The organism is Caballeronia sp. dw_276 (assembly GCF_018449635.1).
In the GTDB taxonomy this organism is placed as follows: domain Bacteria; phylum Pseudomonadota; class Gammaproteobacteria; order Burkholderiales; family Burkholderiaceae; genus Caballeronia.
This window is the reverse complement of sequence record NZ_JAAVUV010000018.1, coordinates 56,531-107,782: the sequence shown is the minus strand read 5'-3', so window position 1 is coordinate 107,782 and position 51,252 is coordinate 56,531. Positions and strand designations below refer to the sequence as shown.

General features: G+C 59.6%; 54 protein-coding genes, 1 tRNA gene and 1 riboswitch (1 of these 56 running past the window's edge). Of the genes, 6 read left to right on the top strand and 49 right to left on the bottom strand.

What is annotated here, in order from left to right:
* Positions 1 to 331: 331 nt before the first annotated feature.
* The 7 genes from HB633_RS28945 to HB633_RS28915 form a co-directional block, all read right to left on the bottom strand.
* A tRNA-Thr gene (locus HB633_RS28945) sits at positions 332 to 407 on the bottom strand.
* A gap of 18 nt (positions 408 to 425) precedes the next feature.
* Positions 426 to 932, bottom strand: coding sequence for a ClpXP protease specificity-enhancing factor (locus HB633_RS28940; protein WP_213781558.1), 507 nt, complete (start codon positions 930 to 932; stop codon positions 426 to 428).
* Positions 933 to 996: 64 nt separating this feature from the next.
* A complete protein-coding gene (locus HB633_RS28935) occupies positions 997 to 1,608 on the bottom strand; it encodes a glutathione S-transferase N-terminal domain-containing protein (protein ID WP_031362199.1) in 612 nt (203 codons plus the stop codon).
* A gap of 96 nt (positions 1,609 to 1,704) precedes the next feature.
* Entirely contained in the window at positions 1,705 to 2,460 is a 756-nt protein-coding gene (locus tag HB633_RS28930) for a cytochrome c1 (RefSeq protein WP_213781557.1), read from the bottom strand.
* Positions 2,461 to 2,477: 17 nt separating this feature from the next.
* A complete protein-coding gene (locus tag HB633_RS28925) occupies positions 2,478 to 3,860 on the bottom strand; it encodes a cytochrome bc complex cytochrome b subunit (protein ID WP_213781556.1) in 1,383 nt (460 codons plus the stop codon).
* Positions 3,860 to 4,480: a ubiquinol-cytochrome c reductase iron-sulfur subunit gene (gene petA / locus HB633_RS28920; RefSeq protein ID WP_056355616.1), complete on the bottom strand. Its 621-nt coding sequence runs from the start codon at positions 4,478 to 4,480 to the stop codon at positions 3,860 to 3,862. Before petA ends, HB633_RS28925 begins: the two co-directional genes overlap by 1 nt.
* A 205-nt stretch (positions 4,481 to 4,685) precedes the next feature.
* Positions 4,686 to 5,432, bottom strand: coding sequence for a Nif3-like dinuclear metal center hexameric protein (locus HB633_RS28915; protein WP_056355614.1), 747 nt, complete (start codon positions 5,430 to 5,432; stop codon positions 4,686 to 4,688).
* 20 nt (positions 5,433 to 5,452) lie between these two features.
* Here HB633_RS28915 and HB633_RS28910 point away from each other — a divergent pair, with 20 nt between their 5' ends.
* Positions 5,453 to 6,682: a Do family serine endopeptidase gene (locus HB633_RS28910; RefSeq protein WP_213781555.1), complete on the top strand. Its 1,230-nt coding sequence runs from the start codon at positions 5,453 to 5,455 to the stop codon at positions 6,680 to 6,682.
* 81 nt (positions 6,683 to 6,763) lie between these two features.
* Here the strand turns inward: HB633_RS28910 and tatC are convergent, their stop codons facing one another.
* The 29 genes from tatC to HB633_RS28765 form a co-directional block, all read right to left on the bottom strand.
* The gene (tatC, locus tag HB633_RS28905) at positions 6,764 to 7,564 is read right to left on the bottom strand and encodes a twin-arginine translocase subunit TatC (RefSeq protein ID WP_213781554.1); all 801 of its coding nucleotides are present in this window, start codon (positions 7,562 to 7,564) and stop codon (positions 6,764 to 6,766) included.
* Positions 7,565 to 7,633: 69 nt separating this feature from the next.
* Positions 7,634 to 8,170 (bottom strand): Sec-independent protein translocase protein TatB, encoded by a 537-nt coding sequence (tatB, locus tag HB633_RS28900; protein WP_213781553.1) that lies wholly within the window; start codon positions 8,168 to 8,170, stop codon positions 7,634 to 7,636.
* Positions 8,171 to 8,239: 69 nt separating this feature from the next.
* A complete protein-coding gene (tatA, locus tag HB633_RS28895; protein WP_056355605.1) occupies positions 8,240 to 8,467 on the bottom strand; it encodes a Sec-independent protein translocase subunit TatA in 228 nt (75 codons plus the stop codon).
* Between the two features lie 165 nt (positions 8,468 to 8,632).
* Entirely contained in the window at positions 8,633 to 8,995 is a 363-nt protein-coding gene (locus tag HB633_RS28890) for a histidine triad nucleotide-binding protein (RefSeq protein WP_056355601.1), read from the bottom strand.
* Between the two features lie 47 nt (positions 8,996 to 9,042).
* Positions 9,043 to 9,435, bottom strand: a complete 393-nt coding sequence (locus tag HB633_RS28885; RefSeq protein WP_213781552.1) for a hypothetical protein — start codon at positions 9,433 to 9,435, stop codon at positions 9,043 to 9,045.
* Positions 9,436 to 9,477: 42 nt separating this feature from the next.
* On the bottom strand, positions 9,478 to 9,858 hold the full coding sequence (locus HB633_RS28880; RefSeq protein ID WP_213781551.1) for a phosphoribosyl-ATP diphosphatase: 381 nt from the start codon (positions 9,856 to 9,858) through the stop codon (positions 9,478 to 9,480).
* Complete coding sequence (hisI, locus tag HB633_RS28875) at positions 9,858 to 10,271, bottom strand: phosphoribosyl-AMP cyclohydrolase (protein WP_213781550.1); 414 nt, start codon at positions 10,269 to 10,271, stop codon at positions 9,858 to 9,860. Before hisI ends, HB633_RS28880 begins: the two co-directional genes overlap by 1 nt.
* A gap of 3 nt (positions 10,272 to 10,274) precedes the next feature.
* A complete protein-coding gene (hisF, locus tag HB633_RS28870) occupies positions 10,275 to 11,048 on the bottom strand; it encodes an imidazole glycerol phosphate synthase subunit HisF (protein WP_213781549.1) in 774 nt (257 codons plus the stop codon).
* 165 nt (positions 11,049 to 11,213) lie between these two features.
* A complete protein-coding gene (gene hisA / locus HB633_RS28865; protein WP_213781548.1) occupies positions 11,214 to 11,966 on the bottom strand; it encodes a 1-(5-phosphoribosyl)-5-[(5-phosphoribosylamino)methylideneamino]imidazole-4-carboxamide isomerase in 753 nt (250 codons plus the stop codon).
* 154 nt (positions 11,967 to 12,120) lie between these two features.
* Positions 12,121 to 12,771: an imidazole glycerol phosphate synthase subunit HisH gene (gene hisH, locus HB633_RS28860; protein ID WP_213781547.1), complete on the bottom strand. Its 651-nt coding sequence runs from the start codon at positions 12,769 to 12,771 to the stop codon at positions 12,121 to 12,123.
* A 19-nt stretch (positions 12,772 to 12,790) separates the two neighbouring features.
* The gene (locus tag HB633_RS28855) at positions 12,791 to 13,411 is read right to left on the bottom strand and encodes a MarC family protein (protein WP_213781546.1); all 621 of its coding nucleotides are present in this window, start codon (positions 13,409 to 13,411) and stop codon (positions 12,791 to 12,793) included.
* Between the two features lie 51 nt (positions 13,412 to 13,462).
* The gene (gene hisB / locus HB633_RS28850) at positions 13,463 to 14,050 is read right to left on the bottom strand and encodes an imidazoleglycerol-phosphate dehydratase HisB (RefSeq protein ID WP_056355581.1); all 588 of its coding nucleotides are present in this window, start codon (positions 14,048 to 14,050) and stop codon (positions 13,463 to 13,465) included.
* A gap of 29 nt (positions 14,051 to 14,079) precedes the next feature.
* Positions 14,080 to 15,150 (bottom strand): histidinol-phosphate transaminase, encoded by a 1,071-nt coding sequence (gene hisC, locus HB633_RS28845; RefSeq protein WP_213781545.1) that lies wholly within the window; start codon positions 15,148 to 15,150, stop codon positions 14,080 to 14,082.
* A 50-nt stretch (positions 15,151 to 15,200) separates the two neighbouring features.
* The gene (gene hisD / locus HB633_RS28840) at positions 15,201 to 16,526 is read right to left on the bottom strand and encodes a histidinol dehydrogenase (protein WP_213781544.1); all 1,326 of its coding nucleotides are present in this window, start codon (positions 16,524 to 16,526) and stop codon (positions 15,201 to 15,203) included.
* A 29-nt stretch (positions 16,527 to 16,555) separates the two neighbouring features.
* The gene (gene hisG / locus HB633_RS28835; RefSeq protein ID WP_213781543.1) at positions 16,556 to 17,239 is read right to left on the bottom strand and encodes an ATP phosphoribosyltransferase; all 684 of its coding nucleotides are present in this window, start codon (positions 17,237 to 17,239) and stop codon (positions 16,556 to 16,558) included.
* A complete protein-coding gene (murA, locus tag HB633_RS28830; protein ID WP_213781542.1) occupies positions 17,236 to 18,504 on the bottom strand; it encodes a UDP-N-acetylglucosamine 1-carboxyvinyltransferase in 1,269 nt (422 codons plus the stop codon). The genes hisG and murA overlap by 4 nt, the downstream gene beginning before the upstream one ends.
* Positions 18,505 to 18,640: 136 nt before the next feature.
* Positions 18,641 to 18,880, bottom strand: coding sequence for a BolA family protein (locus HB633_RS28825; protein ID WP_047845394.1), 240 nt, complete (start codon positions 18,878 to 18,880; stop codon positions 18,641 to 18,643).
* A gap of 37 nt (positions 18,881 to 18,917) precedes the next feature.
* Positions 18,918 to 19,673, bottom strand: coding sequence for an ABC transporter permease (locus HB633_RS28820; protein WP_213781541.1), 756 nt, complete (start codon positions 19,671 to 19,673; stop codon positions 18,918 to 18,920).
* Positions 19,670 to 20,596, bottom strand: coding sequence for an ABC transporter ATP-binding protein (locus HB633_RS28815; RefSeq protein ID WP_056355567.1), 927 nt, complete (start codon positions 20,594 to 20,596; stop codon positions 19,670 to 19,672). The genes HB633_RS28820 and HB633_RS28815 overlap by 4 nt, the downstream gene beginning before the upstream one ends.
* 214 nt (positions 20,597 to 20,810) lie before the next feature.
* A complete protein-coding gene (locus HB633_RS28810; protein WP_213781540.1) occupies positions 20,811 to 21,080 on the bottom strand; it encodes an STAS domain-containing protein in 270 nt (89 codons plus the stop codon).
* On the bottom strand, positions 21,077 to 21,706 hold the full coding sequence (locus HB633_RS28805; RefSeq protein WP_056355564.1) for an ABC transporter substrate-binding protein: 630 nt from the start codon (positions 21,704 to 21,706) through the stop codon (positions 21,077 to 21,079). The genes HB633_RS28810 and HB633_RS28805 overlap by 4 nt, the downstream gene beginning before the upstream one ends.
* A 137-nt stretch (positions 21,707 to 21,843) precedes the next feature.
* Complete coding sequence (locus HB633_RS28800) at positions 21,844 to 22,773, bottom strand: VacJ family lipoprotein (RefSeq protein WP_213781539.1); 930 nt, start codon at positions 22,771 to 22,773, stop codon at positions 21,844 to 21,846.
* Between the two features lie 99 nt (positions 22,774 to 22,872).
* Complete coding sequence (mlaD, locus tag HB633_RS28795; RefSeq protein ID WP_213781538.1) at positions 22,873 to 23,445, bottom strand: outer membrane lipid asymmetry maintenance protein MlaD; 573 nt, start codon at positions 23,443 to 23,445, stop codon at positions 22,873 to 22,875.
* A 93-nt stretch (positions 23,446 to 23,538) separates the two neighbouring features.
* Entirely contained in the window at positions 23,539 to 24,306 is a 768-nt protein-coding gene (gene mlaE, locus HB633_RS28790) for a lipid asymmetry maintenance ABC transporter permease subunit MlaE (protein ID WP_213781537.1), read from the bottom strand.
* Complete coding sequence (locus tag HB633_RS28785; RefSeq protein ID WP_213781536.1) at positions 24,303 to 25,121, bottom strand: ATP-binding cassette domain-containing protein; 819 nt, start codon at positions 25,119 to 25,121, stop codon at positions 24,303 to 24,305. Before HB633_RS28785 ends, mlaE begins: the two co-directional genes overlap by 4 nt.
* Before the next feature lie 117 nt (positions 25,122 to 25,238).
* On the bottom strand, positions 25,239 to 26,309 hold the full coding sequence (thiE, locus tag HB633_RS28780) for a thiamine phosphate synthase (RefSeq protein WP_213781535.1): 1,071 nt from the start codon (positions 26,307 to 26,309) through the stop codon (positions 25,239 to 25,241).
* Positions 26,306 to 27,118 (bottom strand): thiazole synthase, encoded by an 813-nt coding sequence (locus HB633_RS28775; protein WP_056355552.1) that lies wholly within the window; start codon positions 27,116 to 27,118, stop codon positions 26,306 to 26,308. Before HB633_RS28775 ends, thiE begins: the two co-directional genes overlap by 4 nt.
* Positions 27,119 to 27,139: 21 nt before the next feature.
* Positions 27,140 to 27,337, bottom strand: a complete 198-nt coding sequence (gene thiS, locus HB633_RS28770) for a sulfur carrier protein ThiS (RefSeq protein WP_213781534.1) — start codon at positions 27,335 to 27,337, stop codon at positions 27,140 to 27,142.
* Between the two features lie 8 nt (positions 27,338 to 27,345).
* On the bottom strand, positions 27,346 to 28,494 hold the full coding sequence (locus HB633_RS28765; RefSeq protein WP_346730386.1) for an FAD-dependent oxidoreductase: 1,149 nt from the start codon (positions 28,492 to 28,494) through the stop codon (positions 27,346 to 27,348).
* Between the two features lie 210 nt (positions 28,495 to 28,704).
* Positions 28,705 to 28,835: riboswitch (TPP riboswitch) on the bottom strand.
* Between the two features lie 300 nt (positions 28,836 to 29,135).
* Here HB633_RS28765 and HB633_RS28760 point away from each other — a divergent pair.
* Together HB633_RS28760 and HB633_RS28755 are read left to right on the top strand one after the other, a co-directional pair.
* Entirely contained in the window at positions 29,136 to 30,887 is a 1,752-nt protein-coding gene (locus HB633_RS28760; protein ID WP_213781533.1) for an ABC transporter ATP-binding protein/permease, read from the top strand.
* A 117-nt stretch (positions 30,888 to 31,004) separates the two neighbouring features.
* Positions 31,005 to 32,246: an MFS transporter gene (locus HB633_RS28755; RefSeq protein WP_213781532.1), complete on the top strand. Its 1,242-nt coding sequence runs from the start codon at positions 31,005 to 31,007 to the stop codon at positions 32,244 to 32,246.
* A 43-nt stretch (positions 32,247 to 32,289) separates the two neighbouring features.
* Here the strand turns inward: HB633_RS28755 and HB633_RS28750 are convergent, their stop codons facing one another.
* Both HB633_RS28750 and HB633_RS28745 read right to left on the bottom strand, forming a co-directional pair.
* A complete protein-coding gene (locus HB633_RS28750) occupies positions 32,290 to 33,060 on the bottom strand; it encodes a carbonic anhydrase family protein (RefSeq protein WP_213781531.1) in 771 nt (256 codons plus the stop codon).
* 153 nt (positions 33,061 to 33,213) lie between these two features.
* On the bottom strand, positions 33,214 to 33,813 hold the full coding sequence (locus HB633_RS28745; RefSeq protein WP_213781530.1) for an NAD(P)H oxidoreductase: 600 nt from the start codon (positions 33,811 to 33,813) through the stop codon (positions 33,214 to 33,216).
* Between the two features lie 101 nt (positions 33,814 to 33,914).
* Between HB633_RS28745 and HB633_RS28740 the strand changes: the two genes are divergently transcribed.
* Positions 33,915 to 34,814, top strand: a complete 900-nt coding sequence (locus HB633_RS28740) for a LysR family transcriptional regulator (protein ID WP_213781529.1) — start codon at positions 33,915 to 33,917, stop codon at positions 34,812 to 34,814.
* 53 nt (positions 34,815 to 34,867) lie between these two features.
* Here the strand turns inward: HB633_RS28740 and HB633_RS28735 are convergent, their stop codons facing one another.
* The 3 genes from HB633_RS28735 to HB633_RS28725 all read right to left on the bottom strand — a co-directional run bounded on the left by HB633_RS28735 (position 34,868) and on the right by HB633_RS28725 (position 42,162).
* Positions 34,868 to 36,334, bottom strand: a complete 1,467-nt coding sequence (locus HB633_RS28735; RefSeq protein WP_213781528.1) for a glutamate synthase subunit beta — start codon at positions 36,332 to 36,334, stop codon at positions 34,868 to 34,870.
* 82 nt (positions 36,335 to 36,416) lie between these two features.
* On the bottom strand, positions 36,417 to 41,120 hold the full coding sequence (locus HB633_RS28730) for a glutamate synthase-related protein (protein WP_213781527.1): 4,704 nt from the start codon (positions 41,118 to 41,120) through the stop codon (positions 36,417 to 36,419).
* 334 nt (positions 41,121 to 41,454) lie between these two features.
* Positions 41,455 to 42,162, bottom strand: a complete 708-nt coding sequence (locus HB633_RS28725) for a transposase (protein ID WP_213781526.1) — start codon at positions 42,160 to 42,162, stop codon at positions 41,455 to 41,457.
* Positions 42,163 to 42,459: 297 nt separating this feature from the next.
* On the opposite strand from HB633_RS28725, the gene HB633_RS28720 reads away from it, so the two are divergent.
* Complete coding sequence (locus HB633_RS28720; protein WP_213781525.1) at positions 42,460 to 43,185, top strand: OmpW family outer membrane protein; 726 nt, start codon at positions 42,460 to 42,462, stop codon at positions 43,183 to 43,185.
* A 295-nt stretch (positions 43,186 to 43,480) separates the two neighbouring features.
* Complete coding sequence (locus HB633_RS28715) at positions 43,481 to 43,858, top strand: DUF883 family protein (RefSeq protein ID WP_213781524.1); 378 nt, start codon at positions 43,481 to 43,483, stop codon at positions 43,856 to 43,858.
* A gap of 69 nt (positions 43,859 to 43,927) precedes the next feature.
* Here the strand turns inward: HB633_RS28715 and ugpQ are convergent, their stop codons facing one another.
* From ugpQ to aroB, 8 genes are all read right to left on the bottom strand, one after another.
* Positions 43,928 to 44,671 (bottom strand): glycerophosphodiester phosphodiesterase, encoded by a 744-nt coding sequence (gene ugpQ, locus HB633_RS28710; RefSeq protein ID WP_213781523.1) that lies wholly within the window; start codon positions 44,669 to 44,671, stop codon positions 43,928 to 43,930.
* A gap of 14 nt (positions 44,672 to 44,685) precedes the next feature.
* On the bottom strand, positions 44,686 to 45,768 hold the full coding sequence (locus tag HB633_RS28705) for a sn-glycerol-3-phosphate import ATP-binding protein UgpC (RefSeq protein ID WP_213781522.1): 1,083 nt from the start codon (positions 45,766 to 45,768) through the stop codon (positions 44,686 to 44,688).
* Between the two features lie 9 nt (positions 45,769 to 45,777).
* Positions 45,778 to 46,086 carry an antibiotic biosynthesis monooxygenase gene (locus tag HB633_RS28700; protein ID WP_213781521.1) on the bottom strand — a complete coding sequence of 103 codons (309 nt, stop codon included), beginning with the start codon at positions 46,084 to 46,086 and terminating at the stop codon, positions 45,778 to 45,780.
* Positions 46,087 to 46,099: 13 nt separating this feature from the next.
* Positions 46,100 to 46,945 carry a sn-glycerol-3-phosphate ABC transporter permease UgpE gene (gene ugpE / locus HB633_RS28695; RefSeq protein WP_056355499.1) on the bottom strand — a complete coding sequence of 282 codons (846 nt, stop codon included), beginning with the start codon at positions 46,943 to 46,945 and terminating at the stop codon, positions 46,100 to 46,102.
* On the bottom strand, positions 46,942 to 47,826 hold the full coding sequence (ugpA, locus tag HB633_RS28690; RefSeq protein ID WP_213781520.1) for a sn-glycerol-3-phosphate ABC transporter permease UgpA: 885 nt from the start codon (positions 47,824 to 47,826) through the stop codon (positions 46,942 to 46,944). The genes ugpE and ugpA overlap by 4 nt, the downstream gene beginning before the upstream one ends.
* 9 nt (positions 47,827 to 47,835) lie before the next feature.
* Entirely contained in the window at positions 47,836 to 49,158 is a 1,323-nt protein-coding gene (gene ugpB, locus HB633_RS28685; RefSeq protein WP_213781519.1) for a sn-glycerol-3-phosphate ABC transporter substrate-binding protein UgpB, read from the bottom strand.
* A gap of 80 nt (positions 49,159 to 49,238) precedes the next feature.
* Entirely contained in the window at positions 49,239 to 50,465 is a 1,227-nt protein-coding gene (locus HB633_RS28680) for a deoxyguanosinetriphosphate triphosphohydrolase (RefSeq protein ID WP_213781518.1), read from the bottom strand.
* A 215-nt stretch (positions 50,466 to 50,680) separates the two neighbouring features.
* Positions 50,681 to 51,252: the 3' portion of a 3-dehydroquinate synthase gene (aroB, locus tag HB633_RS28675; RefSeq protein WP_213781517.1), read on the bottom strand. It continues 505 nt past the right edge of the window; only the last 572 of its 1,077 coding nucleotides appear in the window; its start codon lies off the right edge, out of view; it ends in the stop codon at positions 50,681 to 50,683.

Genomic DNA, 51,252 nt, shown 5'->3' with positions numbered 1-51,252 from the left:
CGCATCGTGACAAACTTCAAATCACGACCACCTTGACCTCAATTCCCTGCGAGGGCCGTCCTACATGGCTCTCAAGCTGCTGGAATCGAACTGCGAATCCCCTACTTCCTGCTTCTCTTCGCCTCACCCAGAAGCGAAGAGGCCGAATTCTAGTGCGCCCTCGCGAGTTGCGCAAGGGGTTTGCGAAAAGAATATCAAGCTACAGGAATTACTTGAAGAACGCCTTGTGTACGAGGTCGTACTCCTTGCCGCCGGACACATAAGAAAAAACCCCGCGGACCGTTGCCGGGCGCGGGGTTCAACAACATCTCGCTAATTCGAAAAACTAATCTGGTGCCGGCTGCAGGACTCGAACCCGCCACCTTCTGATTACAAATCAACTGCTCTACCTGATGAGCTAAGCCGGCGAAGTCAGCGATATTACTTCATTTGACGACCTTGAGGTGAGCCCGGCCGGTGGATTTTGATCCATCGTCGTCGGGAGGCAACTCGTCGTCATCTCGTGTTGACGCGGCCGGCTCCCGGCGTTCTATCCGCTCGGATCCGCTCTCGTCCGGACCCAGTTCCGATGAACGCGGTCCATCCGAACCCGACACATCGGGCGCGGAGCCAAGTGCTGCGGGATCGACGGGAAACGCCATGCCCTGGCCATTCTCGCGTGCATAGATAGCAAGCACGTTGGCGACCTGCACCTCGATCTTGTGCGACTTGCCGGAGAAACGCGCGCTGAACTCGATCCACTCATTGCCCATCTGCAACTGGCTCGTGGCCTCGAAGCTGATGTTCAGTACGATCTCGTCGTTACGCACGAATTGCCGCGGCACGCGTGTGCCGTTGTCGACACGAACCGCTATGTGCGGCGTAAAGCCGTTATCCGTGCACCACTCGTAGAGCGCGCGCAATAGATACGGCTTGGTGGAAATTTCTTGCATCGGCTTGTCCTCTATCGATGCGAAGCGCCGCCCGCTTGGCCGGCACACTCCGCAATCGAATACGTTAGCGACGCATCACTTTTTCCGAAGGCGTCAGCGCTTCGATGTAAGCCGGACGGCTAAAGATCCGCTCGGCGTACTTCATCAACGGTGCGGCGTTCTTCGAGAGCTCGATGCCATAGTGATCCAGGCGCCACAGGAGCGGCGCGATGGCGACGTCGAGCATGGAGAATTCTTCGCCGAGCATGTACTTGTTCTTCAAGAAGATTGGCGCGAGTTGCGTCAGACGATCGCGGATGGCATTGCGCGCCTTCTCGTGGTTCTTTTCCGCGGCCTTGCCCTTTTCGTTTTCGAGCGTGCCCACATGCACGAACAACTCTTTCTCGAAATTCAGCAAGAACAGGCGGGCGCGCGCACGCTGGACCGGATCGGCGGGCATCAGTTGCGGATGCGGGAAACGCTCGTCGATGTATTCGTTGATGATGTTCGATTCGTACAGGATCAGGTCGCGCTCGACCAGAATCGGCACCTGGCCGTACGGGTTCATCACTGCGATGTCTTCGGGCTTGTTGAACAGGTCAACGTCGCGGATTTCGAAGTCCATGCCCTTTTCGAACAACACCAGCCGGCAGCGCTGGGAGAACGGGCAAGTAGTGCCGGAGTACAAAACCATCATGATTAAAAGTCCCTTCAGAAAACATAAGGGCCAGCGTGCGAAAAGCGCCTTCTGCGAGGCGCTTTATCGACGCTGACCCACACCGATCGCGGCGTGTTATTTAATCTGCTTCCAGTATGCCGCGTTGAGGCGCCAAGCCAGAAAGCTCAAAATTCCCAAGAACATCAGGACCCAGACGCCCAGCTGTTTTCGCGTCTGCTGGGCCGGTTCCGCCATCCACGAAAGGTACGAAACCAGATCGGCCATAGCCGAATCATAATCTACTGGCGACATCGTCCCCGGAGTGACTTGGGTATAACCCGCGAAATGTTTCACTTTTTCGCCAGTTTTCTCGTCGACTTCGGTCTCGAATTTCGCCGTCCGCGTGCCCTGCAACTCCCACAGCACATGCGGCATTGCGACATTTTCATACACACGATTGTTCCAGCCGGTCGGCCGGGTATCGTCGCGATAAAAACTGCGCAAATACGTATAGATCCAATCCTTGCCGCGCGCCCTCGCCTCCACCGACAGATCCGGCGGCGCCGACCCGAACCACGTTTTGGCATCGTCTGGACGCATTGCGACGGTCATTGTGTTGCCGATCTTGTCCGTGGTGAAAAGCAAATTCGCCTGGATCTCCTTTGGATCGATGCCAATATCCGTCAGCCGGTTGTAACGCATCAAATTCGCGCTATGGCAATTCAGACAGTAGTTTACAAACAATTTTGCGCCATGTTGAAGGGAAGCAAAATTTTCAGAACTGTCGGGCGCGGCATCGAGCGGCACGTTTTCTTCTGCGTGCGCCGGCGGGAGGCCGAATGCAACCAGCGACGCGCCGATCAGCGCGAGGGTGGAGAGCCATTTTTTCATCGTCGTGTCTCCCAGGGTCAATGCGGTTTGAACTGTACGCGGTCGGGCGGCTGCTTGAAGCGGCCACGCGTCGTCCAGAAGGGCATGCCGAGGAAAAAGCCGAAATAGATCAACGCACAAATCTGCGCGATCAACGTCCCGGCCGGCGATGGCGGTTTCGTGCCGAGATAGCCGAGAACAAGGAACGCGAACACGAAGACGCCGTAGAAGATCTTGTGGAAAAGCGGTCGGTATCGGATGGATTTGACAGGGCTTCGGTCGAGCCACGGCAGGAAGAAGAGCGAAACAACCGCCGTTCCCATCACCACTACGCCCCAGAACTTCGATTCGGTCAGCGCCATGAATACGATGACCAGCAGCGCCAGCACCGGCAAACCGAAGCGCCATTTGCCCCGCCCTCGCAGCAACGCCAGCACGCCAAGCAGGGCGATGATCACCATCAGCACGATCTTGAACGGGTCGGTGGTCGCACGCAGCATCGCGTAGAAGGCCGTGAAGTACCAGACCGGCGCGATTTCATTCGGCGTTTGCAGTGCGTTCGCCGGCACGAAATTGTTGGCTTCCAGGAAGTAGCCGCCCATTTCCGGCGCGAAGAAAACGATGGCGGCGAAGATGAACAGGAACACGCAGACGCCCATGAAATCGTGGACCGAATAGTACGGATGGAACGGGATGCCGTCGAGCGGGATGCCCTTTTCGTCCTTCTTTGCCTTGATTTCAATACCGTCCGGATTGTTCGATCCCACTTCGTGCAGCGCGACCAGATGCGCAACGACCAGCCCGATCAGGACCAGCGGAATAGCGACCACGTGGAATGCGAAGAACCGGTTCAGCGTGACGTCGGACACGACGTAATCGCCGCGAATCCAGAGCGACAGATCCGGGCCGATAAACGGAATCGCCGAGAACAGGTTCACGATCACCTGCGCACCCCAGAACGACATTTGTCCCCACGGCAGCAGATAACCGAAGAACGCTTCGGCCATCAGGCACAGGAAAATCGCGCAGCCGAAGATCCAGACGAGTTCACGCGGCTTTCTGTAGGACCCGTACATCAGGCCACGGAACATGTGCAGGTAGACCACGACGAAAAACATCGATGCGCCCGTGGAGTGCATGTAGCGGATGAGCCAGCCCCACGGCACCTCGCGCATGATGTACTCGACCGATGCGAACGCCAGCGTCGCGTCGGGCTTGTAGTTCATCACGAGGAAAATGCCAGTGACGATCTGGATCACGAGCACAAGCAACGCAAGCGAGCCGAAGAAGTACCAGAAGTTGAAGTTTTTCGGCGCGTAGTACTCGGAAACATGCGCTTTCCACGTCGATGTCAGCGGAAATCGCCTGTCGATCCAGCCCAGGAAACCGCTTGTCTCCACGTCTTTATCGGTCGTCGCCATTACGCTTCTCCCTTTTCGTCCTTGCCAATCACGAGTGACGTCGCCGATGTGAACATGTACGGCGGGATGTCGAGGTTCTGCGGCGCTGGCTTGTTCTTGAAGACGCGGCCGGCCATGTCGTAGGTCGAACCGTGGCATGGGCAGAGAAAGCCGCCGGGCCAGTCATCGGGGAGATTGGGTTGCGCGCCTTCCTGAAAGCGCGGCGTGGGCGTGCAGCCAAGATGCGTGCAAACGGCAACGGCAACGAACAGATTCTTGTGTTCCGTGCGTGACCGGAATTCGTTGTTGCAGTATTCCGGCAGCGGCATCGTGAATTCTTTCTTCGAATGCGGATCGGCGAGTTCGGGATCGGCTTTCTTCACGTCGGCGAGCATTTCTTCGGTGCGGTTCACAATCCACACAGGTTTGCCGCGCCAGGCGACGGTCATCATGTCGCCGGGTTTGAGACCAGATATGTCTACTTCGACCGGCGCGCCTGCCGCCTTGGCTTTTTCCGACGGTGCAAACGAACCGACAAACGGGATTACTGTGGCAACGCCACCGAGTCCGCCCGCTACGGTTGTCGCAATCAGCCAGGTTCTGCGGCCGCCGTCGACGCGTTGATCTTCGTTGTCTCGCATCACACGCCCCACTTCTGAGTTGGATTTATACCGTCAGTCCGTTCTACCGACGCTAGTGTGCGCGAATGGAGTCGTCATTTACAAGAGTTGAATAGCAAAAAACGCTCGAAGTCCTTCATTCTTAAGGGTTTCCCCGCACTTTTAAGGCGCTTTCAAATGAAGGGGTTATTTACGGAGTGTGATTAATTATTGCAGCGCAAGATAATCAAACGGGATTATCGATATCGATAAACACATGCTCGATATCGAAATGCTCGGCCACATGAGCGCCGAGCGCCTGCACGCCGTAACGTTCGGTCGCATGATGCCCTGCCGCAACGTAAGCCACGCCGCTTTCCGCCGCGATGTGCATTGTCTGTTCCGACACTTCGCCGCTGATATAGACATCGGCGCCAGCGGCGATGGCTTCATCGAAGAAACCTTGCGCGCCGCCCGTGCACCACGCCACGCGACGCAATTCCATATCCGGGTTGCCGAAGACGAGGGGCTTGCGGCCCAGTTCGTTTTCAATCGTCGCGGTGAAATGCTCGAGCGACAACGACATGGGCAACGATGCAATCCAGCCGAGATCCTGATCGCCGAAACGATTGTCCGCGATCAACCCGAGCCGCGCGCCAAGCTGCGCGTTGTTGCCGAACTCGGGGTGCGAGTCGAGCGGCAAGTGATACGCGAACAGGTTGAGATCGTTCGCGAGCAGCGTCTTCAGCCGCTGGAACTTGCGCCCCGTGACCTGCGGCGCCTCGTTCTTCCAGAAATACCCGTGATGCACGAGCACGGCGTCCGCGCCCCACTCGATCGCGGCTTCGAGGAACGCCAGCGATGCCGTCACGCCCGTCGCCAGTTTCCCGACGCGGCGCGAGCCTTCAACCTGCAATCCGTTCGGGCAATAGTCCTTGAACCGTCCTATTTCCAGCAGATTGTTCAGATACAATTCGAGTTCGATCCGATCCATGAATTCCTCTATTCCATCAAATGCTTAGACGCTTCTGGCTGTTTTTTGCCCAAGCGGTGACCGTGCTGTTGGCGCTGATGTTCATCGTCGCGACCTTGAAACCGCAGTGGCTTCAACGCCAGGGAACGTTCGGCAAGCAGCTCGCCGAACCGATCGTAGCGTTGCAGGAAGTTGCGCCAAGCATTGGTTCCCGGCCCACTCAGTCGTCGTACGCGGATGGCGCACAGAAAGCCATGCCCGCCGTGGTCAACGTGTTTTCCAGCAAGGACGGCTCTTTGCCGCCCGACCCGCGCGCGAAAGATCCGCTGTTCCGCTATTTCTTCGGCGATAAAAACAAGCGCAAAGGCGACGAAACGCCTGCATCGAATCTCGGTTCAGGCGTGATCGTCAGCTCCGAAGGCTACATTCTAACGAACCAGCATGTCGTCGATGGGGCGGATCAAATTGAAGTTGCATTGGCCGATGGCCGGACGTCATCGGCGAAGGTGATCGGTGTCGATCCCGAAACCGACCTCGCCGTGCTCAAGATCAACATGACGAACCTGCCGACCATCACGCTCGGCCGCATGGACCAGACGCGCGTGGGCGACGTGGTGCTGGCAATCGGCAATCCCTTCGGCGTCGGCCAGACGGTGACCATGGGGATTGTCAGCGCGCTCGGGCGTAACCACCTTGGCATCAATACGTTCGAGAATTTCATCCAGACGGACGCCGCGATCAACCCGGGCAATTCGGGCGGCGCCCTCGTGGACGTGAACGGCAACCTGCTCGGCATCAATACGGCGATTTATTCGCGCAGCGGCGGGTCGCTTGGGATTGGCTTCGCGATTCCTGTATCGACGGCGCGCAGCGTGCTCGAAAGCATCATCACGACGGGCACCGTGACGCGCGGCTGGATTGGCGTGGAGCCGCAGGACGTGACGCCGGAGATCGCGGAATCGTTCGGCCTCGACCAGAAATCCGGCGCGATCGTGGCGGGCGTGCTGCAAGGCGGCCCCGCCGATAAAGCCGGCATCAAGCCAGGCGATATCCTGATCAGCATCAACGACGACGCCATAACCGATACCACCCGTCTGCTGAACGTCGTTGCGCAGATCAAGCCGGGGACATCGGTGAAGGTCCACTTGATGCGAAAGAGCAAGGAACTGGACCTGAACGTGGTGATCGGCAAGCGGCCGATGCAGCCTAAGGCGCCTCAATCCCCGGACGATGAAGGCGGCGACCAGGGTGGGGATCAGGGCGACGAATAAGGCTCTCATCTGGCATTGCAAATCAAAAGGCCGTTCCAACTCACGTTGGAACGGCCTTTTTGCTTTCAGGTCACGTCTGGGCTATTCAGCATCCCTTTTCGCGTCCTCGGTGGCTTCCGCCTCCTGCACCTTGATCTTGTCCTTACCCACTATGATGCGTGCCGCGATGATTCCGACCTCGTAAAGAATGACCAACGGTACCGCTAGAATCAGCTGGGAAAACACGTCCGGCGGCGTCACCACCGCAGAGATCACAAACGCGCCAACGATCACATACGGCCGGATTTGCTTGAGCTTGGCAATCGTCACGAATCCCATGCGAGCCAGGATAACCACGATGATCGGCACCTCGAAGGTCACGCCGAACGCGAGGAACATGGTGAGCACGAAGCTCACGTAATTATCGATATCCGTGGTCATTTCCGCGCCGAGCGGCGCGTTGTAATGCGCCATCACGCGGAAAATGGTCGGGAAAACGACGAAATACGCGAACGCCATGCCGCACAGGAACAGGAAGTAGCTGCTGCCGACAAGCGGCACAACCAGCTTCTTCTCGTGCTGATACAAGCCCGGCGCAATAAAAGCCCAGATTTGATAGAGCACGATCGGCAACGCAATCAAGAGCGCGACCATCATGGTCACTTTCATCGGCACGAAGAACGAGCCGGTGACGTCCGTGACGATCATCTTGCCGTCCTTCGGCAAGTTCTGCATGAGCGGGCGTGCGAGCAACTTGAAGATATCGGGCGCCCAATAAACGAGCCCGATAAACACGACGATGACTGAAGCGCCTGCGCGGATGATGCGGTCGCGCAGTTCGACGAGGTGCGAGATAAACGTCTCTTCGACGGGCTCGTCTTTAATCTGTTGCGGGTCGCTCACGCCGGCCCTCTGCTGGGATTCATCGATGGAAGGAAAGTTGGTGTTCGCGGATTGAAAGCGGCAACACGATCAGAAAAACCGAGTCGGACGGCGCAGCGTTTCGGGCGTATGCCGCGCCACACGCGCGGCGCCCGACTGAACGCGCGTCTTGCGCAACGACGTACGCTTATACCAGTTAGGAATGGCACTCTGCTTGACGCGCCAGTTCTTGCGCTTTCCGGACGACGTGCCGTTGCTGTCCGACGAAGAACGCCATGTGTCGCCGGAAACATGCGTCAGGTTCGGGTCGCCGCCGCCCGCGACGCTGTCTGACACTGACGTGCCCTGCTTCCAGGCATCGTTGAGTTCGTTTTCGTGCTGACGTAGATTGTCGTGAATCGTGTTTTCCACGTTCGACGCGGCCGTCTCGAACTCGGTGCGCATTTTCTTCAGCTCGTCGAGTTCCATCTCACGCGAGACTTCAGCCTTGACGTCGTTGATGTACCGCTGCGCGCGCCCGAAAAGCGCGCCGGCCGTCCGCGCCACGCCGGGCAAACGCTCCGGCCCGAGCACTACCAGCGCGACGACGCCGATCAGCGCCATTTTGGTCAGACCAAGGTCGAGCATGGAATCGAAAATCCTGAAGGTGACGAATGGATACGGCCGGCACTACGCTCCGAGCCGAACCGAGGCTTCTTACCGGTAGTCGCTCGAGCGCGTCTTGTCTTTCGCTTCCACGTCGACTGCACCGTTGCGCGGCAGTTCGCGCTGCTCGGCCGGCGTTTCGCCTTCCTTCATGCCTTCCTTGAATCCCTTCACCGCGCCGCCCAGATCGCCACCAATGTTACGAAGCTTTTTCGTGCCGAAAACCAGCGCCACGATCAACAACACGATCAACCAATGCCAAATGCTCAACGAACCCATGACTGAAAACTCTCCTTGGCCTCGCTGGGATTGCTGCCCGCAGCGAAGAGTGTGGACCTTGCGGCCCGAGGCGGAGCGCTGACGCTCCGCTGATTAAACCGACATTTTGCGCGCGCAATATTGCGATGAAAAGACGCTTTCGATTTCATTACACGGAATAAGGCTTCAGCCCATCCGGCGCCACGGCCGTTCGCCGGCCAGAATATGCGCATGGATGTGATAAACCTCCTGCCCTCCACCCGGCCCCGTATTGATGACCGTGCGGAATCCAGTATCGCCACCGGTGTACGAAACGCCCAGTTCCTTGGCCAGCCGCGCCGTCAGGCTCAGCATTCTACCAAGCAGTGGCGCATCGGCTTCGGTACAGCTCGACAGTGTCTCAATATGTTTACGCGGGATCACGAGCACATGGACCGGAGCAGCCGGATTGATATCGTGAAAAGCAACAAATTCATCGTCTTCGTGGACTTTCTTGCTCGGAATTTCTCCCGCAGCGATCTTGCAGAAAATACAGTTCTCTTGGCTCATGTGTCTCGCGGGAGATCCCGGCAATTAATACGCGTTGGAATTCTGGATCAAACCCAGGCGCGTGGTTGCAACGGCTTGTTTTCGTACAAAAACAGCCAGCCTTTTATAACCCGATACAACGTCCAGATCCCGACCACGGCCAGAATCGGGAAACCGATCAGCACCCAGATCAGCGCAACGCCGATCACATGGCCCAGCAGCGCCCACCAGAAAGTGCGAATCTGCCATTCGAAATGCGCCTCGTATGGCGTGCCGGCAACGTCGTCACGCTTGAGATAGTTGATGATGATCGCGATCAGCACCGTTAGCCCGCCGGTCAGCCAGTACGCCGCGTAAAGCGCGTAAAGCACGTGGGTCAAGGTGCGCAGCCCGCGCATGCGCTCGGAATCGGGCGAATTTTCGTAGACGGGCGGCGGATAAGGTTCGTAAGGCTGATTCATTTCATCCTCCAGATGCCCGTCGATGCGAACCGGCGGCGCTATTCAGCGGCCGTTTTCGTCCTGCTCGCGGTCGCGGGACTTGCGCAACGCTTTCTCTTCGATCCCCGACGTACCTTCTCGCCGCTCGAGTTCCGCGATGACTTCCGCCGGACCGAGATCGAAATGAGACAGCATCACGAGACAATGGAACCACAAGTCGGCCACTTCGCCGACGAGCGCCTTCGGCGCGCCACCGTGCCGTGCGTCCTTGGCGGCCAGCACGACTTCGGTGGCTTCTTCGCCGATCTTCTTCAGAACGGCGTCGTCACCCTTATGAAAGAGTCGGGAAACGTAGGATTGTTCCGGATCGCCGCCCTTGCGGCTGTCGATAATCGCCGCAAGGCGCAGCAGCGTGTCTTGCGTGGAAGTGGTGGATTTGCTCATTACTTGTAAATATGTTCGGGGTCCATCAAGACCGGCTCAACTGCGACCCAGTCGCCTGCTTCCACCGATCCCTCGAATTTCTGGAAAAAGCACGAATGCCGGCCGGTGTGGCAGGCAATACCCGACACCTGTTCGACCTTCAGCAACACGACATCTTCATCGCAATCGAGCCGGACATCGTGAACGTGCTGGACGTGTCCCGACTCCTCGCCCTTGAACCACAGGCGCTTGCGCGAACGCGAGTAGTACACGGCGCGCTTCAACTCGATAGTCTTCGCCAATGCCTCGCGGTTCATCCACGCGAACATCAGCACGTCACCCGTGGCGGATTCCTGAGCGATCACCGGCACCAGGCCGTTGTCGTCCCACTTGACCCTGTCGAGCCAGCCCGCTGCTTCAGTTTGTACAGTCACCGCTTAAATCCTCACCGATATGCCCTGGTCCGCCATGAAGCGTTTCGCTTCGCCGACCGTGTGTTCGCCATAGTGGAAGATGCTGGCGGCAAGCACCGCATCGGCGTGACCTTCGGTGATGCCGTCGGCGAGATGCACGAGCGAACCCACGCCGCCGGATGCAATCACGGGAATCGAAATAGCGTCCGATACCGCCCGCGTCAATGCCAGATCGAAGCCGCTCTTGGTTCCGTCGCGGTCCATGCTGGTCAGCAGGATTTCGCCGGCGCCCAATTCGGCCATCTTGCGCGCCCATTCGATCACGTCGAGCCCGGTGTTCTTGCGGCCGCCGTGTGTGAAAACTTCCCAGCGCGGGTTTTCGTCGGCGGCGCTGACGCGCTTGGCGTCGATGGCCACCACAATGCACTGCGAGCCGTGTTTGTCCGACGCATCACGGACGAGTTGCGGATTCGATACCGCCGATGAATTCATGCTGATCTTGTCAGCGCCCGCGTTAAGCAAACGCCGAACGTCTTCCACGGCCCGCACGCCGCCGCCCACGGTCAACGGAATGAAAACCTGCGACGCTACCTTTTCGATGATCGGCAGGATCAGATCGCGTTGATCGGACGTTGCGGTAATGTCGAGAAAAGTGAGCTCGTCGGCGCCTTGATCATCGTATCGACGGGCAATTTCCACGGGGTCGCCCGCGTCGCGCAATTCGAGGAAGTTGACGCCTTTGACCACGCGGCCAGCGGTGACGTCGAGACACGGGATGATGCGTTTAGCGAGAGCCATAGTCTTGCGAATGCCGTTTTGCTGCGAGTGAATGCTGACGGAGGCGCGGCGGTTTCGAAGTGGAAACCGCCATCGGAAAAGATGCTGCGTCGGCGCAATTGCGCATTCAGCGGCTTTCAAAGACACGCAGGGCTTGAATGAAGCCCCGCGCGCTGCAGCGCTGTATCAGGCGTCGTCCGCTTCGCGCAGCTTGTCGGCACGTGCTTGCGCGGCGGCGAAATCCAGGTCGCCCGAATAAATCGCGCGCCCGCAGATCACGCCTTCAATGCCTTCGTCTTCGACTTCGCAGAGCGAATCGATGTCGCCAATGTTCGACAATCCGCCGCTCGCGATCACCGGAATCTTGACGGCTTGCGCCAGGCGCACCGTCGCCTCGATGTTGATGCCTTGCAGCATGCCGTCGCGGCCGATGTCCGTATAGATGATCGATTCGCAGCCGTAGTCTTCGAACTTGCGCCCGAGGTCGATGACTTCATGCCCCGTCAGCTTGCTCCAGCCGTCCGTTGCGACCTTGCCGTCTTTCGCATCCAGCCCGACGATGATATGACCCGCAAAAGCGGTGCATGCATCTTGGAGAAAGCCAGGATTCTTGACGGCCGCCGTGCCGATGATCACGTACTCCAGACCGTCGTCCAGGTAGCGCTCGATCGTATTCAAATCGCGAATGCCGCCGCCGAGTTGTACAGGAATGTCGCTGCCGACTTCCTTGATGATCGCCCGGATGGCTTCCTCGTTTTTTGGCTTGCCGGCAAATGCGCCGTTCAGGTCGACGAGATGCAGACGCCGCGCGCCCCGTTCGAGCCAGAGCCGGGCCATTGCCGCCGGATCTTCGGAAAAAATGGTCGCCTGGTCCATATCGCCTTGTTTGAGGCGTACGCACTGACCGTCTTTGAGATCGATGGCCGGAATGAGCAACATAGAAATAGCGTTAAAGGAAAGGGTTGATCGAACGATTGCGAAACTGGGCGCAGCGCCTCTTTTCGCCTACCGTCTCGCTAGTGTAGTACAAGTAATGCAAGCGTCACGGCTGCAAACGGCATAAGCCAAAACGTCAAATCTGACCGAGCCGGTGTCACGGATTCCAGTGGACGAAATTCCGGTACAGCCGCAAACCGGCGTCGGCACTTTTCTCCGGATGGAATTGCGTGGCGAAAAGATTATCCCGGGCGATAGCCGACGTGAACGGCGCGCCGTACAGGGTTTCGCCGGATGTGTGCGCTGGATTGTCAGGCACACCGTAATAGCTGTGCACGAAATAGAAGAACGAATCGTCGGGCACGCCTTCCCAGATCGGGTGGTTCTGCGCCTGACGCACGCGGTTCCAGCCCATCTGTGGCACTTTGAAGCGCGAACCGTCGTCCTGCAACTGGCCTTCCAGATCGAAGCGCACGACCTTGCCCGGCACGAGGCCCAGACCATTCGTGCCGTCAGCGCCGCCTTCCTCGCTCCAGTCGAACAGCATTTGCTCGCCCACGCACACGCCCAGCATAGGCTTGTTGCGGGCCGCTTCCATGACAGCGTCCTGCAGGCCTGACGCGTGAAAGTGCGCCATGCAGTCGCGCATGGCGCCCTGCCCCGGCAACACGATCCGGTCCGCTGCGCGAATGGCTTCCGGCTGCTCGACGATCGCCACGTCCGCCTCCGGCGCGGCATGGCGCAGCGCCTGATAGACGGAGCGCAGGTTGCCCATGCCGTAATCCACGATTGCTATCGAAGTTTTCATCGAAGTTATTAAAACAACGCTATTTCAGGGAGGGAATCAACGCCTTCAATCCATTGACGATAAATTCAACCGCCAGTGCCGACAACATCAGACCCATCAGCCGCGTACCAATGTTGATACCCGTTCTGCCGACCCAGGCTGCGATCGGTTCGGCCAGACTCATTGCGCCGTAGCAGAGCAACGCCAGCACGCCGCCAATCATGACAAGACCAATGCGGTCGTACCAGTGCGCCACGCTTGCAGAATAGATGATTACCGTGCTGATGGAGCCCGGCCCCGTCAGCAGTGGAATGGCCAGCGGCACGACCGCGATGCTGTTCTTGATCTCGGCTTCGTGCCGTTCTTCCGGCGTCGAACGCGCGTTGCCGGTCTGCGCGTTCAACATGTTGATCGCCATCAATAACATGATGATGCCGCCGCCCACTTCAAGTGAACCGACGGAAATGCCGAAGAACGCAATGATTTGCTGCCCGAGCAGCGCCGTCACCGCGATCACGCAGAAGACCGAAATGGATGCAATCCGGATCGTGCCCGCTTTTTCCGAGCGCGACATTTCGGTCGTGAGGCTCAGGAAAAACGGAATCGCGCCGACCGGATTGATCAGCGCGAGCAGCGATATAAACGATTTGAGTAGGTTCATCGGGGGCCGTCACGGCGTTGCATTGATGCAAGCCGTAGCGTTTTTCCGGCTTTAGAGGCTGCCCTTGGTCGATGGAATCTGCCCGGCCGCGCGCTCGTCCAGTTCCACGGCCATGCGCAGCGCGCGCCCGAACGCCTTGAACACCGTTTCCACCTGGTGATGCGCGTTGATGCCGCGCAAATTATCGATATGAAGCGTCACGCCGGCGTGATTCACGAAGCCGCGAAAAAATTCGATGGTGAGGTCCACGTCGAACGTACCAATGCGCGCGCGCGTGAACGGCACGTTGAATTCCAGGCCTGGACGGCCCGAAAAGTCGATCACCACGCGCGACAACGCTTCGTCGAGCGGAACGTACGAATGGCCGTATCGGCGGATTCCCTTGCGGTCGCCAATTGCCTTCGCCACCGCCTGACCCAGCGTGATGCCCGTGTCTTCGACCGTGTGGTGGTCGTCGATATGAAGGTCGCCATGCGCTTCGACGTCGAGGTCGATCAGGCCGTGACGCGCGATCTGGTCCAGCATGTGGTCGAGAAACGGCACGCCGGTCGCAAGTTTTTGCTTGCCGGTGCCATCCAGATCGAGCTTCACACGGATCTGCGTTTCGCTGGTGTTGCGAACGACTTCCGCAATGCGCATGGTATTTCCTTCGAGACTTTTAAGAGATTTCAGTGCAGCGCGAGCTTCAGAGCGGCGATCATCTGCGCATTCTCCTCTGCCGATCCAACCGTCAAACGCACGCAATTTGCCAATAACGGATGCATTTTACTCACGTTTTTGATCAAAACCCGCGATGTCAGCAGGGTTTCGAAGACGGCTGCGGCATCGGGGACACGAACGAGCAGGAAGTTGCCTGCGCTTGGATAAACGGTCGCGCCGGGCAGCGCCGCGACCGCTTCTTCCAGGCGCGTACGTTCTGCACGAAGTTCGGCCGCCTGGTCATCCAGCACGTCGAGGTGGTCGAGCATGAAATCCGCCGCCGCCTGCGTCAGCACGTTGATGTTGTACGGAGGCCGAACCTTGTCGAATTCAGTGATCCACGACGCCTTGCCGGCCAGATAGCCAAGGCGAATCCCCGCCAAACCGAGCTTGGAAAACGTGCGCATGACGACCACGTTGTCGAACTCGGCGGCGCGCGGCAGCCAGCTTTGCTGCGCGAACGGCTGATAGGCTTCATCGATCACGACAAGGCTGTCCGATGCCGCCGCAATGATGCGTTCGATATCGGCGTCGTCGTAAAGCGTGCCCGTGGGATTGTTCGGATACGCGAGATAAACCAGCGCCGGACGATGCATTTCGATGGCGGCGATCAGCGTGTTGGCATCGAGCGTGAAATCGTCTTTCAAAGGCACGCCGACGAACTCGAGCCCCGCGAACTTCGCCGAAATCGCGTACATCACAAAACCCGGAACGGGCGCGATGACTTTTGCGCCGGGCCTGGCACACGCGACCGACATCATGCTGATGAGCTCGTCCGAGCCGTTGCCGAGCAAGACCTCGCACGCGGCGGGCACGCGCATCACGCGCTTGATCTTTTCGATCAACGCCGTCGGACGCGGCTCGGGATAGCGGTTCAACGCGACATCGGCGAGACGTTGGCCGAGTTCGGAGGCGAGCTTCGCCGGCAGCCGGTACGGATTTTCCATTGCGTCGAGCTTCACGAGGCCGGTGGAATCCGGCACGGGATAGCACGTCATCGCGAGGACGTCGGGACGGAGGATGTCTTGTGGTCGTGTCATGGTCTTCGAACTTCCGGGCAGCTTTTGAGCCGCCTCCTATATATGTGGTGTTACTGCGTGGTGTTTTTCATCCGGTACTCGGCGCTGCGGGCATGCGCCTGCAAGCCCTCGCCGTACGCCAGCTCCGCCGCGATTTCCCCGAGCGTCTGCGCGCCTTCCGCGCTGACTTCGATCACGCTCGAACGCTTGATGAAGTCGTACACGCCAAGCGGCGACGAAAAACGCGCCGTACGCGATGTCGGCAGAACATGGTTCGGTCCCGCGCAATAATCGCCGAGACTTTCGCTCGTATAGCGGCCAAGGAAGATCGCGCCCGCATGACGAATCAGCGCGCCCCATTGATGCGGATCGAGCGCCGAAATTTCGAGGTGTTCCGGCGCGATGTCATTGGCGATCGCGCACGCTTCGTTCATGTCGGCGACCTTGATCAGCGCGCCGCGATCTTCCAGCGAGCGCTGGATCACGTCGCGACGTGGCAAGGTTGGCAGCAATTCGTTGATCGCGTCTTCCACGCGCTGAATGAACGCCGCGTCCGGGCACAGCAAAATAGATTGCGCGAGTTCGTCGTGTTCGGCTTGCGAGAAAAGGTCCATCGCGACCCAGCGCGGGTCCGTGGTGCCGTCGCAGATGATCAGAATTTCCGACGGTCCCGCAATCATGTCGATGCCAACCGTGCCGAACACCCGTCGTTTCGCCGAGGCCACGTACGCGTTGCCCGGGCCGCAGATTTTATCGACGGCGGGAATGGATTGCGTGCCGTACGCGAGCGCGCCCACCGCCTGCGCGCCGCCGATGGTGAACACGCGGTCAACGCCGCCCAGCAACGCGGCCGCAAGCACGAGCGGGTTCTTCACGCCGTCCGGCGTGGGCACGACCATCACGATTTCCTTCACGCCCGCAACGCGCGCGGGAATCGCGTTCATCAAAACCGACGACGGATACGCCGCCTTGCCGCCCGGCACGTAGATTCCGGCACGATCCAGCGGCGTGACTTTCTGGCCGAGCACGGTGCCATCGGCTTCCGTGTATTGCCAGCTATGGCTGCCGCATTCGATTCGCTGCTTCTCGTGATAACCGCGCACGCGCGCCGCCGCCGCTTCCAGCGCGGCCCGGCGTTTCGGCTCCAGCCCGTCGAGCGCCGCTTCGAGCTCGGACTGCGGCAATTCCAGCGATGCCACGCTCTCCGCCTTCAGCCGGTCGAACTTGTTCGTGTAGTCGAGGACGGCTTCGTCTCCGCGCTTTTTGACGTCGGCGAGAATCTGCGCGACGGAGCGCTCGATGGCTTCATCCTCGCTCGCTTCGAACGCGAGCACCGCGTGCAGCGCCGTGTGAAACCCGTTGGCGCTGGAATCGAGTTTGCGAATCTTGATAGACATGATGCTGGTATCCGTTTGTTTGCCCGGCTTCAGGCGCTCGCCGACGCGCGTTCGAACGCATCGAGGTAAGGCTTCAACGCGGCGCGCTTCAACTTGAGCGCGGCCTGGTTGACGACCAGACGCGACGATATTTCCATGATCTCTTCCACTTCGACCAGATCGTTCGCGCGCAATGTATTGCCCGAACTGACCAGGTCGACGATGGCATCGGCGAGACCGACCAGCGGCGCGAGTTCCATCGATCCATACAGCTTGATCAGATCGACGTGAACGCCCTTCGCCGCAAAATGCTCTCGCGCCACTTCAACATATTTCGTGGCGATGCGCAGCCGCGCACCTTGCCGCACGGCGGTTTCGTAGTCGAAACCGTTCTTGACCGCGACCGACATTCGGCAGCGCGCAATGTTCAGATCGACCGGTTGATACAACCCGCCGCCGCCATGCTCGATCAGCACGTCCTTGCCCGCCACGCCAAAATCCGCCGCGCCGTATTCCACGTAGGTGGGAACATCGGTTGCACGCACGATGATCACGCGCAAATTCGGGTTCGTGGTCGGCAAAATCAGTTTGCGCGACGTTTCCGGATCCTCGGTCACTTCAACGCCGGCGGCTGCAAGCAGCGGCAACGTTTCTTCGAAAATGCGTCCCTTCGACAACGCCAGCGTCAACATCGCGCCCGGCGGCACCGAAGCAGAAGTTTGCAGTGAACTCATTGCGTAACCCCGCTGCCCTTGATGCGCCGCACATTCGCGCCGACGGCCGTCAGCTTGCTTTCCATGCGGTCGTAGCCGCGATCGAGATGATAAATCCGGTCGATGAGCGTCTCGCCTTCCGCGCACATCGCCGCAATCACGAGACTCGCCGACGCCCGCAGATCCGTCGCCATGACTTTCGCGCCCGAGAGTTTTTCGACGCCGGTCACGAGCGCCGTGTTTCCATCGACTGTAATGCTCGCGCCCAGACGGTTCAGTTCCTGCACGTGCATGAAACGGTTTTCGAAGATGGTTTCGACCGCTTGCGACGTGCCCGTCGCCATGGTGTTGAGCGCCATGAATTGCGCCTGCATGTCGGTCGGAAACGCCGGATATTCCGACGTCCGGAAACTCACGGCATTCGGCCGTTTGTTCATGCGCACGCGAATCCAGTTCTCGCCTTCTTCAACCGATACACCCGCCTCGTGCAGTTTCTCGATCACCGCTTCAAGCAGCGACGGATTTACGTTACGCAACGTGACGTCGCCACCGGTTGCCGCAACGGCGCACAGGAACGTGCCTGCTTCAATACGATCCGGCACGACCGAATGACGCGCGCCGTGCAACCTGTCCACGCCCTGAATCACGAGCCGATCCGAACCGATTCCATCGATCTTCGCGCCCATCGCAACAAGCAGGTTCGCGAGATCGCTGACTTCGGGCTCACGCGCCGCGTTTTCGATCACCGTTTCGCCGTCCGCGAGCACCGCCGCCATCAGCAGGTTTTCCGTGCCGGTGACGGTGATCATGTCGGTGACAATGCGCGCGCCCTTCAAACGCTTCGCCCGCGCCTCAATGAAACCATGCTCGATGGTGATCTCGGCGCCCATCGCCTGAAGGCCCTTGATGTGTTGATCGACCGGACGCGCGCCGATTGCGCAACCGCCCGGTAGCGACACCTTCGCTTCGCCGAAGCGCGCGACCAAAGGCCCGAGCACGAGAATGGACGCACGCATGGTCTTGACCATTTCGTACGGCGCGACGAGGTTGTCCAGCTTCGATGCATTAAGCAAAACGCGACCATCCGCCGACTCCGAGCGCACGCCCATCTGGTTGAGCAATGTGAGCATCGTGCGCACGTCTTGCAAGTTGGGCACGTTTTCCAGATGCACGTCGTCAGCGGTCAGCAAGCTGGCGCACAGAATCGGCAGCGCCGCGTTCTTCGCACCCGATACAACGATTTCGCCCGAGAGCTTCGCGCCCCCGACAATCACGAGTTTGTCCATGCCTGGCGTTCCTTCTACTGAGCTTCCTGCAGCGGCGCCGTTATCGGCGTCGCGGTTGTCTTGTGTGAATCGCACTAAATTTCCAGCTAATCGGTTGACGGGTGATGCATCGAATTCACGAACAACACGATGACGCTCAGGCGGGTTTCCACTCGGCGGGCGTCAGCGTCTTCATGCTCAGCGCGTGAATTTCAGCGCGCATGCGGTCGCCGAGCGCCGCGTACACGAGCTGATGGCGCGCGATCGGCCGCTTGCCTTCGAACGCATCGCTCACGATGGTCGCGAAGAAATGCTGGCCGTCGCCTTCGACTTCGACGTGCTGGCAAGCCAAACCGCCAGCGATGTATTCCTTCACTTGCTCGGGAGTCGGCAACATGGATGTCTCCTGAAATTTGAGCGAATCAGTTAGTGAGCTAGTGACGCAGCTTGTAGCCGCGTTCAAGCAAGCGCATGGCGATCACCGCCAGCACGATAAAAAAGCCGCCGACAATGCCAAGGCTCGCGAGCGGGCTTACATCGGACATGCCGAAAAAGCCGTAGCGGAAACCGTCGATCATGTAGAAGAACGGATTCAACCTCGAGACTTCGCGCCAGACGGGCGGCAGCGTATGCGTGGAGTAGAACACGCCCGACAGGAATGTCAGCGGCATGATCAGGAAATTCTGGAACGCGGCGAGCTGGTCGAATTTATCGGCCCAGACGCCGGCGATCAATCCGAGCGTTCCAAGAATCGCCGAGCCGAGAATTGCGAACGCGACAATATAGAGCGGCGCGGAAAAGCTCATCGGAATGAACCATACGGTCACGATGAACACGCCCAAACCAACCGTCAATCCACGCACAACCGACGCCAGCACGTACGCGAAAAACATTTCCCAGTGCGAAAGCGGTGTAAGCAGGACAAACACGAGATTGCCGGTGATCTTCGACTGGATCAGAGACGAGGAACTGTTCGCGAATGCGTTCTGAAGCACGCTCATCATGACCAGGCCAGGCACGAGAAAGCTCGTATAGGCCACGCCCGGATATACCTCGACATGACTTGTCAGCGCATGGCCGAAGATCATCAGGTACAGCAAGGCCGTGATCACGGGCGCGAGCACCGTCTGGAACGCAACCTTGTAAAAGCGCAGAATTTCCTTGTAGAACAGAGTGCGAAAGCCGTTCATGACAGGCCCTCGACCACTTCCGGCCCGTTCATCACCTGCACGAACACATCCTCCAGATCCGCCTTGCGGACATCGATTTCATCGAACGTGCAGCCGGCCGCGCGGCATTTCGCGAGGATCGGCTCTACGTCGTCGTAGCTTGAAAGACGCAGCAAATGATTCGTGCCCGACGCGGCGCGCGGATCGATTTCCAGCGAGCGCAACTCGACGGGCAATACACCTTGCGAGAAACGCAGCGAAAGCTGCATGCCGGCAAAGCGCTGCAACAGCGTGCTGGTCCGCTCGAGCGCGACCACTTCGCCGCGACGCAGCATCGCCAAGCGGTCACACAGCGCTTCGGCCTCTTCAAGATAATGCGTGGTCAGCACGATGGTGTGACCTTCGCGATTCAGGCGCGAGATGAATTTCCAGAGCGTCTGGCGCAACTCAACGTCGACGCCCGCGGTCGGTTCGTCGAGCACGATCACCGGCGGCTTGTGCACCAGCGCCTGCGCCACCAGCACGCGGCGCTTCATGCCGCCAGAAAGTGCGCGCGTATTGACGTCGGCTTTCTCGGTGAGATCGAGATTGGCCATGATTTCATCGATCCAGTCGTCGTTCTTGCGCAAGCCGAAATAGCCGGATTGAATGCGCAGCGACTCCCGAACGGTGAAAAACGGATCAAAAACGAGTTCCTGCGGTACGACGCCGAGCGAACGGCGTGCATCGCGGAAATCCGTGACAACGTCGTGGCCGCGTACGGAAATCGTGCCGCTGTCCGCGCGCGCGAGGCCCGCGAGGATACTGATCAGGGTCGTTTTTCCTGCGCCGTTCGGGCCGAGCAGACCGAAAAACTCGCCTTCTTCGACGACAAGATTCACGCCTTTGAGCGCTTGCAGCTCTTTGTAGCGCTTTTTGACGTTGCGGATTTCTATGGCTGACATTGACAGTGCGCGCGCGTGTTGGGGGCTGCGCCTTTAGGTGTGCGGATCGGAACGAGAACCAGCTTTCATTACGATGAAAGCCAGGATACGGGCCGAAAAAACGGTTGATTATAGGCTATCTGCGGCTGATGACTGCCGCGAGCGAGTCCGTGACAACCCTGTTTGGCGCGTCTCGTTTGCATCGAAACGCGCCGTTTGCGTTACGCAGACAGGATCAATGTCGGAAGGTGAGAAGCGTATCGACGCCATAGGCTTGCGCGAGACTGGCAAGCCCGGAAGGGAGATTGACAACGGCGAGCGCCGCGCCGCGCGCGTTGGCAGCACGCTGCCAGGCGATCAGGACGGCCAACGCCGATGAATCGAATTGCTTGAGCGGCGCGCAATCCACTTCGGTTGCGCCCGCTGCAATCCGCGACAAACCCGCGTCGAGCGCGCTCTTGGCGCTGTCGTGCGTGAGGGTCGGGGCGGTTTCGAAGCGACTCACGATGCCTTGCCGTTCGCGAGTTGCTGGTTACGCTGAGTCAGGAACTGCAGCAGGCCGGACACGCCATGTTGCTGGATCTGCTCGTTGAATTGCTGCTGGTAAGCCTGGATCAGCCACGCGCCGAGCACGTTGATGTCGTAGACCTTCCAGCCTTGCGGCGTCTTGTACAGACGGTAGTCGAGCTGGATCGGCGAGCCGTTGTTCAGCACGACCGAGCGGACGACAACGTCGGTATCGCTAGGATCAGCACGGAACGGCTTGTACTGGACCTGCTGGTCGCGAACCTGGGCCAACGCACCCGAATACGTGCGGATCAGCAGCATCTTGAACTGCTCGACGATCTGCTTTTGCTGCTCCGGCGTCGCCGTATTCCAGTTCCGGCCCATCACCAGGCGCGTAGTACGCGTGAAGTCGGTGTACGGCAAGATCTTTTCGTTCACCAGCTGCGTGATGCGCGTGATGTTGCCCGACTGGATCTGCTTGTCTGCCTTGATCTGGTCGAGGACCTGGGTCGTTACCGTCTTCACCAGTCCGTCCGGAGTCGACATATCGTCGGCTTGGGCGAACGCGCCCGTGCAAAAAGCCATCAGCACAGCAAACAGGGGAAGCAAAAATAGTTTTTTCATTAAGGACTCTGCAAATAAAGTGGCCTGGGTTTGAGCGCGGCGTGCTCTACGAGTTCATCACCGCGCTGTTACCAGCCGTCAAAACGCTTTCGATATATTACTGGCGCGCGGCATTTCGCGCTTTTTCCATCCCGGACTCAACGCAGCCTGAAGGAAGGGAACGACGGAATCCGCGGCGGCACCATGCGATCAGCCGGGACACCGGTTGCACCCGGAGCGCTCGCGCCCGCTGCGCCAGAGGCCGCTTGCGGCGCCGAGGCCGATCCCGCCGGCGGCGACGCCAATACGCCTGAAGCAGCCCCCGCGCCTGCCGGCGCGTTCACGTCGTCGTACTTGGGCAGCGGCTCGTTGCCGGTATCGCCGTAATCCGGAACCGCCCCGTTGTCCTCTTTGCCAAGCAGATATTGCCGGCGTTGCAGGTACGCATTTCGGACGAAAGAATATTTGTCGAGCGCGGCGTCAGCCAGCACATCGCTTGCGCCCAGCAGGTTCGCACGCGTGTTCACCAGTTCGACGCCAAACAGCGTCGTACGGAACCAGGTCGGATCGACATAGCTCGTCACGTTGCCGAAATAGTCGACCACCGTACCGGCCGTGTCCCGCACCGTACTCGGTCCGAGCAGCGGCAACACAACGTACGGACCCGACGGCACGCCATAGTGGCCGAGCGTCAAGCCGAAATCCTGCGTGTGCTTGGGCAACCCCGCGACGCTTGCCACGTCGAAGAGACCCGCTACGCCGAAGATCGAGTTCATCACCACGCGCATGATGTCCGACACGCCGTCGGCAATCTTCAACTGCACGAGATTATTCGCAGCCGTGTAGATATCGCCGATATTGCCAAAGAAGTTCGTGACGCTGTCGCGCACCGGTTGCGGCGTGATGAACACGTAACCCTTCGCAATCGGCTTCAACGCGACCTGATCGATCTTGTCGTTGATCGTGAACATCGTCCGGTTGTAGCTCTCGAACGGATCGCCCTTCGTAGGCGTGGTCACGGTCGCGCACCCGGCAAGCACCGCCACCGCGAGCATCACGGCCGCGTTTTTTACGCGCATTGCCTGCATTTGTTCTTCTCCTTATTGTCGCTGACCCGAAGGCTGGCCCGTACCGCGAAATATCCCAGCCTTCGGCTGCCTGAATTGTGCCGGATCAATATGTCCGGATCATTGACCTGCTGCGCTTGCGCCCATCGCGCTTGCGGCGCCAGGGAACGCCGGGGCTCCGGGCGTACCGGCTGCGGGCGTACCGCCTGCGGGTGCCGCCGGCTTGGATGCACCCGAATCCGCCGCCTTGTTGTAAAGGAACTGCCCGATCAGGTTTTCCAGGACCACGGCCGATTGCGTCATCGAAATCGTGTCGCCGCTTTTGAGCATCTGGTCGTCACCACCCGGCTCAAGGCCGATGTACTGTTCGCCGAGCAAACCGGACGTCAGGATCTTGGCCGACGAATCCTTCGGAAACTCGTATTGCTTGTCGATATCGATCGTGACTTGCGCCTGATACGTATTCTGGTCGAAGCCAATATTCGCAACGCGGCCCACCGTCACGCCCGCGCTTTTCACTGGCGCACGCGGCTTCAATCCGCCGATGTTGTCGAACTTCAGCTTGACCGGATACGTTGGCTGAAACGACATCGCGTTCATGTTGCCGGCCTTGAGTGCAAGGAATAACAGCGCCACGAAACCCAGCACCACGAAGAGGCCGACCCAAAAGTCGAGAGCAGCAGTCTTTTTCATCGTCTTCCCAAAGAATCTTGTCGCAGTTTTTTGCGTGAAGGTCTGTGCCCTTCACAACGTCCGCAACCCGGTAACAGGTCGCAGGCCGAAACATCAGTTGAACATCAGCGCGGTCAGCAAAAAGTCGAGTCCAAGCACGGAGAGCGATCCGTACACGACCGTTTTCGTGGTCGCGCGCGACACGCCTTCCGGCGTGGGCTGGGCTTCATAACCCTGGAACAGCGCGATAAACGTGACCGCGAAGCCGAACACGATGCTCTTGATCACGCCGTTGCCGACGTCGCTCCAGACATCCACGCCGCCCTGCATTTGCGACCAGAACGCGCCCGAATCCACGCCAATCATCAGCACGCCGACCACATAGCCGCCGAAAATGCCCACCGCGCTGAAAATGGCGGCCAGCACCGGCATGGCGATGATCCCCGCCCAGAAGCGCGGCGCCACGACCACTTTGAGCGGATCGACGGCCATCATTTCCATGGCGGTGAGTTGCTCGCCCGCCTTCATCAGCCCGATTTCAGCCGTGAGCGATGTACCCGCACGGCCCGCGAACAGCAAGGCCGTGACCACAGGCCCAAGTTCGCGTACGAGCGAAAGCGCGACCAGAAGCCCGAGTGCTTGCTCGGAGCCGTATCGGTTAAGGGTGAGATAGCCCTGCAAGCCGAGCACGAAGCCGACAAACAGGCCCGACACGCCGATGATCAGCAGCGAATAATTGCCAACGAAGTGGATCTGTTTCGTGACAAGGCGCGGGCGCCGCAGCAACGGAAAGAATTCGACGACCAGGCGCAGGAACATGCGCGTCGCATATCCGATCGTGCCGAAGCTGCCGAGCACCGAACGTCCGATGGCGCTGATCATGCCTTTGCTCCGATACCAAAGTCCGCCGCCAGCGGCGTCGTGCTTGGATAGTGAAATTTGAAGGGACCGTCTGGCGCGCCGTCGATGAACTGGCGAACCGACGGTTCCTGCGATGCCCGCAATTCCGCCGGCGTGCCTTCGGCCAGAATCCCGCCGTTTGCGATGAAATACACGTAATCGGCGATGGCGAACGATTCCGGCACGTCGTGCGTGACGAGAATGGACGTGGCGCCCAGCGCGCTGTTCAACGTGCGGATCAGGTTGGCCGTGATGCCGAGCGAAATGGGATCGAGGCCGGCGAACGGCTCGTCGTACATCATCAGTTCGGGATCGAGCGCAATTGCGCGGGCAAGCGCCACGCGCCGCGCCATGCCGCCCGATATCTCCGAAGGCGACAAATCCCGCGCGCCACGAAGCCCAACCGCGTTGAGCTTCATTAGCACGAGGTCACGCAGGAGTTCGTCAGGGAGGTCGGTGTGTTCCCGTAACGGGAACGCGACGTTATCGAAAACGGTCTGGTCGGTGAAAAGCGCGCCGAACTGAAACAGCATGCCCATCTTGCGGCGAAGTTCGTAAAGGCCGTCGCGCGTTTGCGCGCCCACGTCCTTGCCGCCGAACAGCACCTGGCCCTTCTGTGCTTTCACCAGGCCGCCGATCAGCCGCAGGACGGTCGTCTTGCCACAGCCGGAGCCGCCCATGACGGCCACGACCTGACCGCGCTTGAAGCGCATGTTCAGGTTGGACAGGATGAGCCGGTCGCCGTAGCCGAAGTCGACGTCGCGAAGCTCTAGCAAAGTCTCGGGAGAAGCTGACACAGGGGCTGACAATCCTTTTACGCAAGAGGCCGAATTATAGGGCCTGTGCGCTCGGAGCGACGTGACGGTCCCTTTCGACTGATTAAAACATATGAAGTTTTTTCCGATTCGGCTGCATTATCGCGCGAATTCCTGTTGCAACGCAGAAATGGCGGTAGCAAGCTCCGGCGCCTCTGTAATGGCCCGCACGACTGCTGCGCTTCCCACACCGGTCGACAAGACTTGCTGCAACACGGAACCATTCACGCCGCCGATTGCAACCAGCGGAACAATCCCGTCGAGCAAACGCACATAACGTGCCAGGCGCGAGATACCTTGGGGCGCCGTGGGCATCACCTTGGTCGTGGTCGGAAAAACCGCGCCGAGCGCAAGATAGCTCGGTTTGAAATGCAGCGCCTTGAGCATTTCGTAGTAACCGTGCGTTGACAGGCCAAGACGCAAACCGGCTTCTGCGATGGCATTGAGGTCGGCGGTATCGACGTCTTCTTGCCCGAGATGCACGCCATAGGCACCAGCGGCGATAGCCGCCTGCCAATGATCGTTGATAAAAAGCTGCGCTTGATGCTTTACGCCGGCTGCGACGGAACGTTCGATTTCCTGTTTCAAATCGCCCGAATCAGAAGATTTTCGGCGCAATTGCACGGTTTTCACGCCTTGGTCCAACACCTGTTCGACCCATTCGGCGCTTGGCAGCACGGCATACAAACCCAGCCGGTCTGGACAATGCGCAAAGGGTTTCAACGGTGGCGCCGGAAGATTGGCGACCTTTGGGAAGGTATAAAAATCCACAGGCCATGCGTCGAGTTCGTCCAGATTCGTAGGACGCCAGGCGAGCGCGAGAACGAGCGCATCGTGCGGCTCGAAACCGCAATCAAGGAACGCAGCCATCGCCGCCAGCCAGTCATCCGACCAATCGCCTTCGAGCGCGTATTCCACGCCATCGAGTTGCAACGTCGCGTGGCCTGCGCCGGCATCGAGCAATCCCACACCGTTCGGCGGCGGCTCTTTCAAACCGCTGCCGACAATCAGATCGCCTTTCAATGGACGATCCGGCGCGCTCAAACAAATCCTCCATTGCTTCGATGCCGCCGGCCACTCGCCAAGGCGCCGACGGATTCTCTCAGCGGCTTCCAGCAGTTCGTCAGCGGGCGGCCAGAATATTTCCCTATCCTGCGTCAGCAAGCTCATGCAGCACTCCCGTCTTGATGCCAGAACGGCATGCCGACAACCGGCGTGCTCGCCTGCGCGCTATCGCGCTCGGCCATTGGACCCGCCAGATAAGCCATCCGCCCCGCTTCGACGCCCAGCGCAAACGCGCGGGCCATCTGCGGCGGAAACGTGGCCTGCGAGACGGCCGTGTTCAGCAACACGCCGTCGAAACCCCATTCCATCACCTGACACGCATGCGACGGCACGCCCAGACCGGCATCGACGATAAGCGGCACGTCCGGCAGCCGTTCACGCAAGGTGCGCAATCCGTACGGGTTCGTCACGCCCTTCCCCGTACCGATAGGCGCGCCCCATGGCATCAGCGCCTCGCAGCCGACATCGAGCAGACGCCGGCCGATCACCAGGTCTTCCGTGCAGTACGGCAGCACCTTGAAGCCTTCGCGGATCAGGATTCCAGCCGCTTCCACGAGACCGATGGGGTCGGGTTGCAACGTGTAGTCATCGCCGATGAGTTCGAGCTTGAGCCACGGGGTATCGAAGAGTTCACGCGCCATGCGCGCCGTGGTCAGCACTTCGTCCACCGTCTGGCAGCCCGCCGTGTTCGGCAGCAACGCGACGCCGTGGCGCTTCAGGACATCGAAAAAACCGGCTTCGCCCGTGTTCGACTGGCGCCGCAACGCGACGGTGACCATGCCGGGACGGGCGGCATCGATGGAATCCGACAGCGATTGCAACGACGGATAGCGCGATGTCCCCAGCAACACCCGGCTTGGGAACGACGTGCCGTAGAGCGTGAGGGTATCGGCGGTGGTGATCGTGGAGGTCATGATCGATCCTTTTGTAATTGCTCAGCCGCCAGCGACCGGCGAAACGATATCGAGCTTGTCGCCAGCGTTGAGCGCCTTCGATGCATGCTCGCCGCGCGCGACGAACTGCCCATTCAGCGCCACTGCAAACGGCGGTTTGGCGCCGAAAGCCGCGAGCGCGTCGGTGACGGTGGCGGCATCGGGTACGGAAAACGGCTTTTGGTTGATGTGAATGTTCATGATGAATTTCAAAGCACGGGCGCCGCGTGTTCGCAGCGCAGCAAGGCGGACCAGCGGGCGTTCTGACGCCAGTCATCGAAGGAATCGGGGTTGCTGATCGCCCCGCCGATCAGCGCTTCGGCGAGCTCGCGGGCGGTTTCGGCGACTTCGGGCGCGATCATGTAGCCGTGCCTGTACAAACCATTCACGCGCAAGGTTCGTGCTCCGTCCCAGACTATCGCCGGCCGATGGTCAGGCAAGGTCGGACGGCATTGCGAATTCAGCTCGAGAATGCGCGCCTCGCCGAAACCCGGATGCACCGCGAACGCCGCGCTCAGCAACTCGAGCGCCGAACGCACGGTCACGGGCGACATGTCTTCGCCTTCAACTTCGGTCGCGCCGATCACGTACAGATCGTTTTCCTTCGGCGCGATGTAAAGCGGGTATCGCGGATGCAGCAAACGCACTGGCCGCGTCAGGCCGATACCCGGCGCATGCACGCGCGCCACTTCGCCTCGAATGCCGCGCAGCGCCGGCCACGAGGGTTTGCCGCCCAAGCCACGGCAATCGATGACGAAACGCGCCTCGGGCATCGCATCGATTGTCGTGTTCCAGTGGAGATCGACGTTGCGTTCGGCGAGACCGGCCGCGAGCGCAGTAAGGACTTGCCGGTTATCGAGCTGGCCTTCATTGGGAAGCAGCCAGCCCTGCGGAAAGCGCGTTCCGAGCGAGGGTTCGGCCACTGCGACCTGCTCGCCGGACAATTTGACGAAACCATCGCGAAACAGCGCCGGCGGCGCATTCGCGCGCAAGCGGCGCTCGAACAGCGGCGCCTCGGCGCGATCGCCGGCATGCCAAACGACCAGCGTGCCATTGCGCTGAAAGAACACGGGCAAAGGCAATTTGGCGATCAACTGAGGCCATCGTTCGAGCGACGCCGCCCCGAGTTCCGTAATCAGCAATTCGGCGCTGGCCGCCTCGGCGAGCGGCGCGAGCATGGCCGCCGCGACCCATGCGGCCGACTGGGTGCCGGCGGCATCGCCTCGTTCGTACAACGCCACGCGATGCCCCTCGCCCGCCAGCAGCCACGCGATCAGCCGCCCGCACAACCCGCCGCCGACGACAGCAAAGTCGGGCTGGCCAGGCACAAGCGGATTGGAACGCACAACGGTATTCACGGTGACGATGCCTCCTCAGCAGACGCGTAAGAACGTACGGGCGCCCAAGCGCAAAGGAAGTCGATGACGGGAGGAACGCCCGTTTCGAGCCCTGACTGCGCGCGCAGCGCACAAACATGTTCAGGGACGAAACCACGGCGAGATTGCGGCACCGATACGCACGAAATGCGGATCGCGGGCCTGCCAATACTGGAAGAAACTGGAAATCCACGCGGGTTTCCGGAAACTTCCCTCGCCGGTATTACCCGGATCGGGTGCAAAGGGACTCTCTCAGCCTCGCCACGCCGTTCTCCGTTCCTTCAAGCTGGGAGACGCGTGCCGAAGCACCCCTGTTTCGTCAACAATCATTAAAACATAAAAACGAAACGGGCCGCAAACATGGGGGTTCATAAGATGCCTGCTTAGGGAAAAGCCCGAGCGAACCGCTGCTTCCTTCCCTTTCGTTCGACCCCGGCGCACTCTGGCACAATGCCGCGATCGCCGGTGCATCTCGTAATTGCACGAATACGTCGAGAATTAAGGAGCAGTTAAGGCGCGCCCGAAACAATCATCCGGCGCGCCGTCTTTAATGACCTCGTACGATTCCGGGCGACCCCCAAGTTACAAACCTGCCGCCGAGCCGGCACGTCTTCAGGAAGCTCATGACCATCACACCTCCCGGCAACACGGAACAAAACGCCGACAAAGTGTCGGCGTGGAGTCTGATCAAGCCTTATTGGGTATCGGAAGAACGCGGCATTGCGTGGCTTTTGCTGATCGCGATCATCGCGATCAACATGACGGTCGTGTATATCAACGTCCGCCTGAACAAGTGGAACGCGGACTTCTACAACGCGCTGCAGACCAAGAACGTCCACGACTTTCCGCATCTGTTGATGATCTTCACCGGGCTCGCGTTCGCGTACATCCTGCTCGCGGTGTACGGCCGGTATTTGCGGCAGATGCTCGGCTTCAAATGGCGCCAGTGGCTCACGCATCGTTACCTCGAACAATGGCTCGGCGACAAAGCCTTCTACCGCATAGAACGCGATCGTCTCGCCGATAACCCCGACCAGCGGATCAGCGACGACCTTCAGTCGTTCGCCACGACGACGCTGGCGTTATCGCTGGATCTGTTGTCGACGCTCGTCACGCTCGCCACGTTCATCACCATCTTGTGGTCGCTGGCCGGCGCGTTGAGCTTCTCCGTGTTCGGCACGGCGATAACGATCCCCGGCTATATGGTCTGGGCCGCCGCGGGGTACGCCGTGGTCGGGTCGCTTCTGATGCAGCGCTTCGGGCATCCGCTGGTATCGATCAATTATCAGGCGCAGAAGGTGGAAGCCAACTTCCGCTTCGGCCTGATCCGCATTCGCGAAAACGCCGAACAGATCGCGTTCTACGATGGCGTCGCGACCGAAACCACGACCGCCAAGGGCATCTTCCAGACGATCCGCCAGAACTACTGGCAGATCATGAAATACACCAAGCGGCTGACCTTCGTGCTGGCGTTTTATAGCCAGGTGGCGAACATCTTCCCGATCATGGTTGCCGCGCCCCGCTACTTCGCCGGGTTTTATTCGCTCGGCGTTCTGATGCAGATCAGCTCGGCATTCGGCACGGTCAGCGACTCGTTTTCATGGTTCATCAATAGTTATTCGACCTTGGTCGAATGGCGCGCGACCGTGAACCGGTTGCGCGAATTCAAGCGCGTGATGCGTTCGACGCACATCAAGGAAGCCATTTCGCCGGCGACCGCGCACGGCGGCATCAACCTGCATTACGCGAGCACGGACGCTTTGGTGACAAACGGATTGAAGCTGGCGTTGCCCAACGGCAAACCGCTCGCCACCGTCGCCGATGTCACTGTAAAGCCCGGTTCGCGCTGGCTCGTGCAAGGGCCGTCGGGTTCGGGAAAGAGCACCTTGATGCGCGCTTTGGCCGGATTGTGGCCGTTCGGCGATGGCACCATCGACGCACCCGTCGATGCAAAACTGATGTTCATCCCGCAGCAAAGCTACTTGCCGATCGGCACGTTGAAGGCGGCACTGAGCTATCCGTCGGAAGCCTCCGTTTTCACCGATGAGGCCTGTCGCGAAGCCCTGCGCGTCTGCAATCTGGCCGCATATGGCTCGCGTCTGGATGAGTCCGGCCATTGGGCGAAGATGATGTCACCGGGTGAACAGCAACGGCTTGCCGCGGCCCGCGTGCTGCTGCACAAACCGGATTTCATCTTCCTCGATGAAGCCACCAGCGCCCTCGATGCCGAGAACGAGATGCTGATCTATACGGCGTTTATCGATGCGTTGCCGAACGCCGCGATCGTCAGCGTAGCGCACCGCGAATCGGTCTCCGGGTTCCATGAAAACCGGATCGATATCGAGCGCGCGGCGGTGGAAAGCCTGCCGGCGTAGCACTCCGGTTGCCGCGTGTTTGAGGAAGCGGGTCCTTCGTGACCCGCTTTTTGCATTTTTGGACGCCGTAGAATGTTCCGCCGCCCTCGAAGAAGCGGGCATTGAACAGGAGACGGGATGCGAGCGTTCGAGTGGTTCACCGAGTTGACGACGCGCGAGCGCCGCACGCTTTACGCCGGTTTCGGCGGCTACGCAGTCGATGCCTTCGACTTCATGATTTACTCGTTCCTCATTCCCACGCTGATCGCCACGTGGGGCATGAGTAAAAGCGAAGCAGGGATGATCGCGACGAGTTCGCTGATTTCATCGGCGATTGGTGGATGGCTTGCCGGCATCCTCTCCGATCGATACGGCCGTGTGCGCGTGTTGCAATGGACCATCGGCTGCTTTGCGTTCTTCACGTTCCTTTCCGGCTTCACGCATTCATTCGGGCAGTTGCTCGTCACGCGCACGCTGCAAGGCGTGGGGTTTGGCGGCGAATGGTCCGTCGTCACCGTGATGATGGCCGAGACCATCCGCTCGCCGCAGCATCGGGCGAAAGCGGTTGGAACCGTGCAAAGCAGCTGGTCGTTCGGCTGGGGCGCGGCGGCCATTCTCTATTGGGCGTTCTTCGCGTTGCTGCCGGAAGATACCGCGTGGCGCGCGTGCTTCTGGATCGGCATCGTGCCGGCGCTGTGGATTCTGTATATCCGCCGCAATGTCAGCGATCCCGAGATCTATCTCGCCACGCGCCGCGCCCGCGATGCCGGCACGGAAACGGCCAGCTTCGCCGATATCTTCAAAGGCGCGCACCTCAAGACAACGATACTCGGCAGCGCGTTATGCACCGGCATGCTCGGCGGTTATTACGCAATCACCACGTGGCTGCCGACGTATCTCAAGACCGAGCGGCATCTGTCCGTATTCAACACGAGCGGTTATCTCGTGGTGCTGATCGTCGGCTCGTTCCTCGGGTACGTGTTTGGCGCGATTCTTTGCGACAAGATCGGGCGACGGGCATCGTTTGTGTTGTTTGCGATCGGCTCGTTTCTGCTCGGCATGATCTACACGATGATCCCCATCACCGATCACGCCATGTTGCTTCTCGGCTTTCCGCTTGGCATTGTCGTGCAGGGGATTTTTGCGGGCGTGGGGGCGTACTTGTCGGAGCTTTATCCGAATGCGATTCGCGGATCGGGGCAAGGCTTTTGCTACAACCTCGGGCGCGGACTTGGATCGTTTTTCCCGATACTTGTCGGCGTGTTTTCGCAAGGCATGTCGCTCGTCAAGGCGATAGGCATGGTCGCCGGAACCGGATATTTGCTGGTGATCGTCGCGGCGTTGCTGTTGCCGGAGACACGAGGAAAAGCGTTGGGATGAGGCCGTCTTTGTGGAGCTTGACGGCCTCGTTCATCTTGGCTGCTTAATCTACTTCAAATATCTCGCGTCCATTCAATGCTTGTACCGGACGTTGATTACCCCGATAAAAATGTTGCATGGCATCGAGTTGCTGTTTCGTGATGCTGACCGGTTCCTTGAACTCGATCCACGTCACGCCTTCCGTACACGGCGGCGTTGTGAGCGAACCGCTGTACGTGTAGTAACCGGTGTTCTTCGGCAGCAAGTCGAGCGGGTTCACCGTCACGGCGATCACTTTCATCTCCGCGCCCTTCTCGCTTGGAACGCGATCGAGCATCGCCTGAATGACGGGGTTCGCATGCGCGCCGAGCTTGAATTGCACGGCCAATACGAGGAGTTTGCCGTCAGCCGTGCTGTGCACGAGGTGGTCGTCCATCACGCTTTCCTTGCCCGCGAAACGCTCTTCGCCCGGCGAATGAAAGTGGAATTGCACGAGTTGATAGGCTTTATCGCCGAGGGCGATGCTGTCGGTGCCGGGCGTTGCGTTGAACTGAATGGCGTGACCGGTGTTGACGATATCGATGGGAAGCGGCGCGTAGTTGATCTTGAGGCGCGGCATGTCGGCAGGAGCCTTTTTGGCGCCTTCGATGTTGATCGGCGATTCGGCGCGGCCGCCTTCGCATGCGTGGAAGGCTTCGCTCAAGGCGCCCCAGTGGGCCGGGCCGTGCTCGCCGGTGTAGGTCCAGCCGTGGTTTGTTTCAGCCGCGGTTGCCGCGAGTGAAACGAAGGCTGAAATTAGGATCGCGCCGCTGGACTTCCATTTGATCTTGGTCATACCGTGCCCCTGAAAATGTGAGGGCGTCAGCATGCGCTTCTGGCGGTGAGGGGGATATCGGAGAAGTCGTAATAGCGGGTGTGGCGGAGTGAAACAGTGGTGAGGGTGTGCGTCCTCCTCCCTTGGGCGGAGGACGCGAGTCTCCCGCAACGATCACGCAGCCAACCCGCTCACCACACCCCGTGCCTCTGCAAACAGGTTCTCGAAATGCCGTTCACGGTCGACGATATCTTCTTCAACGCCAATGGTGTTGTAGAGGAAAGTGACCTCGGTTTTCTCGATACCCAGATAGCCGCCAATACCATTGAAGAAATCCGTCATGTTGGCAAGCCAGCCGCGTCTTGCAAACCGTTCCTCCGAGCCGCCGACCAGCCCTACCCAATGAATCTTCCTGGCCGGCAAACGATGCCCTTCGCCATATGCCAGGCCGTGATTCCACACCCTGTCCATATAGCCTTTGATGATGGCCGGAAAGCTATACCACCACACCGGAAACACGACCACGAGGGTGTCCTTCCCCTCCAGCTCGCCGAATAGCCGATGCACTTCTGGCGAGAGCCGTTTCGTCGAATCATTCCAGTCCGGTTCGTCTTCCGTACCGAGCACCGGATCAAATCCGCTGCGATAAAGATCCAAAGTGGTCGTGCTCATACCGTCACGCGCCGCCTGACCCTGCATTTCTTCCACGATATGCGCGGTCAACGAATCAGCCCGCGGATGAGCCCAAATAAAGTAAATGCTCTCAGTTTTCATGCTGTTATCTCAATTGTTGCGATGCAAGACCTCACTTTACGGTCGGCGGATAGTTCTGTAAAAGTGATGCTTTGAGATGGCTTACTGAGAAATTTTCACTAATGCGGACGCACTTTTCTGATTTCGCAACGTTCATCGCGGTGGCTCGTCGTAGGAGCTTCCGTGCTGCGGGCGACGAACTCGGGTTGTCGCCATCGGCGATCAGCCATGCGATCAAGCAACTGGAACAACGGCTCAAGCTGCGTCTTTTCAACCGCACCACGCGAAGCGTCTCGCTGACCGAGGCTGGCCGGAATTTGTACGAACGGCTGCGCCCGGCATTCGATGAAATCAAGACCATGCTCGATGAAGTGAACTCCTTCCGGGATTCACCCATGGGCACGTTAAAAATCAACGCGGCGCGGCTGGCAGCCCGATTGTTCCTGATGCCGCTCGTCACCGGTTTCACGCGCCAATACCCGGATCTGAAGGTGGAAGTCACCACGGACGATTTTCTCGTCGATATCGTCGAAGGACAATTCGATGCCGGCATCCGGCTCGGCGCGATTGTCGAGAAGGACATGATTGCCATGCCTATCGGGCCGCCGGCCAAGTTGACAGTCGTGGCGACACCTGCTTATTTCGCGGGGCGCGCGGTGCCCGAACATCCGCGCGATCTGGTCGATCACCAATGCGTGGTGTTCCGTTTTCCAAGCGGGCGGCCATACAACTGGGAGTTCGAAGGACCGGAAGGCAAGCTGGAAATTGCGGCGCCAGGCAACATCGTGGTGGATGATATGGATGCCGAACTGGAGGCCGTGCTCGCAGGCGCTGGAGTCGGTTTCCTGTATTACGAACAGGTCAAAGCGTACCTTGAAAACGGCCAACTGATATCCGTGCTCGAAGATTGGCTACCGGAAAGGCCGGGATTCCACGTTTACTACCCGAACCGCCAGTACATGTCCTGCGGATTGCGCGCTTTTTTGGACTACATCAAGGCGCCGCATGCCGAACATCAATAAAAAAACCGGGCTCACCATCGAGCCCGGTTTCAATGAATCGCAACGATAAAACCTTACCGCGGCAACTCGCTAGACCCCATCAAAAATGCATCGACTGAACGGGCGCACTGGCGGCCTTCGCGAATCGCCCACACAACCAGCGACTGGCCGCGACGCATATCGCCTGCAGTGAACACCTTCGGCACCGACGTGAAGTAAGCCTTCTCGCCTTCGGTCGAAGCCTTCACGTTTCCACGCGCGTCTTTATCGACACCGAATGCTTCCAGAACCGGCGAAGTCGGTTGCGTAAAGCCCATTGCGAGGAGCACCAGATCGGCCTTCATTTCGAACTCCGATCCCGCCACTTCCTGCATCTTCCCGTCCTTCCATTCCACACGCACGGCGATCAGTTTTTCAACCTTGCCGTTCTTGCCTTCGAAGCGCTTCGTGGCCACCGACCAGTCGCGCTCGCATCCTTCTTCGTGCGATGACGACGTACGCAACTTGATCGGCCAGTACGGCCAGACGAGCGGCTTGTTTTCGGTTTCAGGCGGCTGCGAAAGCAACTCGAACTGCGTGACGCTCTTCGCGCCATGCCGGTTCGACGTCCCCACGCAATCCGAACCCGTATCGCCACCGCCAATCACCACGACATGCTTGCCCTTCGCGATCAACTGGTCGACAACCGTATCGCCGGCGTTGACCTTGTTCTGCAGCGGCAGGAATTCCATCGCGTAATGGATGCCTTGCATCTCGCGACCCGGCACCGGCAAATCGCGCGGCGTTTCCGAACCACCGGCGATGACGACGGCATCGAATTGTTCGCGCAGTTCGTCCGGCGTGATGGTTTCACGCGCCGTATTCGCGATATGCCCCGGCAACGGATCCTTGCCGATAAACACATTCGTCCGGAACGCCACGCCTTCGGCTTCCATCTGCCGCATACGTCGGTCGATGAGCCATTTTTCAAGCTTGAAATCAGGGATGCCATAGCGCAGCAATCCGCCTATGCGATCGTTCTTCTCGAACACGGTCACTTCGTGACCGGCGCGCGCCAGTTGCTGCGCAGCGGCCAATCCTGCAGGACCCGATCCAACCACGGCCACCTTCTTGCCGGTCTTGTGCTTCGCCGGCAGCGGCGCGACCCAGCCCTCGGTCCAGGCTTTATCGATGATCGCGTGTTCGATCGACTTGATGCCCACTGCGTCGTCATTGATGCCGAGCGTGCACGCCGATTCGCACGGCGCCGGGCAAATGCGGCCCGTAAACTCGGGGAAATTGTTCGTGGAATGCAGCACTTCAATGGCCGACTTCCAGTCCTGGCGGAACACCAGATCGTTGAAATCCGGGATGATGTTGTTCACCGGACAGCCGTTGTTGCAAAACGGAATGCCGCAGTCCATGCAACGCGCGCTCTGCACCTTCGCGTCTTCGTCCGACAGCGCGTGAACGAATTCCTTGTAGTGCTTGACGCGGGCGAGCGGCGCTTCGTACGTCTCATGCTGGCGCTCGAACTCGAGAAAACCGGTTGCCTTGCCCATGTGGTTCTCTTTTCTCTGTATTTGGGGTTGATCCACCCTCCGGCGTCTGACGCCGAAGGGCCGTGCTAAAGGTTAAGAAGGCTCAGGCCGCGATCGCGTCTTTCGCTTTCTTCGCGCCCAGCTCGCCGAGCGCCCGCTTGTATTCCGTCGGGAAGACCTTCACGAACTGACGACGCGATGCATCCCAGTTCTCGAGCAACGCTTTCGCGCGCGGCGATCCGGTAGTCTGGAAGTGCCGCTCGATCAGGCCCTTGAGCAAGGCTTCATCGGTCTGGCCGGTATGCCACAACGCGCGGTCGACCGTGCGTTCCTGTTCGGCTTGTTGCAGAACCGGATCGAGCGCGACCATCGCCTTGTTGGCCTTACCGCCGAAGGTACCGTCCGGATCATAGACAAACGCCACGCCGCCCGACATGCCCGCCGCGAAGTTGCGCCCGGTTTCGCCGAGCACGACCACCGTGCCGCCGGTCATGTACTCGCAACCGTGATCGCCCGTGCCTTCCACGACTGCCGTCGCGCCCGAGTTACGCACGGCGAAACGCTCGCCCGCAACGCCGCGGAAATACGCTTCGCCTTCAATCGCGCCATACAAGACCGTGTTGCCGCAGATGATGTTCTCTTCCGACTTGCCCCGGAAATCGTTCGTCGGGCGAATGATGATGCGACCGCCCGAAAGACCCTTGCCGACATAGTCGTTGCCGTCGCCGACGAGATCCAGCGTGATGCCCTTCGCCAGGAACGCGCCGAAGCTTTGCCCCGCCGTGCCCTTCAACTGAATGTGGATGGCGTCATCGGCGAGACCGTCATGGCCGTGCTTGCGTGCGACGAGACCCGACAACATTGCGCCGACCGTGCGGTTCACGTTGCGCACCGGCTGGATGAACGAAACGTGCTCGCCCTTCTCGATGGCCGCCTTCGACTTCTCGATCAACACGTGATCGAGCGCTTTCTCGAGGCCGTGATCCTGCGTCTCGACGTGCTTCGTCGCGATGCTGCCGTCGTTCGGCACTTGATAAAACACCTTCGAGAAGTCGAGACCCTTAGCCTTCCAGTGCTCGACGCCCTTCTTCGTGTCGAGCAATTCGGCGTGGCCGATGAGGTCATCGAACTTGCGGATGCCAAGCTGAGCCATGATTTCCCGCACTTCTTCCGCGATGAAGAAGAAGAAGTTCACGACGTGTTCCGGCTGCCCCGTGAACTTGGCGCGCAGCACCGGATCTTGCGTCGCGACGCCGACCGGGCAGGTGTTCAGGTGACATTTGCGCATCATGATGCAACCTTGCACGACGAGCGGCGCGGTCGCAAAACCAAATTCGTCGGCGCCGAGCAGCGCACCAATCACCACGTCGCGGCCGGTCTTCATCTGACCGTCGGCCTGCACGCGGATACGGCCGCGCAGACGGTTGAGCACGAGCGTCTGCTGCGTTTCGGCAAGACCCAGTTCCCACGGCGTGCCCGCATGCTTCAACGACGACAACGGCGAAGCGCCCGTGCCGCCATCGTGGCCGGCGATCACGACGTGATCGGCCTTCGCCTTGGCAACGCCGGCAGCAACCGTTCCAACGCCCACTTCCGACACGAGCTTCACCGACACGCTCGACGACGAGTTCACGTTCTTCAAGTCGTGAATCAATTGCGCCAAGTCTTCGATGGAATAAATATCGTGATGCGGCGGCGGCGAAATCAGGCCCACGCCCGGCACCGAATAACGCAACTTGCCGATGTAGTCGCTGACCTTGTGACCCGGCAGTTGTCCGCCTTCGCCCGGCTTCGCGCCCTGCGCCATCTTGATCTGGATCTGATCCGCCGACGACAGGTACTCGGCCGTCACGCCAAAGCGCCCGGATGCAACTTGCTTGATACGCGAACGCAGCGAATCGCCTTCTTTCAACGGGATATCGGTGACGACTTCATCGCCGATAACCGAGCGCATGGTGTCGCCGTTCTTGATCGGAATGCCGCGCAACTCATTGCGATACCGGTTCGCGTCCTCGCCGCCTTCACCCGTGTTCGACTTCCCGCCGATACGGTTCATGGCCACAGCCAGCGTAGCGTGCGCTTCGGTGCTGATCGAACCGAGCGACATGGCGCCCGTCGCAAAGCGCTTGACGATTTCCTTCGCCGGCTCCACTTCATCGAGCGGAATCGCTTTCGTGGGATCGACCTTGAACTCGAACAAACCACGGAACGTCATGTGACGCTTCGTCTGGTCGTTGATCAGGTGCGCGTATTCCTTGTATGTCTGATACGAGTTGCTGCGCGTGGAATGCTGCAGCTTGGCGATGGCGTCCGGCGTCCACATGTGCTCTTCACCGCGCACGCGATACGCATATTCACCGCCGGCATCGAGCATGGTCGCGAGGATCGGGTTCTCACCAAACGCCTCACGATGCAAACGGATCGCTTCCTCGGCCACTTCGAAAATGCCGATCCCACCAACCTTCGACGCAGTGCCCTTGAAGTACTTCTCGACCAGATCGCTCGCGAGACCAACCGCTTCGAAAATCTGCGCACCGGTGTACGACATGTACGTGGAAATGCCCATCTTCGACATGACCTTGTACAAGCCCTTGCCGACCGCCTTCGTGTAGTTGTAGATGGCTTTGTCGGCGGAAAGATCGCCTTTCAGGCCTTCGGCCATTTGCGCGAGCGTTTCCAGCGCGAGGTACGGATGCACGGCTTCCGCGCCATATGCAGCCAGCAACGCGAAGTGATGCGTCTCGCGCGCCGATCCCGTTTCCACGACCAGGCCCGTGCTAGTGCGCAAACCGTGCTGCACGAGATGCGTGTGGATGGCGGACGTGGCGAGCAGCGCCGGAATGGCCAGGTTGTCGCGGTCCATCTTGCGGTCGGACACGATCAACATGTTGTAGCCGGACTTCACCGCGTCCACGGCTTCCGCGCACAACGAAGCCAGGCGCGCTTCCACGCCTTCGTTGCCCCACACGACCGGATAGCAGATGCTCAGCTCGTAGGAACTGAACTTGCCGCCGGTGTATTTATCGATGGCGCGAATCTTCGCGATGTCCTTGAAGTCGAGCACCGGCTGCGAGACTTCGAGGCGCATCGTGGGGTTGATGTTGGTGGTATCGAGCAGGTTCGGCTTCGGCCCGACGAACGACACCAGCGACATCACCATGTTCTCGCGGATCGGGTCGATCGGCGGGTTCGTGACCTGCGCGAAAAGCTGCTTGAAGTAGTGATACAACGTCTTGTTCTTGTTGGACATGACCGCCAGCGGCGAGTCGTTGCCCATGGAACCGACGGCTTCCTCACCGAGTTGCGCCATCGGCGCCATCAGGAACTTGACGTCTTCCTGCGTGTAGCCGAACGCCTGCTGACGATCCAGCAACGCTGCGGCTTCGCGGCGTTGTGTATCGACTTCTTCGGCCTTTGGTTCGATCTCGTCGAGCTTGATGCGCACGGCGTCAATCCAGCTCTTGTACGGCTTGCCGTTCGCGAGGTTGTCCTTGAGTTCCTTGTCGTCGATGATCCGGCCTTGCTCCATGTCGATCAGGAACATCTTGCCCGGCTGCAGACGCCACTTCTTCACGATCTTCGATTCCGGCACGGGCAACACGCCCGCTTCCGATGCCAGGATCACGAGGTCGTCGTCGGTGATGACATAGCGCGCCGGACGCAGGCCGTTGCGGTCCAGCGTGGCGCCGATCTGGCGGCCATCGGTGAACGCGATCGCGGCGGGACCATCCCACGGCTCCATCATGGCCGCGTGATATTCGTAGAACGCGCGGCGGTTGTCGTCCATCAACGTGTGCTGTTCCCAGGCTTCCGGGATCATCATCATCATTGCGTGGACGAGCGGGTAACCCGCCATCACAAGCAATTCGAGGCAGTTATCGAACGATGCCGTGTCGGACTGGCCCGGATAGATCAGCGGCCAGAGTTTCGGCAGATCGTCGCCCAGCACGTAGCTGGCGATCGCGCCGGTGCGCGCGTTCAGCCAGTTGACGTTGCCCTTCACGGTGTTGATTTCACCGTTGTGCGCAATCATCCGGTACGGGTGCGCGAGTTCCCACGCGGGGAACGTGTTCGTGGAGAAGCGCTGGTGCACGAGCGCGAGCGCCGACACGGTGCGTTCGTCCTGCAGGTCGCGGTAATACACGCCCACCTGACCGGCCAGCAGCAGGCCCTTGTAGACGACGGTACGCGCCGACATCGAAGGTACGAAATATTCCTTGCCGTGCTTGAGTTTGAGCGCCTGGATCCGATGGCTCGCCGTCTTTCGGATTACGTACAGCTTGCGCTCGAGCGCGTCGGTCACAACGATGTCTTTCCCGCGGCCGATGAAGATTTGCCGGATCAGCGGTTCGCTCGCCTTCACGGTCGGGGAAATCGGCATGGTGGCGTCGACGGGGACATCGCGCCAACCCAGCACGACCTGGCCCTCGGCTTTCACCGTGCGTTCCAGTTCCTGCTCGCAAGCCAGACGCGACGCGTGCTCTTTCGGCAGAAAGATCATGCCGACGCCGTACTCGCCTTCCGGCGGCAACGTCACGCCCTGCTTCGCCATTTCCTCACGATAAAACCCGTCCGGGATCTGGATCAGGATGCCCGCGCCGTCGCCCATCAGCTTGTCGGCGCCAACTGCGCCGCGATGGTCGAGGTTTTCGAGGATCTTCAGACCCTGCTGGATAATTTCATGGCGCTTCTTGCCCTTGATATGAGCGACAAACCCGACGCCACACGAGTCGTGTTCGTTCTCGGGATCGTACATGCCCTGCGCGGCGGGAGCGGAACCGAGAGTCGGCGGCAATTGTTCGTTCATGGGTCACCGTGTTCTGTGGGGAGGCCGCGGGCGGCCGTTGAACATGTTTTATGCGTTGCTCGCATCACTGGCAGGCCAAGACCCTGAACCTGCCAATGATCACGAAGTCGGGCAAGCAGCGGACGCAAAGCGTCCCCAACCGCCGGAAAACGAAATATACGCGATCAATCAAACAGTTGGCAATCAAAACGCTATGATATGGCACCAATTATCGACTTGGTGCATGAATGCCCCATTTAATTAGTTCCATATCAAACGAGGAAAAAATAAAACGGCGTGTCGATTTTTGTCGTCACGCCGTTGGTTCATTCTTCAGTTCTTGCACAAAAGTCCGTTATTGAGTCTGTGGCGTTTCGCGTACCTTGCGGGGCCGGCCGCGCGGCAATGGCGAGACTCGGCGGTTGGCGGCACGCGCCGCCCACTCGCGGTACGAATCGCTGCCAAGAACCCAGCCTTTGAGCGTGGCCTGAAGGAGACGGTTGGCTTCGCGTTCGTCGAGCGGTTGTTCGCACAGTTCCAGATAGGCGCGCTGACGCTCGAACGGCGTGTTGCCGAGTTTCCAGTAGAGCGGATGGTCGGTGATCAGGCTGTCGAGTGTCAGGCCGATGTGATGGCGATAGCTCGACCACTTGTAGTCCTGTGGCGTGGCCGCAAGACCCACCTGCACCGGCGCCATTTCGACCACGCGGCTCGCGAGCAGGAAGTAGGTCTCACCTTCGATCACCGTTGCTCGATAGCGGCCTTCCCATAACGTGCCGCGACGTGCGTACCGGCGATTGAAGTGCGCGACGTAGCGCCTGCCGACCGCCTGCATGGCTTTGGGCAGGCTCGCTTCGTCGCGGGGCGTGACGAGCAAATGCACCGCGCCGGGCATCAGTGCGTAGGCGTGGATGGCGAGATTGTGGTCGCGCGATGCAGTCCGCAAACATTCGATAAAAAGCTCGTAGTCCGGAGCATCGATGAAAGCGGGCTGCTGGTCGAGACCGCGCAAGATGACGTGTTGCGGCTGTTCGGGAACGTAGAGTCGTGCAAGCCGTGCCATTCTGGATTTTCCGTTGGTCGGGCGTTGATCGGGTTCAGGGAATTCTTGCGACAAGGATTCGGGCGGCCGGCGCTCCCGGGGGTCTGTCTAAACGATATTCTGGGCCACCTTGAAAATTTTCGTCGAGATGCCGGCAGTTCACATCGACGAGAGAAGTCAGGTGTACGAGACAGTTTTATGCATCGCGCTAACCCAATTGGAGCCAGCATTCCTCTTAGGGAAAACGCTTTGCGGCGAAACATGGTTTGTTTCAAATGTTCTGTTCATAATTAGCGTGCTTTCTCGGAGGAGCACTCAATGAAAATAAAACAGGTAGTCACGGGGGTTGCAGCATTTACCTGCATCACTGGCGCGGCACATGCGCAATCGGCAAATACGTTCTACTTCACTACAGGCTGGTTCCACTTTGCGCCGCTCTCCAGCAGCGGTCCGCTCAAGGAGACTAGTGTAGGTGGATCGCCGGTCGGCATCGAAGTGCCCAATACGGGCGCCAGTCTCTCGAATGCCGACACTGCAGGCTTTACCGCGGGCTACTTCGTCACAGACCACATCGCCGGCGAATTCGTGATTGGCATTCCGCCAAAATTCGACCTTAAAGGTGACAAGAGCTACTCGGGCTACGGCACGGTCGGAACGGCCAAGCAATGGAGCCCGACGTTTCTTCTGAAGTATTACTTCATGCAGCCGCAGGCGAAGCTGCGTCCCTACGTTGGTATTGGCGTGACGCGCGTATGGTTCAGCGACGCCAAGATCACCAATACCGGCTTTGAAGCGAACGTGCTGCATGGTCCGACCGACGTATCCACAGATCGTTCCTGGGCTCCGGTGTTTAATGCAGGTCTTACTTATGCATTCTCGGAACACTGGTTTGCAGGCTTTTCTCTCTCCTTCGTGCCGCTGCATGCAACCGCCAAGCTGACGACGCAGGCTCAGACGCCGGTCGGACCGCTTACGGTGAAGTCCGAGGCGAAGCTCAGGCTGAACCCGATCGTGACGTATTTGAACGTCGGATACCGGTTCTGACCGTCTCGTTCACGCTTGGCAACAGACGAACGCTTCCGCGTCAAAAACGTGGCGGCGTTTTGTTTCACTGGCTTGTAAAAATGACCCGGAATCGAGTCATTTAGGTAAACGCCTCCGCAGTTTCTACTTGATCAACCTCGTTTCGATTCATCAGACGCCTTGCGCCGCAAGGCTTCAGCGCGCAATCTTGAGAATTGCGCGTGAACCGGCATTCAACTTGCTCACCTTCAGCGTTTCCGCGAACTTCAATCGGTTCGCGGCCCATCCACGATTCATCCATCGACGGAGCGATCCTATGAACGCATTTCCCAATACGCGAGACGCCATCGGAGATTCATGGAACTCCACCAGCCGCCGTGCTCGCCGGATTTCGAGGCACAGCAGCGACGCGGCGCAGGACATCGGCGGCGAACTTCGCACGCTGATTTCGGAGATTGAAGAGACGTTGTCAGAAGGGACGTCAGCGGACGTCGCCGCATTGCGCGCTCAGTTGAGCAAAAGCGTGGATTCTGCGCGTGCCCGTTTGAACGACACGCAAGATGCAGTGCGCGCCCGCGCCAATGCAGCGCTGGCCGATGCGGACACCTACATTCACGAAAAGCCCTGGCAGACCATTGCCCTGGTCGGCGGCCTTGCGCTCGTCGCGGGTGTGCTGCTGGCCCGCGCCCGCTAAGTCTTATCGTTCGGTTGCGCGAAAAGCGCGCGTCGGGATCACTCCTGGCGCGCGCTTTTTATTTAACGTTCATTCGAGAAAATCAGCGCCGATTGCATCGATACGATCCGTACAGATCGCATCCACCCCCCACTGAGCAAGTTCACGAGCGCGGGCGGGCTCGTTCACTGTGTACGCCAAGATCCGCAAGCCCGAATCCTTGATCTCGCGGACCAGCGCTTCGTCGAGCTTCGAGTGGTCAGCGTGCAGCGACACGCACGACAGCGCCGCCGTCTGCGCACGCCAATCGGCGGGAATGTCCTCGTAGAGCATCCCGCGCGGCAAATCGGGCGCGGCCTCAGCGGCAGCTTCGAGCGCCGCGTATGAAAACGATGACAACAGCGGCACAGGTTCGGCATCGGCCCATAAGCGCGCCGCCTCTTGCGCGACCAGAACGCCCGTTTCCACGTCCCGCCCGTCGCACGGCTTGATTTCGATGTTCGCCGCAAGCCCGTGCAGGAAGCACCGCTCGGCGACCTGCGCGAGCGTCGGCATGCGAGCACCCTTGAAACGCGGGTCGAACCACGTGCCGGCATCGAGCTTGTCGATTTCGTCGTAGCGCATGGCTTTCGCCGGGCCGCGACCATCGGATGTGCGATCGACCAGGTCATCGTGTAGCAAAAACACGACGTTGTCGGCGGATAATTTCGCGTCGAACTCGATCATTTTCAGGCCGAGCCGTGCGCCGGTATCGATACCGTCCAGCGTGTTTTCCGGCGCGACCTTGCCGCCGCCGCGATGCGCGACGATGCGCGGATAGGGCCAGGTTTTCATCGTTATTCGTCCTTTCAGTTCACTCGCCGGCCAGTCTGCGGATCAAAGATATGCAGCCGATGCGCCGGCAGCGCCACTTCCAGCGCTTCACCGCGCGCCGGCCGATGCTCATGCGGCAAACGCACCGCGACGTCGTGATTGCCCCAGCGGCCGTGCGCCAGATTGTCCGCGCCCAGCAGTTCGCAGGAATCGACGGTGAGCGACACGTGCGCGCCCGACTGTCCTGGCAGCATATGTTCCGGCCGAATGCCCAGCGTCCATTCACGCCCCTTCAGATCCTGCGACAGCGCGTGCATGCCTGCGAGCGGCAAACGCGGACCGTTGCCGGCGACATCGAAGGTGGAGCCGTCGTCCGAAACACGCCCTTCCATCAGGTTCATGGCCGGCGAGCCGATAAAACTCGCCACAAAAACCGTCGCCGGACGCTCATAGACTTCAGTCGGCGGCCCGATCTGTTCCGCGTAACCGCGATTCATCACGATCACGCGCTGCGCGAGCGTCATGGCTTCGATCTGATCGTGCGTGACATACAGGCTCGTGGTCCCGAGCCGCGCGTGCAGCCGCTGGATCTCCAATCGCATTTGCACGCGCAGTTTGGCGTCGAGATTGGACAGCGGTTCGTCGAAGAGAAACACGGCCGGTTCGCGCACGATCGCCCGGCCCATTGCCACGCGCTGACGCTGCCCGCCCGACAACTCGCGCGGCTTTCTCTGCAGTAACGGTTCGAGTTCCAGTATCTTCGCCGCGTTCTGCACGCGCCGGTCGATATCAGCCTTGCTCACGCCGCTGATCTTCAGCGCGTACGCCATGTTCTGCGCGACGCTCATGTGCGGATACAGCGCGTAGTTCTGGAACACCATCGCAATGTCGCGATCCTTCGGCTCGAGCTGGTTCACCACTTTCTCGCCGATGGAGATCGTCCCCTCCGACACGCTCTCGAGTCCCGCGACCATCCGCAGCAACGTGGATTTTCCGCAGCCCGACGGTCCGACCATGACGACGAATTCGCCATCGGCGACTTGCACGTCGATGCCATGCAGCACGAACTGCTTGCCGTCGTACGTTTTCTTGACGCCTTGAAGGCTTAGTGCAGCCATCGACCCGCCTTATTTCAGTGCGCCCGCGACCGTCGCAAAATGCGCGACCGCGACACCCGGTTCATAGAATGTGTGCAGCAATTCGCGCCACTTCTGGTAATCGGCGGAATTGCGAAAGCCGTCCTGATGGGCCGCGACGCTTTCCCATCGCACGAGCAAAACGTATTGCGAGCCATTGTTCGCGTCGGCGCCACGCACGAGCTCGTGCGAGAGATATCCCGGCTGCGCCGAGATGATCTTCGCGGCCTGGGCGAACGCCGTTTCGAACGCAGATTCTTCGCCGGCCTTCACCGGCAATTGAGCGACTTCAAGGATCATTGGAGAGCCTCCATTATTTTTCCGAATCGACAAGACCACGCACGAACCAGCGCTGCATGCTCAGCACGACGGCGAGCGGCGGCAACATGGCGAGCAAGGTCGCGGTCATCACGAGATGCCACTCGGTGGCCGTATCGCCCGAAGCGATCATGCTCTTGATGCCGACGACCGCGGTTTGCATCGACTGGTCGCTGCTGATCAGGATGGGCCACAAGTACTGGTTCCAGCCATAGATGAACGTGATCACGAAGAGCGCCGCAATGTTCGTCTTCGAGAGCGGCAGCACCACGTCCCACAGGAAACGCAACGCGCCGGCGCCGTCGATGCGCGCCGCCTCCATGAGTTCATCGGGCAGCGTCATGAAGAACTGGCGGAACAGAAACGTCGCTGTCGCCGACGCAATCAGCGGCAACGTCAAACCTGCGTACGTATTGCTCATATGCATCGATGAAACCACTTGCACCGTCGGAAAAATCCGCACTTCGACGGGCAGCATCAGCGTGATGAAAATGAGCCAGAACGCGAGGTTCTTGAACGGAAAGCGGAAGAACACGATGGCATACGCGGACAGCATCGAAATGACGATTTTGCCGATGGAAATCACCAGCGCCATGACAAGGCTGTTCATCAGCATGCGGCCGAACGGACTTGCCGCGCTGCCGCTGCCATGCGTCCAGATGTGCGCGACGTTCTCGAATAAATGCGTGCTCGGCACGAGCGAGAGCGGCACGTTGAAGACTTCAGCTTCGCTCATGGTGGCCGCACAAAATGCGATGTACACCGGAAACACGACCAGCACCACGCCCACGATCAGCACCGCGTGGCAAAAGAGGTCGAAACCGCGACGGTTCTCGATCATGAGTACTGCACCCGACGTTCAATGAAGCGGAATTGCACGATGGTCAGCGCCACCACGATCACCATCAGCACGACGGACTGCGCGCCGGAACTGCCGATATCGAGGCCCTGGAAACCTTCGGCGAAGATCTTGTAGATGAGCGTCTTCGTGGACTGCGCCGGGCCGCCGCCGGTTGCGGCATCGATAACCGGGAAGGTATCGAAGAAGGCGTAGACCACGTTCACGGTCAGCAGGAAAAAACTGGTTGGCGACAACAACGGCAACGCGATCCCGAAGAAGCGGCGCACGGGACCGGCGCCATCGATGGCTGCAGCTTCGATCAGCGAGCGCGGAATAGCCTGCAGCCCGGCGTAGAAAAACAGGAAGTTGTAGCTCACCTGTTTCCACACAGAAGCCAGCACTACGAGAAACATGGCCTGCGAACCGTTCAGCGCGTGATTCCAGACGATGCCGTATTTCGCGAGCGCATAAGTCACGAGGCCGATACTCGGATTGAACAAAAACGACCACAACACGGCGGCAATCGCAGGCGCCACTGCGTACGGCCAGATCAACAGCGTCTGATACGTCTTTGCGCCGCGCGTCACGCGATCGGCGCACGCCGCAAGCAGCAGGGAGATGACAAGGCCGGACACGGTGACGAGCGTGCAGAAGATGATCGTCGTGTTAAACGAAGAAAGGTAGAGCGGATCAGTGAAGATCTGCTTGAAGTTCGCCAGCCCGACAAACTCACTCGATGTCCCAAACGCGTCCTGCGTCTGCGTGGCCTGCCACAGCGCCTCGCCCGCCGGCCACAGAAAAAAGAGCGCGGTGATCGCGAGCTGCGGCGCGACCAGCAGGTAAGGCAGCAGGCTCGTATTGAACCGCGATCGTTTTTCCATGGTGCGCTCTTAGCTTCCAGCTTTTTCAAATCGGCGCAGCAGATCGTCGCCACGCGATGCGGCTGAATCCAGTGCTTCCTTTGGCGTCTTCTTTTGCGCCCAGACCTGTTCGAGTTCTTCGTCGACGATCGTACGGATCTGCGGCATGTTGCCCAGACGCAAGCCCTTCGTGAACGGCAACGGTGGCTTGTTCAGCATCTGCTTGATGGCGGTATCGGCGCCGGGATTCTTGTCATAGAAGCCCTGCTTTTGCGTCAGTTCGTACGCGGCCGTCGTGACCGGCAGATAACCCGTGTCCTGATGCCATTTCGCCGCAACCGCCGGCGACGTCAGATACGCGAGGAACTTCGCGACGCCCTTGTACGTTGCCGCGTCCTTGCCCGACAACACCCAAAGACTCGCGCCGCCGATAATCGCGTTCTGCGGCGCGCCCTTCACGCTTTCGTCGTACGGCATCATGCCCGTGCCGAAGCTGAACTTCGCATATTTCTTGATGTTGGCAAGCGAGCCCGACGAATTGGTCACGATGCCGCAATCGCCGCTATAAAACTTCGATACCGCCTCGTCCTTCCGGCCAACGTAGGTGAACGTGCCGTCCTTCGCCATGTTCTGCAGGAACTGGATGTGCGCGACCTGCAGCGGCTTGTTGAATTCGAGGACGGCGTCGGTGCCATCGAAACCATTGTTCTTCGACGCAAACGCCGCGCCGTGCCATGCGCTGTAGTTTTCGAGCTGAATCCAGCTCTGCCAGCCCGACGAATACCCGCACATGCCGGCCGCTTTCAACTTCTTCGAATCGGCTTCGAGTTCGCCCCAGGTCTTCGGCGGATGCGTCGGATCGATGCCCGCCTTCTTGAACGCGTCCTTGTTGTAGTACAGCACGGGCGTGGAGCTGTTGAACGGCATCGAAATCAGATGGCCGGTTTTCGAGTCGCTGTAATAGCTCGAGATGGTCGGCACGAACGCCTTTTCGTCGAGCGGAACGCCGGCTTGCTTGAAGACGTCGGAGACGGGAATCACGGCTTTCTTGGCCTGGATCATCGTGGCCGTGCCGACTTCGTAGACTTGCAGGATGGCCGGAGCGTTGCCACTGCGATACGCTGCAATGCCCGCCGCCAGCGTCTGGTCGTAGCTGCCCTTGAAGACCGGCACGATCTTGTAGTCGCTCTGCGACTTGTTGAAGTCGTTCGCGATGTCGTTCACGCGCTCACCGAGCGCGGATTCCATTGCATGCCAGAACTGGATTTCGGTTGCGGCCTGCGCCTGGCTTGCGCCAAACGCGAGAGCGGCGGCGAGGGAAATGGAGCTGACCAGCAGCTTACGACTACTCATGAGTAACGTCTCCTTGAACCCGGGTGAAGTTTGCGTGTTTATCGCGAAGGAGGATTTGAAAATTCCTCGAACGCGCGATTCTAGTTGTCATCGATGACGAACAGACGTCCGTATTCTTTTAGCGCGTACCGGTCCGTCATTCCCGCAATGTAATGCGCGATCAGCCTTGCCTGCGTGGTGTTACCCGCCTCCGCGGAAGCATGATTATCGTTCGCCGACTCTTCCGCGGCCGGCGCGCGCGCCTGGTAGTCCGGCGGCAGCAAGCGCGGGTCGTCGATGAACGCCTTGAACAGGCCGGTTATCACGCGCTGCGCCTTGTTCGCCATACGCATCACGCGGTAATGGCGATAGAGGTTCTTGTACAGGAAGCGCTTGAGCTCGGCGGCCTGGGCCGCGACGGCCGGCCCGTGCGCGACAAGAGCGGGGGCGTTGCGCACATCGTCCACGGATTGCGGGTTGACCCGCGCCAGGTTCGCGTTCGTCGACTCGATCAGATCCACGATCAGCGTATTGATGATCCGCCGAATGGTCTCGTGAATCAGCCTGCGTCCTTCGATGTTCGGGTATTCCTCCCGCGCGGCTTCGTAATGCGTCTGCCAGAGCGCGACGTTAGCAAGCTGGTCGAGCGTGATGAGGCCAGAACGCAGGCCATCGTCGACATCGTGATTGTTGTAGGCGATTTCGTCGGCCACGTTCGCAATCTGCGCTTCGATGGACGGTTGCTTGCGGTTCAAAAAGCGCTCGCCCAGTTCACCGAGTTTCAGCGCGTTTTCACGCGAACAATGTTTGAGAATGCCTTCGCGCGTCTCGAAGCAGAGGTTGAGGCCATCGAATGCGCCATAGTGTTCCTCGAGTTCATCGACAACCACAAGGCTCTGCAAGTTGTGTTCGAAGCCGCCGTGCTCGCTCATACATTCGTTCAGCGCATCCTGCCCGGCATGGCCGAACGGCGTATGGCCGAGATCGTGCGCAAGGGAGATGGCTTCGACCAGATCCTCGTTCACGCGCAAATTGCGTGCGACAGAACGGGCGATCTGCGCGACCTCCAGGCTATGAGTCAGGCGTGTGCGGAACAGGTCGCCTTCGTGATTCACGAAAACCTGCGTCTTGTACTCCAGCCGCCGAAATGCAGTCGAGTGAACAATGCGATCGCGGTCGCGCTGGAATTCGGTGCGCGCGACCGGCGCTTTTTCTTCGAAACGGCGACCGCGAGATTGCGCGGAATGCGCCGCAAACGGCGCGAGATGCGCCTCGAGTGCGAATGGCGTCGGTGTGATGCTGGAAACCTGCAATGTCTTGTCGCTCACCGGCTGCTCCGAATCATCGTCCTGTTCTGCCCGGCAAAAGCTGCGCTTGAACGCAGCGTCAACCGCGTCCGGTCAGCGGCCATTGTCCGAGTCGACCTCTTGCCCTTTTTGTTCGTTGGATCTTTGTTCTTTTTTAAAGCCGCGTTTTCAAACGCTCGCGCGGCGCCGGGAAGCCGGTGCAGCTTCACCCGGAAATGATTGTTGAACGCAGCCGCTCAGATGCTGGCCGCGAGCGTTGCGCGAACGGCTTCATCCGGCGCGCCCGCGATTTCGGTCTCGCCGAACCTTTTGAGCAAGATGAACTTGATCTCGCCTGCTTCGGCCTTCTTGTCGACTTTCATCAAGTCGATATAACGATCCGCGCCCAGAGCCGGCGCTTTCACCGGAAGCCTGGCGTCTGCAATCACGCGAATCAGACGCGCACGCGATTTTTCATCCAGCCGGCCGAGCCGCACCGAAAGATCCGCAGCCATGACCATGCCCGTTCCCACCGCCTCGCCATGCAGCCATTCGCCATAGCCGAGTCCCGCTTCGATTGCGTGACCGAAGGTGTGTCCGAAGTTGAGAATCGCGCGCAGGCCGCCTTCGCGTTCGTCGGCGGCAACCACCGATGCCTTCACCTCGCACGAGCGCTTTACCGCATGCGCGAGCGCGGTGGCATCGCAGTCGTTCAGTGCGGGCGTGTTCGCCTCGATCCAGTCGAAGAACTCGCTATCGGCAATCGCGCCAGTCTTGATCACTTCCGCAATACCGGCGGCAAGCTCACGCGGCGGCAGCGTGCGCAACA

Coding starts and splice junctions, on each gene's coding strand:
- tatA (WP_056355605.1), bottom strand. CDS start 8,467: ATGGGTTCGTTGAGCATTTGGCATTGGTTGATCGTGTTGTTGATCGTG.
- hisB (WP_056355581.1), bottom strand. CDS start 14,050: ATGCGCATTGCGGAAGTCGTTCGCAACACCAGCGAAACGCAGATCCGT.
- HB633_RS28730 (WP_213781527.1), bottom strand. CDS start 41,120: ATGAACGAACAATTGCCGCCGACTCTCGGTTCCGCTCCCGCCGCGCAG.
- HB633_RS28755 (WP_213781532.1), top strand. CDS start 31,005: ATGCGAGCGTTCGAGTGGTTCACCGAGTTGACGACGCGCGAGCGCCGC.
- HB633_RS28935 (WP_031362199.1), bottom strand. CDS start 1,608: ATGATGGTTTTGTACTCCGGCACTACTTGCCCGTTCTCCCAGCGCTGC.
- HB633_RS28885 (WP_213781552.1), bottom strand. CDS start 9,435: ATGAATCAGCCTTACGAACCTTATCCGCCGCCCGTCTACGAAAATTCG.
- hisA (WP_213781548.1), bottom strand. CDS start 11,966: ATGTTGCTCATTCCGGCCATCGATCTCAAAGACGGTCAGTGCGTACGC.
- HB633_RS28805 (WP_056355564.1), bottom strand. CDS start 21,706: ATGAAAAAACTATTTTTGCTTCCCCTGTTTGCTGTGCTGATGGCTTTT.
- HB633_RS28745 (WP_213781530.1), bottom strand. CDS start 33,813: ATGAAAACTGAGAGCATTTACTTTATTTGGGCTCATCCGCGGGCTGAT.
- tatB (WP_213781553.1), bottom strand. CDS start 8,170: ATGCTCGACCTTGGTCTGACCAAAATGGCGCTGATCGGCGTCGTCGCG.
- HB633_RS28925 (WP_213781556.1), bottom strand. CDS start 3,860: ATGGCGACGACCGATAAAGACGTGGAGACAAGCGGTTTCCTGGGCTGG.
- HB633_RS28910 (WP_213781555.1), top strand. CDS start 5,453: ATGCTTAGACGCTTCTGGCTGTTTTTTGCCCAAGCGGTGACCGTGCTG.
- HB633_RS28740 (WP_213781529.1), top strand. CDS start 33,915: ATGCGGACGCACTTTTCTGATTTCGCAACGTTCATCGCGGTGGCTCGT.
- HB633_RS28775 (WP_056355552.1), bottom strand. CDS start 27,118: ATGACCTCCACGATCACCACCGCCGATACCCTCACGCTCTACGGCACG.
- HB633_RS28720 (WP_213781525.1), top strand. CDS start 42,460: ATGAAAATAAAACAGGTAGTCACGGGGGTTGCAGCATTTACCTGCATC.
- hisG (WP_213781543.1), bottom strand. CDS start 17,239: ATGAGTTCACTGCAAACTTCTGCTTCGGTGCCGCCGGGCGCGATGTTG.
- mlaE (WP_213781537.1), bottom strand. CDS start 24,306: ATGATCAGCGCCATCGGACGTTCGGTGCTCGGCAGCTTCGGCACGATC.
- murA (WP_213781542.1), bottom strand. CDS start 18,504: ATGGACAAACTCGTGATTGTCGGGGGCGCGAAGCTCTCGGGCGAAATC.
- ugpQ (WP_213781523.1), bottom strand. CDS start 44,671: ATGAAAACCTGGCCCTATCCGCGCATCGTCGCGCATCGCGGCGGCGGC.
- HB633_RS28705 (WP_213781522.1), bottom strand. CDS start 45,768: ATGGCTGCACTAAGCCTTCAAGGCGTCAAGAAAACGTACGACGGCAAG.
- ugpB (WP_213781519.1), bottom strand. CDS start 49,158: ATGAGTAGTCGTAAGCTGCTGGTCAGCTCCATTTCCCTCGCCGCCGCT.
- hisD (WP_213781544.1), bottom strand. CDS start 16,526: ATGTCTATCAAGATTCGCAAACTCGATTCCAGCGCCAACGGGTTTCAC.
- hisC (WP_213781545.1), bottom strand. CDS start 15,150: ATGACACGACCACAAGACATCCTCCGTCCCGACGTCCTCGCGATGACG.
- HB633_RS28815 (WP_056355567.1), bottom strand. CDS start 20,596: ATGTCAGCCATAGAAATCCGCAACGTCAAAAAGCGCTACAAAGAGCTG.
- hisH (WP_213781547.1), bottom strand. CDS start 12,771: ATGAAAACTTCGATAGCAATCGTGGATTACGGCATGGGCAACCTGCGC.
- HB633_RS28855 (WP_213781546.1), bottom strand. CDS start 13,411: ATGAACCTACTCAAATCGTTTATATCGCTGCTCGCGCTGATCAATCCG.
- hisF (WP_213781549.1), bottom strand. CDS start 11,048: ATGGCTCTCGCTAAACGCATCATCCCGTGTCTCGACGTCACCGCTGGC.
- HB633_RS28715 (WP_213781524.1), top strand. CDS start 43,481: ATGAACGCATTTCCCAATACGCGAGACGCCATCGGAGATTCATGGAAC.
- HB633_RS28825 (WP_047845394.1), bottom strand. CDS start 18,880: ATGTTGCCGACTCCCGAGCAAGTGAAGGAATACATCGCTGGCGGTTTG.
- HB633_RS28800 (WP_213781539.1), bottom strand. CDS start 22,773: ATGCAGGCAATGCGCGTAAAAAACGCGGCCGTGATGCTCGCGGTGGCG.
- petA (WP_056355616.1), bottom strand. CDS start 4,480: ATGCGAGACAACGAAGATCAACGCGTCGACGGCGGCCGCAGAACCTGG.
- thiS (WP_213781534.1), bottom strand. CDS start 27,337: ATGAACATTCACATCAACCAAAAGCCGTTTTCCGTACCCGATGCCGCC.
- HB633_RS28940 (WP_213781558.1), bottom strand. CDS start 932: ATGCAAGAAATTTCCACCAAGCCGTATCTATTGCGCGCGCTCTACGAG.
- HB633_RS28735 (WP_213781528.1), bottom strand. CDS start 36,334: ATGGGCAAGGCAACCGGTTTTCTCGAGTTCGAGCGCCAGCATGAGACG.
- HB633_RS28890 (WP_056355601.1), bottom strand. CDS start 8,995: ATGAGCCAAGAGAACTGTATTTTCTGCAAGATCGCTGCGGGAGAAATT.
- HB633_RS28915 (WP_056355614.1), bottom strand. CDS start 5,432: ATGGATCGGATCGAACTCGAATTGTATCTGAACAATCTGCTGGAAATA.
- HB633_RS28750 (WP_213781531.1), bottom strand. CDS start 33,060: ATGACCAAGATCAAATGGAAGTCCAGCGGCGCGATCCTAATTTCAGCC.
- ugpE (WP_056355499.1), bottom strand. CDS start 46,945: ATGATCGAGAACCGTCGCGGTTTCGACCTCTTTTGCCACGCGGTGCTG.
- HB633_RS28820 (WP_213781541.1), bottom strand. CDS start 19,673: ATGAACGGCTTTCGCACTCTGTTCTACAAGGAAATTCTGCGCTTTTAC.
- HB633_RS28930 (WP_213781557.1), bottom strand. CDS start 2,460: ATGAAAAAATGGCTCTCCACCCTCGCGCTGATCGGCGCGTCGCTGGTT.
- ugpA (WP_213781520.1), bottom strand. CDS start 47,826: ATGGAAAAACGATCGCGGTTCAATACGAGCCTGCTGCCTTACCTGCTG.
- thiE (WP_213781535.1), bottom strand. CDS start 26,309: ATGAGCTTGCTGACGCAGGATAGGGAAATATTCTGGCCGCCCGCTGAC.
- HB633_RS28700 (WP_213781521.1), bottom strand. CDS start 46,086: ATGATCCTTGAAGTCGCTCAATTGCCGGTGAAGGCCGGCGAAGAATCT.
- mlaD (WP_213781538.1), bottom strand. CDS start 23,445: ATGAAAAAGACTGCTGCTCTCGACTTTTGGGTCGGCCTCTTCGTGGTG.
- HB633_RS28725 (WP_213781526.1), bottom strand. CDS start 42,162: ATGGCACGGCTTGCACGACTCTACGTTCCCGAACAGCCGCAACACGTC.
- HB633_RS28760 (WP_213781533.1), top strand. CDS start 29,136: ATGACCATCACACCTCCCGGCAACACGGAACAAAACGCCGACAAAGTG.
- HB633_RS28880 (WP_213781551.1), bottom strand. CDS start 9,858: ATGAGCAAATCCACCACTTCCACGCAAGACACGCTGCTGCGCCTTGCG.